The organism is Bradyrhizobium sp. SPXBL-04 (genome assembly GCF_051853035.1).
GTDB lineage: Bacteria > Pseudomonadota > Alphaproteobacteria > Rhizobiales > Xanthobacteraceae > Bradyrhizobium > Bradyrhizobium zhanjiangense.
The window spans coordinates 8,455,842-8,512,036 of sequence record NZ_CP182472.1 but is presented as its reverse complement, the minus strand read 5'-3'; the positions used below and the strand labels follow the sequence as shown (position 1 = coordinate 8,512,036).

The 56,195-nt window shown below is 65.1% G+C and carries 52 protein-coding genes and 1 pseudogene (2 of these 53 cut by a window edge); 27 read left to right on the top strand and 26 right to left on the bottom strand.

The genetic code is table 11. The features are described 5' to 3' along the window. Both phbB and yddG read left to right on the top strand, forming a co-directional pair. Positions 1–311, top strand: partial view of an acetoacetyl-CoA reductase gene (phbB, locus tag ACNJX8_RS40530; RefSeq protein ID WP_091893769.1) — the 3' end only. It extends 415 nt beyond the left edge of the window; the window shows 311 of its 726 coding nt (coding positions 416–726); its start codon lies off the left edge, out of view; its stop codon occupies positions 309–311. Between the two features lie 169 nt (positions 312–480). Continuing rightward, positions 481–1,350, top strand: coding sequence for an aromatic amino acid exporter YddG (gene yddG / locus ACNJX8_RS40525; protein WP_128930265.1), 870 nt, complete (start codon positions 481–483; stop codon positions 1,348–1,350). A 94-nt stretch (positions 1,351–1,444) separates the two neighbouring features. Here yddG and ACNJX8_RS40520 read toward each other — a convergent pair whose 3' ends face one another. Continuing rightward, positions 1,445–1,867 carry a cupin domain-containing protein gene (locus tag ACNJX8_RS40520; protein ID WP_091893764.1) on the bottom strand — a complete coding sequence of 141 codons (423 nt, stop codon included), beginning with the start codon at positions 1,865–1,867 and terminating at the stop codon, positions 1,445–1,447. Positions 1,868–1,890: 23 nt separating this feature from the next. Beyond that, positions 1,891–2,658 (bottom strand): hydroxyacylglutathione hydrolase, encoded by a 768-nt coding sequence (gene gloB, locus ACNJX8_RS40515; RefSeq protein ID WP_128930264.1) that lies wholly within the window; start codon positions 2,656–2,658, stop codon positions 1,891–1,893. A gap of 108 nt (positions 2,659–2,766) precedes the next feature. Between gloB and ACNJX8_RS40510 the strand changes: the two genes are divergently transcribed. After that, on the top strand, positions 2,767–3,513 hold the full coding sequence (locus tag ACNJX8_RS40510; RefSeq protein WP_091893760.1) for a class I SAM-dependent methyltransferase: 747 nt from the start codon (positions 2,767–2,769) through the stop codon (positions 3,511–3,513). Between the two features lie 229 nt (positions 3,514–3,742). On the opposite strand, the gene ACNJX8_RS40505 is transcribed toward ACNJX8_RS40510, so the two are convergent. The 5 genes from ACNJX8_RS40505 to ACNJX8_RS40485 all read right to left on the bottom strand — a co-directional run bounded on the left by ACNJX8_RS40505 (position 3,743) and on the right by ACNJX8_RS40485 (position 10,802). Beyond that, complete coding sequence (locus tag ACNJX8_RS40505; RefSeq protein ID WP_128930263.1) at positions 3,743–4,522, bottom strand: DUF4167 domain-containing protein; 780 nt, start codon at positions 4,520–4,522, stop codon at positions 3,743–3,745. Positions 4,523–4,981: 459 nt separating this feature from the next. Next, complete coding sequence (gene prmC, locus ACNJX8_RS40500) at positions 4,982–5,863, bottom strand: peptide chain release factor N(5)-glutamine methyltransferase (RefSeq protein ID WP_128940359.1); 882 nt, start codon at positions 5,861–5,863, stop codon at positions 4,982–4,984. 3 nt (positions 5,864–5,866) lie between these two features. Further along, positions 5,867–6,952, bottom strand: coding sequence for a peptide chain release factor 1 (gene prfA / locus ACNJX8_RS40495; RefSeq protein ID WP_128940358.1), 1,086 nt, complete (start codon positions 6,950–6,952; stop codon positions 5,867–5,869). Between the two features lie 57 nt (positions 6,953–7,009). Next, positions 7,010–9,277, bottom strand: coding sequence for a phosphoenolpyruvate--protein phosphotransferase (gene ptsP, locus ACNJX8_RS40490; RefSeq protein ID WP_128930260.1), 2,268 nt, complete (start codon positions 9,275–9,277; stop codon positions 7,010–7,012). 268 nt (positions 9,278–9,545) lie between these two features. Next, the gene (locus ACNJX8_RS40485; RefSeq protein ID WP_128930259.1) at positions 9,546–10,802 is read right to left on the bottom strand and encodes an aspartate kinase; all 1,257 of its coding nucleotides are present in this window, start codon (positions 10,800–10,802) and stop codon (positions 9,546–9,548) included. A gap of 153 nt (positions 10,803–10,955) precedes the next feature. Between ACNJX8_RS40485 and ACNJX8_RS40480 the strand changes: the two genes are divergently transcribed. From ACNJX8_RS40480 to ACNJX8_RS40470, 3 genes are all read left to right on the top strand, one after another. After that, positions 10,956–11,423: a PH domain-containing protein gene (locus tag ACNJX8_RS40480; protein ID WP_439359108.1), complete on the top strand. Its 468-nt coding sequence runs from the start codon at positions 10,956–10,958 to the stop codon at positions 11,421–11,423. A 14-nt stretch (positions 11,424–11,437) separates the two neighbouring features. After that, entirely contained in the window at positions 11,438–12,211 is a 774-nt protein-coding gene (gene ubiG, locus ACNJX8_RS40475; RefSeq protein WP_164934773.1) for a bifunctional 2-polyprenyl-6-hydroxyphenol methylase/3-demethylubiquinol 3-O-methyltransferase UbiG, read from the top strand. A 188-nt stretch (positions 12,212–12,399) separates the two neighbouring features. Continuing rightward, complete coding sequence (locus tag ACNJX8_RS40470) at positions 12,400–13,299, top strand: EamA family transporter (RefSeq protein WP_439359107.1); 900 nt, start codon at positions 12,400–12,402, stop codon at positions 13,297–13,299. On the opposite strand, the gene ACNJX8_RS40465 is transcribed toward ACNJX8_RS40470, so the two are convergent. The 4 genes from ACNJX8_RS40465 to ACNJX8_RS40450 are packed head-to-tail and all read right to left on the bottom strand — an operon-like array spanning position 13,296 to position 15,776. Then, positions 13,296–13,784: a DUF1178 family protein gene (locus tag ACNJX8_RS40465; RefSeq protein WP_439359106.1), complete on the bottom strand. Its 489-nt coding sequence runs from the start codon at positions 13,782–13,784 to the stop codon at positions 13,296–13,298. The two genes, ACNJX8_RS40470 and ACNJX8_RS40465, sit on opposite strands and share 4 nt — an antisense overlap. Next, the gene (locus tag ACNJX8_RS40460; protein WP_439359105.1) at positions 13,781–14,659 is read right to left on the bottom strand and encodes a carbon-nitrogen hydrolase family protein; all 879 of its coding nucleotides are present in this window, start codon (positions 14,657–14,659) and stop codon (positions 13,781–13,783) included. The genes ACNJX8_RS40465 and ACNJX8_RS40460 overlap by 4 nt, the downstream gene beginning before the upstream one ends. Further along, positions 14,656–14,931: a glutaredoxin 3 gene (gene grxC, locus ACNJX8_RS40455; protein WP_128940408.1), complete on the bottom strand. Its 276-nt coding sequence runs from the start codon at positions 14,929–14,931 to the stop codon at positions 14,656–14,658. The genes ACNJX8_RS40460 and grxC overlap by 4 nt, the downstream gene beginning before the upstream one ends. Positions 14,932–14,978: 47 nt before the next feature. Next, positions 14,979–15,776: a ComF family protein gene (locus ACNJX8_RS40450; RefSeq protein ID WP_439359104.1), complete on the bottom strand. Its 798-nt coding sequence runs from the start codon at positions 15,774–15,776 to the stop codon at positions 14,979–14,981. A gap of 151 nt (positions 15,777–15,927) precedes the next feature. Here ACNJX8_RS40450 and ACNJX8_RS40445 point away from each other — a divergent pair, with 151 nt between their 5' ends. Beyond that, a complete protein-coding gene (locus tag ACNJX8_RS40445; protein ID WP_439362039.1) occupies positions 15,928–16,776 on the top strand; it encodes a methyltransferase domain-containing protein in 849 nt (282 codons plus the stop codon). Between the two features lie 38 nt (positions 16,777–16,814). Here ACNJX8_RS40445 and mutT read toward each other — a convergent pair whose 3' ends face one another. The 3 genes from mutT to ACNJX8_RS40430 form a co-directional block, all read right to left on the bottom strand. Continuing rightward, on the bottom strand, positions 16,815–17,225 hold the full coding sequence (gene mutT, locus ACNJX8_RS40440) for an 8-oxo-dGTP diphosphatase MutT (RefSeq protein WP_091898958.1): 411 nt from the start codon (positions 17,223–17,225) through the stop codon (positions 16,815–16,817). Positions 17,226–17,231: 6 nt separating this feature from the next. Further along, positions 17,232–18,473, bottom strand: coding sequence for a bifunctional glutamate N-acetyltransferase/amino-acid acetyltransferase ArgJ (argJ, locus tag ACNJX8_RS40435; RefSeq protein WP_439359103.1), 1,242 nt, complete (start codon positions 18,471–18,473; stop codon positions 17,232–17,234). A gap of 101 nt (positions 18,474–18,574) precedes the next feature. Then, positions 18,575–19,498: a peptidylprolyl isomerase gene (locus ACNJX8_RS40430; protein ID WP_439359102.1), complete on the bottom strand. Its 924-nt coding sequence runs from the start codon at positions 19,496–19,498 to the stop codon at positions 18,575–18,577. A gap of 353 nt (positions 19,499–19,851) precedes the next feature. Here ACNJX8_RS40430 and secA point away from each other — a divergent pair, with 353 nt between their 5' ends. Next, positions 19,852–22,692: a preprotein translocase subunit SecA gene (gene secA / locus ACNJX8_RS40425; RefSeq protein WP_439359101.1), complete on the top strand. Its 2,841-nt coding sequence runs from the start codon at positions 19,852–19,854 to the stop codon at positions 22,690–22,692. A gap of 521 nt (positions 22,693–23,213) precedes the next feature. Here secA and ACNJX8_RS40420 read toward each other — a convergent pair. After that, positions 23,214–23,657, bottom strand: a complete 444-nt coding sequence (locus tag ACNJX8_RS40420; RefSeq protein WP_128930249.1) for a MarR family winged helix-turn-helix transcriptional regulator — start codon at positions 23,655–23,657, stop codon at positions 23,214–23,216. 179 nt (positions 23,658–23,836) lie between these two features. On the opposite strand from ACNJX8_RS40420, the gene ACNJX8_RS40415 reads away from it, so the two are divergent. From ACNJX8_RS40415 to ACNJX8_RS40385, 7 genes are all read left to right on the top strand, one after another. After that, positions 23,837–25,024, top strand: coding sequence for a substrate-binding domain-containing protein (locus ACNJX8_RS40415; protein ID WP_439359100.1), 1,188 nt, complete (start codon positions 23,837–23,839; stop codon positions 25,022–25,024). Between the two features lie 167 nt (positions 25,025–25,191). Then, on the top strand, positions 25,192–26,706 hold the full coding sequence (locus ACNJX8_RS40410) for an amidase (RefSeq protein WP_439359099.1): 1,515 nt from the start codon (positions 25,192–25,194) through the stop codon (positions 26,704–26,706). 138 nt (positions 26,707–26,844) lie between these two features. Further along, on the top strand, positions 26,845–27,702 hold the full coding sequence (locus ACNJX8_RS40405) for a branched-chain amino acid ABC transporter permease (protein ID WP_128940348.1): 858 nt from the start codon (positions 26,845–26,847) through the stop codon (positions 27,700–27,702). Positions 27,703–27,706: 4 nt separating this feature from the next. Continuing rightward, positions 27,707–28,924: a substrate-binding protein gene (locus ACNJX8_RS40400; protein ID WP_128946652.1), complete on the top strand. Its 1,218-nt coding sequence runs from the start codon at positions 27,707–27,709 to the stop codon at positions 28,922–28,924. A gap of 6 nt (positions 28,925–28,930) precedes the next feature. Beyond that, complete coding sequence (locus tag ACNJX8_RS40395) at positions 28,931–30,025, top strand: branched-chain amino acid ABC transporter permease (protein WP_439359098.1); 1,095 nt, start codon at positions 28,931–28,933, stop codon at positions 30,023–30,025. Next, positions 30,015–30,746, top strand: coding sequence for an ABC transporter ATP-binding protein (locus tag ACNJX8_RS40390; protein ID WP_439359097.1), 732 nt, complete (start codon positions 30,015–30,017; stop codon positions 30,744–30,746). Before ACNJX8_RS40395 ends, ACNJX8_RS40390 begins: the two co-directional genes overlap by 11 nt. Further along, positions 30,739–31,434, top strand: a complete 696-nt coding sequence (locus tag ACNJX8_RS40385) for a branched-chain amino acid ABC transporter ATP-binding protein (RefSeq protein ID WP_439359096.1) — start codon at positions 30,739–30,741, stop codon at positions 31,432–31,434. The genes ACNJX8_RS40390 and ACNJX8_RS40385 overlap by 8 nt, the downstream gene beginning before the upstream one ends. A 231-nt stretch (positions 31,435–31,665) precedes the next feature. Here the strand turns inward: ACNJX8_RS40385 and ACNJX8_RS40380 are convergent, their stop codons facing one another. The 4 genes from ACNJX8_RS40380 to ACNJX8_RS40365 all read right to left on the bottom strand — a co-directional run bounded on the left by ACNJX8_RS40380 (position 31,666) and on the right by ACNJX8_RS40365 (position 36,236). After that, positions 31,666–33,216: a L,D-transpeptidase family protein gene (locus tag ACNJX8_RS40380; protein ID WP_439359095.1), complete on the bottom strand. Its 1,551-nt coding sequence runs from the start codon at positions 33,214–33,216 to the stop codon at positions 31,666–31,668. Positions 33,217–33,853: 637 nt separating this feature from the next. Continuing rightward, positions 33,854–34,816: an acetyl-CoA carboxylase carboxyltransferase subunit alpha gene (locus ACNJX8_RS40375; RefSeq protein ID WP_439359094.1), complete on the bottom strand. Its 963-nt coding sequence runs from the start codon at positions 34,814–34,816 to the stop codon at positions 33,854–33,856. A 302-nt stretch (positions 34,817–35,118) separates the two neighbouring features. Continuing rightward, positions 35,119–36,072: a site-specific tyrosine recombinase XerD gene (gene xerD / locus ACNJX8_RS40370; protein ID WP_439359093.1), complete on the bottom strand. Its 954-nt coding sequence runs from the start codon at positions 36,070–36,072 to the stop codon at positions 35,119–35,121. 17 nt (positions 36,073–36,089) lie between these two features. Then, complete coding sequence (locus ACNJX8_RS40365) at positions 36,090–36,236, bottom strand: histidine kinase (protein ID WP_074116966.1); 147 nt, start codon at positions 36,234–36,236, stop codon at positions 36,090–36,092. A gap of 146 nt (positions 36,237–36,382) precedes the next feature. Here ACNJX8_RS40365 and ACNJX8_RS40360 point away from each other — a divergent pair, with 146 nt between their 5' ends. From ACNJX8_RS40360 to ACNJX8_RS40350, 3 genes are all read left to right on the top strand, one after another. Further along, positions 36,383–36,994, top strand: a complete 612-nt coding sequence (locus tag ACNJX8_RS40360; protein WP_439359092.1) for a shikimate kinase — start codon at positions 36,383–36,385, stop codon at positions 36,992–36,994. After that, a complete protein-coding gene (gene aroB, locus ACNJX8_RS40355; RefSeq protein WP_439359091.1) occupies positions 36,991–38,139 on the top strand; it encodes a 3-dehydroquinate synthase in 1,149 nt (382 codons plus the stop codon). Before ACNJX8_RS40360 ends, aroB begins: the two co-directional genes overlap by 4 nt. A 92-nt stretch (positions 38,140–38,231) precedes the next feature. Further along, positions 38,232–39,536 (top strand): HlyC/CorC family transporter, encoded by a 1,305-nt coding sequence (locus ACNJX8_RS40350; protein ID WP_091893423.1) that lies wholly within the window; start codon positions 38,232–38,234, stop codon positions 39,534–39,536. Positions 39,537–39,589: 53 nt separating this feature from the next. On the opposite strand, the gene ACNJX8_RS40345 is transcribed toward ACNJX8_RS40350, so the two are convergent. Further along, positions 39,590–39,859: a BolA family protein gene (locus ACNJX8_RS40345; protein WP_439359090.1), complete on the bottom strand. Its 270-nt coding sequence runs from the start codon at positions 39,857–39,859 to the stop codon at positions 39,590–39,592. 129 nt (positions 39,860–39,988) lie between these two features. Between ACNJX8_RS40345 and ACNJX8_RS40340 the strand changes: the two genes are divergently transcribed. Then, positions 39,989–40,621 carry a J domain-containing protein gene (locus ACNJX8_RS40340; RefSeq protein ID WP_130215822.1) on the top strand — a complete coding sequence of 211 codons (633 nt, stop codon included), beginning with the start codon at positions 39,989–39,991 and terminating at the stop codon, positions 40,619–40,621. Positions 40,622–40,623: 2 nt separating this feature from the next. On the opposite strand, the gene ACNJX8_RS40335 is transcribed toward ACNJX8_RS40340, so the two are convergent. Together ACNJX8_RS40335 and ACNJX8_RS40330 are read right to left on the bottom strand one after the other, a co-directional pair. Continuing rightward, positions 40,624–41,658: a sensor histidine kinase gene (locus ACNJX8_RS40335; RefSeq protein WP_439410306.1), complete on the bottom strand. Its 1,035-nt coding sequence runs from the start codon at positions 41,656–41,658 to the stop codon at positions 40,624–40,626. A gap of 256 nt (positions 41,659–41,914) precedes the next feature. Beyond that, on the bottom strand, positions 41,915–43,009 hold the full coding sequence (locus ACNJX8_RS40330) for a citrate synthase/methylcitrate synthase (RefSeq protein WP_439359089.1): 1,095 nt from the start codon (positions 43,007–43,009) through the stop codon (positions 41,915–41,917). 77 nt (positions 43,010–43,086) lie between these two features. On the opposite strand from ACNJX8_RS40330, the gene ACNJX8_RS40325 reads away from it, so the two are divergent. Further along, the gene (locus ACNJX8_RS40325) at positions 43,087–44,304 is read left to right on the top strand and encodes a citrate synthase family protein (RefSeq protein WP_439359088.1); all 1,218 of its coding nucleotides are present in this window, start codon (positions 43,087–43,089) and stop codon (positions 44,302–44,304) included. Between the two features lie 168 nt (positions 44,305–44,472). Here ACNJX8_RS40325 and ACNJX8_RS40320 read toward each other — a convergent pair whose 3' ends face one another. Then, complete coding sequence (locus tag ACNJX8_RS40320) at positions 44,473–45,132, bottom strand: DedA family protein (protein WP_439359087.1); 660 nt, start codon at positions 45,130–45,132, stop codon at positions 44,473–44,475. 296 nt (positions 45,133–45,428) lie between these two features. Here ACNJX8_RS40320 and cobS point away from each other — a divergent pair, with 296 nt between their 5' ends. From cobS to ACNJX8_RS40290, 6 genes are all read left to right on the top strand, one after another. Continuing rightward, entirely contained in the window at positions 45,429–46,427 is a 999-nt protein-coding gene (gene cobS / locus ACNJX8_RS40315; protein ID WP_091893436.1) for a cobaltochelatase subunit CobS, read from the top strand. A 3-nt stretch (positions 46,428–46,430) separates the two neighbouring features. Then, positions 46,431–46,841: a GNAT family N-acetyltransferase gene (locus ACNJX8_RS40310; protein ID WP_128930232.1), complete on the top strand. Its 411-nt coding sequence runs from the start codon at positions 46,431–46,433 to the stop codon at positions 46,839–46,841. Then, a complete protein-coding gene (gene cobT / locus ACNJX8_RS40305; protein ID WP_128940332.1) occupies positions 46,838–48,745 on the top strand; it encodes a cobaltochelatase subunit CobT in 1,908 nt (635 codons plus the stop codon). The genes ACNJX8_RS40310 and cobT overlap by 4 nt, the downstream gene beginning before the upstream one ends. Continuing rightward, positions 48,742–49,833, top strand: coding sequence for an esterase-like activity of phytase family protein (locus ACNJX8_RS40300; protein ID WP_439359086.1), 1,092 nt, complete (start codon positions 48,742–48,744; stop codon positions 49,831–49,833). Before cobT ends, ACNJX8_RS40300 begins: the two co-directional genes overlap by 4 nt. A 228-nt stretch (positions 49,834–50,061) precedes the next feature. Next, complete coding sequence (locus ACNJX8_RS40295; protein ID WP_439359085.1) at positions 50,062–51,174, top strand: NADH:flavin oxidoreductase/NADH oxidase; 1,113 nt, start codon at positions 50,062–50,064, stop codon at positions 51,172–51,174. Positions 51,175–51,408: 234 nt separating this feature from the next. Beyond that, complete coding sequence (locus tag ACNJX8_RS40290) at positions 51,409–51,816, top strand: hypothetical protein (protein ID WP_128930226.1); 408 nt, start codon at positions 51,409–51,411, stop codon at positions 51,814–51,816. Positions 51,817–51,998: 182 nt separating this feature from the next. Here ACNJX8_RS40290 and ACNJX8_RS40285 read toward each other — a convergent pair whose 3' ends face one another. Together ACNJX8_RS40285 and ACNJX8_RS40280 are read right to left on the bottom strand one after the other, a co-directional pair. Further along, positions 51,999–52,250: a PilZ domain-containing protein gene (locus ACNJX8_RS40285; RefSeq protein WP_091893446.1), complete on the bottom strand. Its 252-nt coding sequence runs from the start codon at positions 52,248–52,250 to the stop codon at positions 51,999–52,001. 265 nt (positions 52,251–52,515) lie between these two features. Next, positions 52,516–53,846, bottom strand: a pseudogene (locus ACNJX8_RS40280) (T6SS phospholipase effector Tle1-like catalytic domain-containing protein). Between the two features lie 163 nt (positions 53,847–54,009). Here ACNJX8_RS40280 and ACNJX8_RS40275 point away from each other — a divergent pair. Continuing rightward, positions 54,010–54,690, top strand: a complete 681-nt coding sequence (locus ACNJX8_RS40275) for a hypothetical protein (protein ID WP_439359083.1) — start codon at positions 54,010–54,012, stop codon at positions 54,688–54,690. Positions 54,691–54,983: 293 nt separating this feature from the next. Here the strand turns inward: ACNJX8_RS40275 and ftsZ are convergent, their stop codons facing one another. Then, on the bottom strand, positions 54,984–56,195 hold the 3' portion of the coding sequence (gene ftsZ, locus ACNJX8_RS40270; protein ID WP_439359082.1) for a cell division protein FtsZ. 48 nt of this gene lie beyond the right edge of the window; 1,212 of the gene's 1,260 nt are visible here — the last part of the coding sequence; the start codon falls outside the window, past its right edge — the gene reads right to left on this strand; the stop codon is at positions 54,984–54,986.

The window sequence follows — 56,195 nt, the reverse complement described above, 5'->3', positions numbered from 1 at the left end:
AGGGCCAGTTCGGCCAGGTGAATTATTCCGCGGCGAAAGCCGGCGAAATCGGCTTCACCAAGGCCTTGGCGCTGGAGAACGCCAAAGGCGGCGTCACCGTGAACGCGATCTGCCCGGGCTACATCAATACTGAGATGGTGCAGGCTGTGCCGAAGGACGTGCTGGAAAAGGCGATCCTGCCGCTGATCCCGATCGGCCGTCTCGGCGAGCCCGAGGAGATCGCACGCGCCGTCGTGTTCCTCGCCGCCGACGAGGCCGGCGCCATCACCGGCTCGACGCTGACCGTCAACGGCGGCCAATACATGGTGTGATGCGTCGGCATCACGCGGACTGATATTGGCAACATCGCCATGCCCGGGCTTGTCCCGGGCATTTGTCCATGCACTGTCATTCCTGGGCGCCGCGACAGCGGCGAACCCGGAATCTCGAGATTCCGGGTCCGGCGCTACGCGCCATCCCGGAATGACGAGGCCTTCCACAATGACTCCCCGCACCGCGACGCTGATCGGACTGACCGCGATCCTGATGTGGTCGCTGCTCTCAGTGATGACGGTGGCGACCGGAAAGATTCCGGCATTCCAGCTCGCCGCGATGACCTTCGCGATCGGCGGTCTCGTCGGCCTGCTCACCTGGATCGGCCGCCGCGAGGCGGCGAACAGCCTGCGCCAGCCGCTCGTCGTCTGGGTCGTCGGCGTTGGCGGCCTGTTCGGCTATCACGCGCTCTATTTCCTCGCGCTGCGCTTCGCGCCGCCGGCTGAAGCCGGCCTCTTGAACTATCTCTGGCCGCTGCTGATCGTGCTGTTCTCGTCCTTCCTGCCGGGCGAGCGGCTGTTCCTGCATCACATCATCGGCGCCGTGCTCGGTCTCGTCGGCACCGTGCTGCTGTTTGCCGGCAATAGCAGCGGCTTTGCGCCGGGGGCGGTGCCGGGACTGGTCGCGGCTTTCATCGCCGCTTTCGTCTGGGCGAGTTATTCGGTGCTGTCGCGACGATTGAAGACGGTGCCGACCGATGCGGTCGCCGGATTCTGCCTCGCGACCGCGGCGCTCGCCGCGCTGATGCATGCAGCGCTCGAGACCACCGTCTGGCCGGAGACCACGCTGCAATGGCTTTCCGTGGTCGCGCTCGGCATCGGTCCCGTCGGTGCTGCCTTCTACAGCTGGGACATCGGCATGAAGCGCGGTGACATCCGCGTGCTCGGCGCCGCCTCCTACGCGACGCCGCTGCTCTCCACCGGCTTCCTCATCGCCGCGGGCTTTGCAAAGGCCAGCGCCAACATCGCCATCGCCGCCATCCTGATCGCCGGCGGCGGCCTGATCGCGGCGAAGGACATGGTGCTACGGAAGCGATGATTGTCATTCCGGGGCGCGCGAAGCGCGAACTATGATGCGCAACTGCGCATCTTAGTTCGCCGCTTGCGCGGCGCCCCGGAATGACTGTGTGGAGCTACGGCTCCCAGCCCTGTGGCGCGAGTTCGAATGTCGCGAACTCGAACGCGGGCGCGACGGTGCAGCCGACCAGGGTCCACTCGCCGGTCGTCTCCGCCATCTGCCAGGCATTCGCCGGCACGATCGCCTGCGGCCGCTGGCCGCTGACGAGGTCCGTGCCGAGCTGCACCTCGTGCTGGGAGCAGCCGTCATGCGCGATGCGTAGCGTCAGCGGGCTGCCGGCGTAATAGTGCCAAGTCTCGACCGCATCGATGCGATGCCAATGCGAGCGCTCGCCGCGCGCGAGCAGGAAGTAGATCGAGGTCGAGCGCGAGCGTCCTTGCGCGTCGGTCGCTTGGTCGCGAAACGTCTCGCGGTAGTGCCCGCCTTCGGGATGCGGTCGGAGTTCGAGGCGAGCGATGATCTCGGCTGCGGTCGGCATCGGTCCCCGTCAGGACTTGTTCTTCAAGATTTGTTCTTGCGCTCGCGCAGCTCGCCGAACACCGCAGCGGCATCCGCGCCCTTCATGTGCAGCCTGGCCGCAACGGAGGGCTCGTCGGCGCGCAGGAAGACGTTTGCACGCTTCTCGTCGCCGAGCAGCACGGGAATGGTCGGTTTGTTCTCGGCCCGGAGCCTCGCGACCTCCGCCGCGCGGGCCTGGAGCGCCGCATTGTCAGGGTCGACGGTGAGCGCGAACTTGACGTTGGATGCCGTGTATTCGTGGCCGCAATAGAGCTTGAAGTCGTCGGGCAGGGCCCGCAGCTTCAACAGCGAATCCCACATCATCGGATAGTTGCCTTCGAACACGCGGCCGCAGCCGATCGAGAACAGCGTGTCGGCGGCGAACACGGTCTTCTCATTGTCGAACACGTAGGAGACGTGGTCGAGCGTGTGGCCAGGCGTCTCCACGACGCGCGCCAGCAGGTTGCCGATCTTGACCACGTCGGCATTGGCGACGCGCAAATCGACGTTGGCAATCTTCGTGGTCTTGTCATGCGGCGCGACGACGCGGCAATTGAATTTCTGCTTGAGTTCGGCGACCCCGCCGACATGATCGCCATGATGATGGGTGATCAGGATGTCGGTGAGTTGCCAGCCCTCGCGCTCCAGCGCCTTGAGGATGGGACCTGCCTCGGGCGCGTCGATCGACGCCGTCGCCTTGGTTTCCACATCGTGGATCAAATAACCGAAATTGTCGTTTAAACAGGTGAAAGTACGAATTTCGGCGGCCATGACATCTCCATCGCGCTCAGCCCCGCCAGACAAATATGGCGTTAACGTTGCGCAGGCAATGCAATATTCCGCGCGCGGCAGCGGCCTTACGCGTGTTACATTGCCGTCATGACCATCGACGTCGTCGACCTCCGCGAGTTCTATTCCCGCCGCCTCGGGATCGTGGCGCGGCAAATGATCAATCGCGGCATCAGGCAGCGCTGGCCGGGCGCCGAGGGTCAGCGCGTGCTCGGCATCGGCTACCCCACGCCCTATCTCGGACTGTTCCGCGAGGATGCCGAGCGCTGCATCGCGTTCATGCCGGCGGCCCAGGGCGTCCTGAAATGGCCGACGGGGCGGCCGGCGCTGGCCTCGCTGGTCGACGAGTTCTCGCTGCCGCTTCCTGACGCCGCGGTCGACCGCATTCTCCTGGTCCATGCGCTGGAGATGTCGGACGATCCGGCTGCGCTGCTGCGCGAAGTATGGCGCGTGCTGGCGCCGTCCGGCCGCGTCATCGCGGTGATCCCGAATCGGCGTGGGGTGTGGACGCGCACCGACAGCACGCCGTTCGGCCATGGCCGGCCCTATTCGCGCTCGCAGATCACCGAGCTGCTGCGCCAGACCTGGTTCACGCCGACGGCCTGGGGCGAGGCGTTGTTCATGCCGCCTTATGCCGGCGGCTGGGTGTTGAAATCGGCGCAGATGTGGGAGCGGGCCGGCGCGGCGCTGTCACTGCCTTTTGCCGGCGTGCACATCGTCGAAGCCACCAAGCAGGTCTACCGCGCCATCCCCGCCAAGCGCGAGCGGGCACGGCTGATTCCCTCATTGGCGAAGCCCGTGCTGGTGCCGTCCTCGACGACGGTGACACGGAGCTGAGCCATCGGCGTTGCCGCGAAGACGGTGCGCTCCCTCTCCCGCTTGCGGGAGAGGGGTGGGGAGAGGGTGCCTCCGCAGAGAGATTCGCCAAGAGGAGAGAGCCTTCACCCGGCGCTTCGCGCCGACCTCTCCCGCAAGCGGGAGAGGTGCAATTCAGCCAACGCGCATCGCCAAAAACAAATCGTCCCGGCGTGGCCGGGACGATGCAGTTCACGAAATCGGAAGAAGCTTACTCGCCGGTCGCGAGATCGTCGCTGGACGCGACCGGGGCGGCTTCGCGCTCGGGACGCGGGCCATGCGGCCGGCGACGCCGCCGCGGATAGCGCTCGCCACCGCCGCCGCCACCCTCGAAACCGCCCTGGCCGCCATTCGCGCCGACATTCACTTGCGGCTGCGCGCCGGTGATGAAGGAGGGCAGGCGATCGACGCTGCCGGCATCGGAGATGACGGGCTGCGGCTGATTCTGCGGCTGCGGCTGATATTGCGGCTGCGGACGATGCTCGCGTTCGCGGTGCTCGCGCGGCTGCTGCTGATCGCGCTGATAGGGCTGCTGGTTGTCGCGCGGCTGATGATCGCGCTGATGGTGATCACGCTGGCCATCGCGGTCGCGCATGAAAGGCTGCTGCGGCGGCTGCGGGACGAAGCCCGGCTCCTGGCCAAAGGCCGAGAAATTCTCGCCATCGTCCTCGCTGTCATCGCTGCTGGCGATGGGCTCGTCACCGCGCGGCTGCTGCTGGTTCTGGCGGAACTGCTCCTGGGCGGCCGCGATCAGGCGGAAATAATGCTCGGCATGCTGGTAGTAGTTCTCGGCCGCAACGGGGTCGCCGGAGGAGCGCGCATCGCGCGCGAGCTGAAGATATTTTTCAGCGATGTGCGAAGCCGTGCCGCGGATCTTGATGTCGGGCCCGTTGGACTCGAAGACCCGGGTCATCGGGTTCTGGCCGCGCCGGTTGTTGTTGTTATTGTTGTTGCGGTTGCGCATCCGCTGCTTGTTCTGACCGTTTCTCATGTCCTGCCTTTAATTCCAGCCCTAAAGGTTGCACGCATTACTGATTGCTCGGAGTGACCTGGTGACAGCGGTTCACGATTCTCGCACGCACCGCGTGCAAGAGCAGCCTGAACCCTGCCGATGTTCGTCGACCGTCGCGTTCAACAAAGACGCGTTCCCCACCCGCCAGCATTCATTGCCAGCGAACCCATTCATATCGCCTGCCGAAACAGGCCCAGCTTTCTTGCGTAAGTCTTCAAGCGCAATAGGCTTTCGTTCACGTTGCGGTCGGAGAGCAGCGCAGCTCCACTGGCCATCGCGCTCAACAGGACCTGCGGCTTGGAACCTATAATCAGTAAAGCTCTCGCCCGAGAGCCCGGCTTTCGCCCGTAGGTCTACGGGGCCGGCACCGATGTGTTGACCGAAACGTAGTCGTTCCCACGGGATATTCCAAGAGGTTTTTACAGGCCAATCCGGCTTTTATGGGGGCATTTTTCGGGCCGAAACGGCCCGCGGAATGCCCGCCAGATCGGCCTTGGGTGGCCTGTCCGGCACTAACGCGGCAGCCGCCATCAAGGTTTCAATATTTCGGGCCTGGCCCTGTCCGGCCTCGACGATCAGCGCGCCCCCGGGGGCGAGGCGTTCGCTCGCCTGCGGGATCAGGGCGCGATAGGCGTCGTATCCGTCATTGCCACCGTCGAGTGCCAGATGCGGATCGTGCTCGCGCACCTCGATGCTCAATTTCGGGATTTCGGCCGAGGGAATATAGGGCGGGTTCGACACGATGAGATCGAACGGGCCCGAGAGCGCCGCCGCATAGGAGCAGGCGACGAAGGCGGCGCGGTCGGCGAGGCCGAGAGCCCTGGCATTGTCCCTGGCCGTGACGAGCGCGGTCAGGCTGAGGTCGGTGCCGACGCCGAAAGCATCAGGAATTTCGTGCAGCAGCGCAAGCAGGATCGCGCCGGATCCGGTGCCGATGTCGGCGATGCGGGGTGGATGAGATGCCTTCTGCTCGCGAAGGATTTCGAGTGCGAGCTCGACCACGGTCTCGGTATCGGGACGCGGGACCAGGGTCGCTTCGGACAGGCGAAATGGCAGCCCCCAGAATTCGCGTGTGCCGAGAATGCGCGCCACCGGCTCGCCGGCGATGCGACGCTGTAAATGCTGTGCGAGCCGCGACGCCTCGGCTTCCGTGAGGGGGCGGGCGGCCTGCGCGATCAGGCCAGTGAGGTCGAGGCCGAGCGCCGCGCCGAGCAGGATGCGGGCATCGAGCTCAGCTTCGTCGAGCTGGGCCGATCTCAATTGCGTGGCCAGCGTGCGCCGCGCGCTCTCGATCGATTGTCCGGTGAAGGGATTGCTCACGCGTTAGGCCGCCGCGCCCTGCGCGGCGAGCTGCGCGGCCTGGTGCTCTGTGGTCAGCGCGTCGATCAGCTCGCCGAGTGCTTCCCCCGCGATCACCTGCGGCAGCTTGTAGAGCGTCAGATTGATGCGATGGTCGGTCACGCGCCCCTGCGGGAAGTTATAGGTGCGGATGCGCTCGCTGCGGTCGCCGGAACCGACCTTCTCCTTGCGCTCGGCCGAGCGCGCGGCGTCGACGCGCTGGCGCTCGGCGTCATAGATGCGCGAGCGCAGAATGTTCATGGCGGAGGCGCGGTTCTTGTGCTGCGAGCGGCTGTCCTGCATCATCACCACGATCCCGGTCGGGATGTGGGTGATGCGGATCGCCGATTCGGTCTTGTTGACGTGCTGGCCGCCGGCGCCCTGCGCGCGCATGGTCTCGATGCGCAGATCCTCGTTCTTGATGTCGACGTCGACATCCTCGACCTCCGGCAGCACCGCGACCGTCGCCGCGGAGGTGTGAATGCGCCCTTGCGTCTCCGTATCGGGCACGCGCTGCACCCGGTGCACGCCGGATTCGAACTTCAGCTTGGAGAACGCGCCGCGGCCCTGCACCTCGGCGATGATCTCCTTGTAACCGCCGACGGTGCCTTCGCTGGCCGAGATCACCTCGACCTTCCAGCCCTGAAGGCTGGCGAAGCGCTCGTACATCCGGAACAGATCGCCGGCAAACAGCGAAGCCTCGTCGCCGCCGGTGCCGGCGCGGATTTCCAGCATCACGTTGCGGTCGTCCATGGCGTCCTTGGGCAGCAGCGCGACGCGGATCTTCTGGACCAGCTCCTCGATCCTGGCCGTCAGCTCGTCGCGCTCGGCTTCCGCCATGCCGCGCATCTCGGCATCGGTCGCGGGATCGGCGATCAGGGCTTCGGTATCGGCGAGCTCCTTGACCGCGGAACGATAGGTCTTCACCGCCTCGATCAGCGGCGTGATCTCGGCGAGCTCGCGCGTGATCTGCACATAACGGTCGGAGGCGAGCTGGCCCAGCGATTCGGCCTCGAGCGAGGCGTGATGCGCGAGCAGAACGTCCAGTTTGGCTTCGGGGAGTGACGACATCGGTACAGTCTCAAATGGGCGGACGGAGGCGAGGGGAGCGGAAGCGGCGCAGGCCCGCTACAACGCCAGGCCTTCGGCCTCGGCAAATTCCGTCAGCTTCTGCCGGATCGCGACGCTGCCCGCGGGCGCGTCCAGCAACGGGCCGAGCATGGCTTCGGCCTTTTTGGCGTCGAGGTCGAGCACCATCGCCTTGACCGGGCCGAGGGCGGTGGCCGAGAGCGACAGCGAACGATAGCCCAGTGCGATCAGCGCCAGCGCGCCGATCGGCTTGGAGGCCATTTCGCCGCAGAGCGAGAGCGACTTTTTCGCCGCATGGGACTTGCGTGCGATGTCGCGCAGCGCGCGCAGGATCGGCGCCGACATCGTGTCGAAGCGCTCGGAGACTTTTGCGTTGCCGCGGTCGACCGCGAACAGGAACTGGAACAGATCGTTGGAGCCGACCGAGATGAAGTCGACCTTCTTCAGCAGCTCGTCGAGCTGATAGAGCAGGGCCGGCACCTCGACCATGGTGCCGATGTCGATTCTTTCAGGCAGCGTGTGGCCGTGCTGGCGCAAATATGTGAGCTCGCGCTCGACCAGCGCCTTGGCCGCATCGAATTCGGCGACCTCCGAGATCATCGGGAACATGATGCGCAACGCGCGGCCGCCGCCGGCACGCAACAGCGCGCGGATTTGGCCGCGCAACAGGCCGGGACGATCGAGCCCGAGCCGGATCGCGCGCCAGCCGAGCGCGGGATTCTCCTCGATCACCGCTTCCATGTAGGGCAGCGCCTTGTCGCCGCCGATGTCGAGGGTGCGGAAGGTGACGGGCTTGCTGCCGGCCGCATCCAGCACGGTGCGATAGAGCGCGAGCTGGTCGCTGGTGCGCGGCAGGCTCTGGCCGACCATGAATTGCAATTCGGTGCGGAACAGGCCGATGCCGGCACTGCCGGTGTCGTCGATATGCGGCAGGTCGATGGCCAACCCAGCGTTGATCATCAGTTCGACCTTCTGGCCGTCCTTGGTAACGCAAGGCCGATCGCGCAGCGCCAGATACTGCGCCTGGCGGCGGGCGCGGAAGCGCACGCGCTCGGCGAAGGCGGCCTCGATCTCCTGCGAGGGGCGCACATAGATCGAGCCCGACGTGCCGTCGACGATGATGGCGTCGCCGGGATCGGCGATGCCAGGCGCGTTCGGGACCTCGCCGACCGCAGGTATTCCGAGCGCGCGCGCCACGATCGAGACGTGGGAATTGGCGGTGCCTTCCTCCAGCACGATGCCGCGCAGGCGCTTGCGGTCGTAGTCGAGCAGCGCCGCCGGGCCCATCGCACGGGCGATGACGATGGCGTTGTCGGGCAATTGCTCGCGTGAAGGCGCGTGGTCCTGGCCGACCAGCTGTCGCATCAGGCGGTAGCCGAGATCTTCCAGGTCGTGCAGGCGGTCGCGCAGATACGGATCGGTCGAGCGCAGCATGCGCGCGCGGGTGTCGGACTGCACGCGCTCGACGGCGGCTTCCGCGGTGAGGCCGGTGGCGACCGCTTCGTGCAGCTTGTGCGACCAGCCCTGGTCGTTGGCGAACATGCGGTAGGCTTCCAGCACGTCGCGGTGCTCGCCGCCGTCGGCGACGTCGCCGCGCTCCAGCATGCGGTCGAGATCGGCGCGCAGCTTGGCGAGCGCGGTGTCGAGCCGCTTGATTTCCTTCGGCAGATCCTCGGCGATGTAGTCCTTGATGACCACGCGCGGCTCGTGCAGCACGACATGGCCGAGCGCGATGCCCTCCGACAGGATGGCGCCGACCTTCTGCGCGGAATGACGCGCGGCAGGCTCCTGGCCGGGCTGGGCGAGCGCGGACAGTTCGCCGGAGGCAATCAGCTCCGCCAGCACCATGGCGGTGGTCTGGAGAGCCTCGAGCTCCTCCTCGACATAGTTGCGCTTGGCGCGGTTCTGCACCACCAGCACGCCGAGCGTGTTGCCGGCCCGCAGGATCGGCACGCCGAGGAAGGAGTGGTAGATTTCTTCGCCGGTCTCGGGGCGGAACGAGAAGGCCGGGTGGTTCTGCGCATCGCTTAAGTTGAGCGGCGTCGCCTCGCTGGCGACGAGGCCGACCAGGCCCTCATGGGCGCTAAGCACGGTGTGGTGCACCGCCTCGCGGTTGAGACCCTCGGTGGCGTAGAGCTCCAGCGTGTTGTCGATACGCAGCACATAGACTGAGCACACCTCGGCCACCATGTTGGCGGCAATCAGCACCACGATCTTGTCCAGCCGCTCCTGGGCTGAGACCTGCTCCGCCATGGTTTCGCGGAGCCGTCTCAACAAGACGCGGGGACCTCCCGACGCGCTCCGCATGTACCGTCAATCTCCTCCGTCTGCCGGGCCCCGAAGGGCCGTCGGCGGCTCGCCCGGAAATCCAGAAAAGCAACCAGCTTGCTCGTCCGGCGCCGGCCCTGGTGGTTGCCAGAGCCGAATCGGCATCGCCTCAACTGGGGCACAGTATCTGGCAGCCCACCCTGTCCGCCTATAGCGAATTGGGGCTTGTTTTGCCAAGCAAAACGCCTGCCAAGCGCGAATGTGTGGACACCTTCGCGTTTGCTGCGACCGCTAAGAGAAAATTCGTCTAAGTCTGATCGAGGCCGTAGAGCGTGTGCAGGGTGCGCACCGCAAGCTCGGTATAGGCGGTGTCGATCAAAACCGAGAATTTGATCTCGGAGGTTGTAATGGCCCGGATGTTGATATTCCGTCCGGCGAGGGCCGAGAACGCCTGGGCGGCGACGCCGGCATGGCTGCGCATGCCACTGCCGATCACCGAAATCTTGGCGACGTCGGTGGCGGTATCAAGCCGGGCATAGCCGATCTTGGCCTTGGCGGCGGTAATCGTGTCCTTGGCGCGGGTGTAGTCGGCGGCCGGCACCGTGAAAGTGAGGTCGGTGGTCTTGCCGTCCTCCGAGACGTTCTGCACGATCATGTCGACGTTGATGTTGGCATCCGCCAGCGGGCCGAAGATCGAGGCCGCCACGCCCGGCTTGTCCTCGACCTGGCGCACCGAAATCTGGGCCTCGTCCTTGGAGAAGGCGATACCGGTGACGACGTGGCTTTCCATGATCTCCTCCTCGCTGCAGATCAGCGTGCCGGGCGGCTGGTTGGCATGCGGGTCGATATCCTCGGGCTTGTCGAAGCTCGAGCGGACGAAGATCGGCATGTTGTGGACCATGCCGAGTTCCACCGAGCGGACCTGGAGCACTTTGGCGCCCTGGGAGGCCAGTTCCAGCATGTCTTCGAACGCGATCTTATCAAGCCTCTTGGCCTTCGGCACGATTCGCGGATCGGTGGTGTAGACCCCGTCGACATCGGTGTAGATATCGCAGCGGTCCGCCTTGACGGCGGCGGCGATCGCCACGGCCGAGGTGTCGGAGCCGCCACGGCCGAGCGTGGTGATGCGATCCGTATCTGGGTTGATACCCTGGAAGCCGGCGATGACCGCGACCTCCTTGCGTTCCCTAAAGCGCTTGATGATCTCGCTGCCGTCGATGTCCTCGATCCGGGCCGAGGCATGAGCGTCGCTGGTCTTGATCGGGATCTGCCAGCCCTGCCAGGAGCGGGCCTGGATGCCCATGCCCTGCAGCACGATGGCAAGCAGGCCGGACGTCACCTGTTCGCCGGAGGCGACGACGGCGTCGTACTCGCGCGCATCATGCATGGGCGAGGCCTCGGTGCACCAGGCCACCAACTCGTTGGTCTTGCCGGACATCGCCGAGACGACCACGGCCACTTCATGGCCGGCGTCGACCTCACGCTTCACATGGCGCGCGACGTTGCGGATACGTTCGATGTTGGCGACGGACGTGCCGCCGAATTTCATCACGAGGCGGCTCATGACGACGCGTGCATTCCCTCATAAGGATCAGTATGGTGACCGCACCGGACGGGTGCCTCGCGGATACCGACCGCGCGTATACAGAGCGGCGGGGCCGGGGGCAAGCGGGTTCCTGCGGGGGCAGGGTGCGGAGGTAGTGGGTTAACCGAGGTCATGGCGCGTTATATCGACGAGATCCTGCAACCGGGCGAGCGGGTGCTGTATTCGACCAATGCGCACTGGATCTTTTATTTTCCGGCCATCGTGGCCTGGATCGTGGCGCTGGCCCTGCTGATCCTGTCGCGGCAGGTCACGGCCGACGGGCTCGTTTTGCTTTGCCTTACAGCCGCGGGTCTCGTGGCTCTGGCGGCCCTGTACTGGACCATCAAGGGCTGGTTCCATCGCTTCACCACCGAAACCGACGTCACCAACCTCCGGGTCGTGCACAAGACCGGGTTCATCAAGCGCCGCACCTTCGAGATGGCGCTGGACAAGGTCGAGAGCGTCGACGTCGACCAGACCATTCTTGGACGGATTCTCAATTATGGTGACGTGACGATTCGCGGCGTTGGCGAGGGAATCGAGACGATCAAGACCATCGCCTCGCCGCTCGCCTTCCGTAGTTCGATCACCACGCGGTAGGACCGCGCGTAACCATGAGCATGCAGCAAAATACTTCCGCAACCGCCACCGCCCAGCCGGGTTCGACCGTCGACGCCGCGGAGATCGCGAAATTCTCAAAACTCTCGGCGGAGTGGTGGGACCCCAGGGGCAAGATGGCGCCGCTGCACCGGATCAATCCGCTGCGGCTTGGCTACATCCGTGACGCCGCCTGCCGCAAGTTCGAACGCAATGTGCGCAGCCTCAGCTGCCTCGGCGGCCTGCGCGTGCTCGACATCGGCTGCGGCGCCGGCCTGCTCTGCGAGCCGCTGTCGCGCTTGGGGGCGCAGGTCATCGGCATCGATCCTTCGGCGAGCAACATCGCCGCCGCGAAACTGCATGCCGACAAGAGCCATCTCGCGATCGACTACCGCTGCACCATCGTGGAAGAGATCGATCCGCGCGAGCGCTTCGACATCGTGCTGGCGATGGAAGTGATTGAGCACGTCACCGACGTCGGCGTCTTCCTGAAGCGCTGTGCGGCGATGCTGAAGCCGAACGGTCTGATGGTGGTCTCGACACTGAATCGGAATTGGAAGAGCTTCGCACTCGCCATCGTCGGCGCCGAATACGTCCTGCGCTGGCTGCCGCGCGGCACCCACGAGTGGAACAAGTTCGTCACTCCCGATGAGCTCACAAAATACCTGCTCGACAACCGCCTCGTCATCACCGAGCAGACCGGCGTCGTCTACAGCCCATTCGCCGACAAATGGACCCTCTCCTCCGACATGGACGTGAACTACATGGTCGTGGCGGAAGGGATGGTGTGAGGGGTTGAGTAGGGGGCGCTGCGACACAAAAGCGGTGTCGTCCCGGCCCCTGTGCGCAATTGCGCACTAGGCCGGGACGACGGCGGAGCGTGTGGCGAAAGCATCGCTCCCATGACTTGCGCGTGATTGACCTGCTTCGCCGCTAGCGGCACGTTGCCGCAATCTTCCCTGCTCCCCATCCCACCCCCATGTTCACCATCGCCAGCCTCTGGATTCCCTTCACCATCATTGCCGCGCTCGGGCAAGTCGCGCGCAATGCGATGCAGCGGTCGCTGACGAAGCCGCTGGGGACGTGGGGCGCGACCAACATCCGCTTCCTGTTCGGCTTCCCGTTCTCGCTGCTGTTTCTCGCGGTGGTGCTGGTCGCCACCGGCGATCATGTCGGCATGCCGCCGATCGTGTTCTGGCCGTGGCTCTTGCTCGGCGCACTCAGCCAGATCGTCGCCACCGGGCTGATGCTGCTCGCCATGAACGACCGCTCCTTCGTGGTGACGACGGCCTACCTCAAGACCGAAGCGATCCAGACCGCGATCTTCGGCTTCGTCTTTCTCGGCGATCACCTGACCTGGCTGAAGGTGCTGGCGATCGTGATCGCGACCGTCGGCGTCGTCATCACGGCGCTCCGGCCCGGCGGCGAGAAAAGCTTTGCGGAATTGAAGCCGACCATCACGGGGCTCGTCGCCGCGGCGGCCTTCGCGCTCTCCGCGGTCGGCTTTCGCGGCGCCATCATCACGGTGCCGGGCGTGTCGTTCGTGACGGCTTCGTCGTTCACGCTGGTGCTCGGCCTGTTCGTGCAGACGCTGGTGCTGACGATCTATCTGCTCTGGCGCGCGCCAAACGTGTTGCGGGGTATCCTTGGAATGTGGCAGCCGTCGATGCTCGCGGGCTTCACGGGCGCCTTCGCCTCGCAGTTCTGGTTCCTGGCGTTCGCGCTCACGGCGGCCGCCAATGTCCGCACCCTCGCTTTGATCGAGGTGCTGTTCGCGCAAGCCGTGGCTTATTTCTCGTTCAAGCAGCCGATCGCGCCGCGCGAGCTTGCAGGCATAGCGTTGATCGTGGTTGGCGTGGCTGTGCTGGTAGGGGTTTAGTTCCGGTCTTCCGGCAGCACCGGCAACGGTGACACCTCGATGCCTTCGTCGATCAGCGACTTGGCTTCGTCAGGCGAGGCCTCGCCATAGATCGGACGGTGCTCCTTGTCGCCGTAGTGCATGGCACGGGCTTCGTTGGCAAAGCGCTCGCCGACATTGTCGGCGTTCTTGACGATGTGATCGCGCAGCTCCTTCAGCTTCGTGCGCAGCTCTTTCTCCTGCGCCATCAGCAGCGAGGTTGGTCCTGACGGCGCAGCCTCGGGCGCAGGCGTGGCGCTCGCCGTGGCCTCCGCTGGCGGCGTAGCGCGGCCGCGCCCCTGCTTGCCGACGATGCGCGGGGCCATGATCGCCTTGTCGACCTTGGCCGAGCCGCAGATCGGGCAGGTCACGAGCTTGCGCTTCACCTGTGAATCGTACGCGGACGAACTCTGAAACCAGCTTTCGAAAGCGTGGTTCCGGTCGCAGTGCAGTGCGTAGCGGATCATGCCGATCCCCGTACGAGATGCAGATGGTCCGGCCCGGCCTTGGCGTCGGCGACGCCGAAGCGGCGGCCGTGCTGGAGCGAGGGAATCGCCCGGCGCGCCGTCTCGACCTTGGCTGGGTCGACCTTGGCCATGATGATGCCGGGCTCGACGCCGCCCTCGGCGAGGATCTCGCCCCAGGGGTCGATGATCAGGGAGTGGCCGTAGGTCTCGCGCTTGTTCTCGTGCAGGCCAGCCTGCGCCGCGGCGAAGATGAAGCAGCCGGTCTCGATCGCGCGCGAACGCAGCAGCACGTGCCAATGCGCTTCCCCGGTCTTGCGGGTGAAGGCCGAGGGTACGGTGATGAAGGACGCGCCACTCTCGGCCAGCGCGCGGTAGAGCGCAGGGAAACGGACGTCATAGCAAATCGTCAGACCGACGCGGCCCCAGGGCAGGTCGGAGATCACGGCGGTCTCGCCCGGCTGGTAATTGGCGGATTCGCGATAGCTCTCGCCGTCCGGTAGCTCGATGTCGAACATGTGGATCTTGTCGTAGCTCGCGAGCACGTTGCCCTCGGGCCCGATCAGGAAGGAGCGGTTGACCGCCTTCTCAGGCGAGAATCGGAGCGCGAGCGAGCCGACATGGATGTGGATTCCGAGTTCCGCTGCGAGGGCCCGATATGCCTTCAGAGAGGTGTCGTCCTCTTCGCTCTGAAGATGCTCGAACAACGCCTTGCGGTTCAGCTGCATCATGTTGCTGACTTCGGGCGTCTGCACGTAGTCGGCGCCGTCCGCCGCCGCCTGCCGGATCAGCTTGGTAGCGTGCTCAAGACTCGGGCCGGGCATTAGGCCGGTGCGCATCTGCACCATGGCGGCGTTGAAGGTCCGATCCTCGCTCATGAGACGGCCTTGATACTGTTGAGCATGCCGTCGAGCTTGCCTTCGCGGTCGAGCGCGTAGAGCTCGTCGCAGCCTCCGACATGGGTTCCACCGATCCAGATCTGCGGAAACGTCGAGCCTTCGCCGGCGCGGCCGTACATGTCCTGGCGCCAGGACGGGTTCTTGGCAATGTCGAACTCGGTGAAGGTCGCCTTCTTGCGGCTCAACAGCGACTTGGCGGCGGAACAATAGCCGCAGCCCGGCCTCGTGTAGATCTCGATGGCAGCAGTCATCTCGTCTGGCGCTCTCATGTCATGAATTCGTTGAATTATATGGGACTTTACCGGGTCTCCACAACCCGGGCAAAGACCAGCACGTCGACCTGGGCGGCCTTGGCGCGCAGCAGGGCCCGCGCGCAGGCGTCCAGCGTGGCGCCCGATGTCAAGACATCGTCGACCAGGACGATGCGGCGGCCCTGAATCTCGGCCTGACGGTCGGGGGATACCTGGAACGCGCCCTGTACATTGGTGGCGCGCTGGGCCCGCGACAGGCCGATCTGTTGCTCGGTGGCACGCACCCGCCGCAACACCTCGCCCCGGACCTCGACGCCGCTCTGCCGCGCGATGATCCGCGCCAGCGCCCCGGACTGGTTGTAGCGGCGCCGCCAGGCTCGCCGCCAATGCAGGGGAACGGGGATCAGCATGTCTGCGCCAGAGAGCAGCTCGCCGCCGGCGCGCGCCATCCAGCGGCCCATGGCGGGCGCCAAGTCGGTGCGGTCCTGGTATTTCAGCGCATGCACCAGCGTGCGCGCGACGTCATCATAACGCACCGCGGCTCGCGCGCGCTGGTAGGCCGGCGGGCTCGCGATCGCCTCCATCGACAGCATGTCGGGACCGGGGTCATACACAAATGGAATGCCGAGCCGCGGGCAATAAGGTCGTTCAATGAACGACAGCCGCGCCCAGCAGGAAGCGCAAACGCCCTCGCCGTCAACCGGCTCATGGCAGGACACACACTGCGTCGGCAGTGCGATATCGAGGGCAAGCCGTGCCGCGCGCGACAGCACTTGGCGGCCAGCCGTCCACGCAGCACGCAGAGGGGCGGCGAAGGATCGGGCGGGGGCGGCTTCGGCTTCCATGCTGGGAAGCCTAGCGTTCCGTGCTTATCCGCTCAAGCCACGCTCTCGTGCCCCGGACGCAGCGCGGCGCCTTTTCGGCGGTGCGCTGCAGCGCGTCCGGGACACGAGAGAGGACATTGCAATAGCCGTCGTGATCGGCGTAACCAGCGGCATGGCTCAAGCTCCGCAATCCCCTCCCGCTTTGTTCGATCGCGCTTTGTTGCACGCGCGGCAGGGTCGCGCGCGGGCGCAAGGTCCGGTCGCCTTCCTGCTCGATCGTGTCGCCGAGGACATGTCCGACCGGCTGGCCGCGGTGATGCGGGAATTCCAGGCACCGGCCGATCTTTGGACGCCCGGCGAAGGGCTCGCAGGACTGCGCACGAGGCTACCTGCCATCGAGCACATCGCGCTCGATGCCGCGGGTTCGGAGAAGCTTCCCTTTGCACCCGAAAGCCTCGACCTGATCGTCTCCGCGCTGGCGCTGCAATTCGTCAACGACTTGCCGGGTGTGCTCGCGCAGGTGCGCCGCGCCTTGAAGCCGGACGGGTTGCTGCTCGCGGCCATGATCGGCGGCGACAGCCTGACCGAGCTGCGTCAGGCGTTTGCGGCCGCCGAAGCCGAATGTGAAGGCGGCGTGTCGCCGCGGGTCGCGCCGTTCGCGGACTTGCGCGATATCGGCGCGCTGTTGCAGCGGGCGGGCTTTGCGCTGCCGGTCACCGACGTCGACCGTGTCGTGGTGCGCTATGCCAATGCGTTTGCGCTGATGCAGGATCTCCGCCGCATGGGTGCTGCCAATGTGCTGATCGAACGGCGGCGCGTGCCGAGCCGTCGCGCGACGCTGCTGCGGATGGCCGAGATCTATGCCGAACGCTTCGCCGATGCCGACGGCCGCATCCGTGCGACGTTCGATATCATCTGGCTCTCCGGCTGGGCCCCGCATGCGAGCCAGCAGCAGCCGCTCAAGCCCGGCTCAGCCAAGGCGAGTCTGGCCGAGGCGGTGAAGAAGGCGGGGAAAGAGTGACGTGTGTCCCGGACGCAGCGCAGCGTCCGGGACACTGCTCACATCAACAAATCAATCAAATGCGGGATCAGCGGGATGTCCGCGGGCGGCATCGGGTAGTCGCGCAGTTTGTTGGCGCGGACCCAGGCGAGGTTTTGGCCTTCGCGCGCCGTGACCTGCCCCTCCCAGCGCCGGCAGATGTAGAGCGGCATCAACAGGTGGAAGGTCTCGTAGCCGTAGCTCGCAAAGGTCAGCGGGGCCAGGCACGGCTCGGCGACCGTGATGCCGAGCTCCTCATGGAGCTCGCGGATCAGGCTCTGCTCGGGCCGCTCGCCCAGCTCGAGCTTGCCGCCCGGGAATTCCCAGAGGCCGGCCAGCGCCTTGCCCTCGGGGCGTTGCGCGATCAGGACGCGCTTGTCGGCGTCGACCAGCGCGCAGGCCACCACCAATGTGAGCTTGAGATCGGCCATGCTGCCTTACGACCTGTAATCCCCGTTGATCGCGACATATTCCTTGGTTAGGTCGCAGGTCATGACGCGGTCGCGGCCCTTGCCGAGGCCGAGCGAGACCTTGATCGCGATCTCCGGCGCCTTCATCGCCTCCGACACCTGGGCTTCGTCATAGGACGGATCGCGCGCGCCGCTCTTGGCGACGCGGATACCGTTGAAGGAGATCGAGAGCTTGTCGCGATCGGCTGGCTCGCCGGCCTTGCCGACCGCCATCACGACGCGGCCCCAATTCGCGTCCTCGCCGGCGATCGCGGTCTTGACCAGCGGCGAGTTGGCGATCGACATCGCGATCTTGCGCGCCGAAGCCTTGGTCTTGGCGCCCTCGACGGTGATCTCGACCAGCTTGCGCGCGCCTTCGCCGTCGCGGGCCACCTGCTCGGACAAATTGGCGAGCACCTGGTTGAATGCCTTGACGAAGGCCTTCAGGCGCGGGTCGCTGGCGCGGCTGATCTTTGGCGCACCATGCGCGGCGGCGGCGCCCGTTGCGAAGGCGAGCAGCGTGTCAGAGGTCGAGGTGTCGCCGTCGATCGTCACCGCGTTGAAGGTGTCCTCGACGCCGCTCTTGAGCAGGGCTTGCAGCGCGGCGGGCGCGATCGGCGCGTCGGTGAAGATGAAGGACAGCATGGTCGCCATATCGGGCGCGATCATGCCGGCGCCCTTGGCCATGCCGTTGATGGTGACCTTGGCCTTGCCAAGCTTGACGGTCGCGGTCGCGACCTTCGGGAAGGTATCGGTGGTCATGATTGCCTTGGCCGCGGCGAGATAATCGCCGGGCTCGGCGGTCTCGGCGAGGCGGCCCAGCACGCCATCGAACTTGGTCGCGTCCAGCGGCTCGCCGATCACGCCGGTCGAGGCGAGGAAGATCTCGCTCTCGCTGCACCCGACGGCCCTGGCGGCGATCTTCGCGGTCAGTGCCGTCGATGCGCGGCCGGTCTTGCCGGTGAAGGCATTGGCGTTGCCGGAATTGACGACGAGGGCGCGGGCCTTGCCGCCCTTCAATTTGGCGCGGCACCATTCGACCGGCGCGGAGGGGCATTTCGACTTGGTGAAGACGCCGGCCACGGCCGTGCCCTTGTCCATCACCGCCAGCAGCACGTCGGTGCGGTTCTTGTAGCGGATGCCGGCCTCGGCGGTCGCAAGACGGACGCCCGCGATCACGGGCATGTCGGGAACGTGTTTCGGGGCGAGGGGAGAGACGGAGAAGGACATCGCGGGGCGCCTTGGTGGGTCTGGATATGCAGATGGCCGGGCATGTGCCCGGCCATTGCGACGTTAGATACTATTGGCGTCCGCGAAGTGACAGCGAATTCTTACTTCTTCGCAGGCGGCGCCATCTTGCTGTCGGACGGCTTGGCCGCATCGGCCGGCTTGGCGTCCTTTGCCGCATCCGCCGGCTGGTCCAGCCGCTCGACCTTGGCCTCGGCACGGAGCTTGGCGACGTACTCGGCCTGGGCCTTGCGGGTGACGTAGTTCTCGATCTGGGCCTTGACCTGCTCGAAGTCCGGCGCCTTGCGGTTGCGCTTTTCCTCGACCTTGATGACGTGCCAGCCGAACTGCGACTTCACGGGGTCGGAGATCTTGCCCGGCTCGAGCGCGAAGGCGATGGCTGAGAATTCCGGCACCATCTGCTCCTTGGTGAAGAAGCCGAGGTCGCCGCCGTCGGCGGAGCCCGGATCCTTGGATTTCTTCTTGGCGAGATCGGCGAAATCGGCGCCCTTGTCGAGCTCGGCCTTCACCGCCTTGGCCTCGTCCTCGGTCTCGACCAGGATGTGGCGGGCGCGCACCTCCTGCTCGCCGGTGATCTGCTTGGAGGCCTCCTCATAGACCTTCTTCATGGCGTCGGGGGTGGTGGCGGCCTTGCCCTCGCCCGCGAGCAGGCTGTCCATCAGAAGCCGGTTGCGGGCGAATGCCAGGCGCTTCCTGAACTCCTCGCTGTCGGCGACCTTCTTGTCCTCGGCAGCCTTGCTGACGATCTTCATGTCGATCAGGAACGACAGGACATTCTCGTCCTTGGTCGCCGGATCCATCTGGGCGAGGCTCGGTCCGAGTTCTTCCTCGGCCATGGCGACGTCGCTCTTCTTGATTTCCGCGCCATTGACCTTCGCCAGCACCGGATCGTCGGCGGCGCGGAGCGGCCCGGCGAACGCCAGGGACAGCGCCAGAGCGAGGCAGCCGGCCAGAGCGGACGCATGGCGGAAACGCTGGCCGGTGGTTACCGGGAACGAGGTGGTCATGGAAAATCCTTATGTTGAAGCAGGGGGCTGCTCGAGCGGGGCGGACACTCGCCCAATCAGGGGGGCTTGGCAACGCGAAAAGTCTGTCAAAATGATGAATTAGCCGCAATGCGGCCGCCGTTGACAAGGCTAGGGGCCGGCCATATCTCTGGCCGGTCGCGTCCATGGCGATGGCGTTTATTTTGCTGCGTTTTTGGCCGTTGAACCCAGACTTGCTCAATTCCCACCCATATGGCGGACGACCCCCGCAGTCCGGGCTGAAGGCGCCATCGGCGTCACGGTGAGTTGAATAGGCAGGCGGGTGACAACTTCTTGGCTGCAACGCGGTTAAATCGCGAACACAGGAACTAGGCATGATCGGCGCGCTCGCCCGCAAGTTTTTCGGCTCCGCCAACGACCGGCGGGTGAAGGGATATCAGTCCCGCGTCAACGCGATCAACGCGCTGGAGCCTGAAGTCTCGAAACTCTCCGACGAGGCGCTCAAGGCCCGCACCGCCGAGTTCAGGAAGCAGATCTCCGAAGGCAAGACCCTCGACGACCTCCTGGTGCCCGCCTTCGCCACGGTGCGCGAGGCGGCCAAACGCACGCTCGGCCAACGCCATTTCGACGTCCAGCTGATCGGCGGCATGGTGCTGCACGAGGGCGACATCGCCGAGATGAAGACCGGCGAAGGCAAGACGCTGGTGGCAACGCTCGCGGTCTACCTCAACGCGCTCGCCGGCAAGGGCGTCCACGTCGTCACCGTCAACGACTACCTCGCCCGCCGCGACTCCGGCTGGATGGGCCAGATCTATGGCTTCCTCGGCATGACCACCGGCGTGATCGTGCACGGCCTCGACGATGCCGAGCGCAAGGCGGCCTATGCCTGCGACATCACCTACGGCACCAACAACGAATACGGCTTCGACTATTTGCGCGACAACATGAAGTATCGGCTCGAGGACATGGTCCAGCGGCCGCACTTCTTCGCCATCGTCGACGAAGTCGACTCCATCCTGATCGACGAAGCGCGCACGCCGCTGATCATCTCCGGTCCGCTCGACGACCGCTCCGACTTCTACAACACCATCGACAGCTTCCTGCCCAAGCTCGACAAGACCGATTACGAGGTCGACGAGAAGCAGCGCACGGTGACGCTGACCGAAGCCGGCATGGAGAAGATCGAGACCCTGCTGCGCGATGCCGGCCAGCTCAAGGGCGAGTCGCTCTACGACGTCGAGAACGTCTCCGTCGTGCACCACATCAACCAGGCGCTGCGCGCCCACACCCTGTTCACGCGCGACAAGGACTACATCGTCCGCGACAACGAGGTCGTCATCATCGACGAGTTCACCGGCCGCATGATGCCGGGCCGCCGCTATTCGGAAGGCCTGCACCAGGCGCTGGAAGCCAAGGAGCACGTCCAGGTCCAGCCCGAGAACCAGACGCTGGCCTCGATCACCTTCCAGAACTACTTCCGCATGTACGAGAAGCTTGCGGGCATGACCGGCACGGCCGCGACCGAAGCGGACGAATTGTTCGACATCTACAAGCTCGAGGTCGTGGAGATCCCGACCAACCTGCCGATCGCGCGCCTCGACGAGGACGACGAGGTCTACCGCACCCAGCAGGAAAAATACGGCGCGATCCTCGCCGAGATCGAGCGTGCCAATTCGCGGCTCCAGCCGGTGCTGGTTGGCACGGCGTCGATCGAAAAGTCGGAAGTGCTCGCCGAATTCCTCAAGAAGAACGGCTACAAGCAGATCGACTTCGGCAAGGACAACGCGCTCGACAAGCTCTATGCCGCGGCCCGCGCCGGCAAGCCGGCAAAGCTGTTCGCGGTGCTGAACGCGCGCTTCCACGAGCAGGAGGCCTATATCGTCGCCGAAGCCGGTGTGCCCGGCGCAATCACGATCGCGACCAACATGGCCGGCCGCGGCACCGACATCAAGCTCGGCGGCTCGCTCGAGATGCGCATCCAGCAGGAGACCGCCAGCATTGAGGACGAGGCCGAGAAGGCCAAGAAGATCGAGCAGATCAAGGCCGATATCGCGCATTTCCGCGACATCGTGCTGAAGGCCGAGGAGACCGTCGAGATCGAGCCGGCGAAGGGGAGCAAGCCCGCCAAGGCCGTGAACAAGCCCGGCGGCCTCTACATCATCGGCTCCGAGCGGCATGAATCCCGCCGCATCGACAATCAGCTGCGCGGCCGTTCCGGCCGTCAGGGCGACCCCGGCCGGTCAAAGTTCTTCCTGTCGCTCGAAGACGACCTGATGCGCATCTTCGGCTCGGACCGTCTCGACAGCATGCTCCAGCGTCTCGGCCTGCAAGAGGGCGAGGCCATCATCCATCCCTGGATCAACAAGGCGCTCGAGAAGGCGCAGCAGAAGGTCGAGGCGCGCAACTTCGACATCCGCAAGAACCTCCTCAAGTTCGACAACGTCCAGAACGACCAGCGCAAGGTGATCTTCGATCAGCGCGTCGAGTTGATGAGGGACGAGAGCGTCGCCGAGACCATCGCCGACATGCGCCACGCCTTCATCGACGATCTCGTCGCCAAGCACGTGCCCGAGCACGCCTATGCCGAGCAGTGGGACGTCGCCGGGCTGAAGGATGAATTGAAGCGTGTGCTCGATCTCGACCTGCCGGTCGACGAATGGGCCAAGGAAGAGGGCATCGCCGACGAGGAGCTGCTGACCCGCATCGAGACCAAAGCCGACGAGCACATGGCGGCCAAGGTCGCGCAATGGGGTCCCGACGTGATGCGTTACGTCGAGAAGACCATTCTCTTGCAGACGCTCGATCATCTCTGGCGCGAGCATCTGATCATGCTGGACCATCTGCGTCAGGTCATCGGCCTGCGCGGCTACGGCCAGCGCGATCCGTTGCAGGAGTACAAGACCGAGGCCTTCAACCTCTTCCAGGAGATGAGCGCGCATCTGCGCGAGGCCGTAACGGCGCAGCTGATGCGGGTCGAGATCGTCCCGCCGGAGCAGGAGGCTCCCATCCTGCCGGCGATGGAGGCGCACAAGTTCGACCCGAACACCGGCGAAGACGAGATGGCCCTTGCCAGCGTCACGCTCGGCGCCCAGGCCACCGACGCCGCCAGTCGCGATCCCAAGAACCCGGCAAGCTGGGGCAAGGTCGGCCGCAACGAGGACTGCCCGTGCGGCTCGGGCAAGAAGTACAAGCACTGCCACGGCAAGTATGCGTAGGGCTTGAATGTATTTGTGAGGCGCGCCCGCGCCTCACTCTCCACAGTCGTCGCCCGGCTTGACCGGGCGACCGAGTCCGCCGCAGCCCCTCGGCTCAATCACAGCTTTCTCTGGAATACTGGATCGCCCGCGTCCGCGGGCGCTGACGCTACGTTGTGACGCGCGGCTTCTCCACATCGTCGTCCCGGCGAACGCCGGGACCCATACCGCGTGATTGATCGATGATGCGCAGTCGGCGTACCGAGCGAAGAATCGAAACCAACACCGTCCGCCAAACTAAATCCTGTGGTTATAGGTCCCGGCCCTCGCCGGGACGACAGCTTTTGTTTGGCCGGTCGTGTCGCAACTCACTCCATCGTCGTCCTGGCGAAAGCCAGGACCCATTACCCCAGGGAGAAGTCGTTACGCGAAGCTCGTCACCACGGTCTTCGCCAAACTGCGCCCTGTGGTAATGGGTCCTGGATCTGCGCTTCGCTTGTCCAGGACGACGTGAGTTGAGAGATCGCGTCTGATACGACAGCTCAATTCGAGCTGTCGATCAAGCTCTCCAAGAGCCGCTTCAATTCGCTGGTCGACTTGTCGCCGTAGCTCTCCAGGATGTGCTCCTCCTGGTCCACCGCGAGCGAATTGAGCTTCTTGCTCAGCACCTTGCCACGGTCGGAGATGAACATCAGCACCTTGCGGCGGTCGTTGGGGTCCTGCACGCGGTAGACCAACGTGTCGGAGACCATGCGGTCGATCATCTTGGTCAGCGTCGGATGGTTGAGCAGCACGGCATCGGCAAGCTCGCCCATCGAATGGCCGTTGCCATCCGACAGCACTTTCAAGATGCGCCATTGCTCGACCGGCACGCCCTCCTTGCTCAACCGCAGTTCGAGCTGCCGGTTGATTTCGCGGTTGGCTTGCGCGAGCAGGTAGGCGAGGTGTTCGGTGATCGGGGAGTTTTCTTTCGACGGTTTTGCCACGGCTAAGACTTCGTCTTGACCCAAATGAGTGAATGTCTTGCAATCAATGCTGCATCTATATGCACTTCAATTGTTGAATATTCAATATTTTCAAAATAGGATCATTGCCCAACAAAAGGGCGGAAGCCGCGGCCGCCTGCTCAATGTGCTTTCAGGTCTGGTCCCAGACAGGAGTTGGCGTGCGCGCGACGGTAAACTTCCCGGCTCACGGCGGCCCGGCGTTGCCGCCGTCCTTGCTGTTCAGGAATCTGTCGTCGTCATCGGCGGCTGATGGTGTCTTGTCGCCCAGGGATCACGCCTTTTTCCGGCGGCGCGGCGCGAACAAGCTGCGGGTCGGCGGCTTCATCTGCTGCACCGGCTCGCCCGGGGTCTGGGGCCCCTGTGCGACCAACAGTGCCAAGCTCGCCGTCGCCGAGATCAACAAGCGGGGCGGCATTCTCGGGCGCGAAATCGAGCTTTCCATTTACGACGCCGGCGGGCCGCTCGACGAGGTGCTGAACCGCGCCGAGCAGGCGATCGCATTCGACGAGGTCGATCTCATCGTCGGGCTGCACACCAGTGCGATCCGTGTCGGCTTGCGCGACGTCACCACGCGTCATCGCATCCCCTACATCTACACGCCGGTCTACGAGGGTGGCGAGCGCACGCCGGGCGTGATGGCGATCGGCGAGACGCCGCGCTGGCAGAGCCGGCCCTCGATCCACTGGCTCGCTGACGTCAAGAAGGCGTCGCGCTGGTACCTGATCGGCAGCGACTATGTCTGGCCCTGGCAGTCGCATCGCGCCGTGAAGAATTACATCAAGGAGACCGGCGGGCAGGTCGTCGGCGAGGAGTTCGTCCCCCTCGGCGAGGATAATCACGAGCCGCATCTGGCGCGCATCCGCGCCACGAGGCCCGATGTCGTGCTGATCTCGCTGATCGGCACCGACAGCATCACCTTTAACCGTGCCTTCGGCGAATGCGGGCTCGCCGCGACGACGCTGCGGCTCGCGGGCGCGATGGACGAGACGGTGCTGCTCGGCATCGGCGCCGACAACAGCGAGAACATGTTCTGCGCCTCCGGCTATTTCCCCGGCATCGGCTCGCGGGCCAACGACGACTTCCAGAGCCGCTATCGCACGATGTTCGGACCGAACGCTCCGCCGATCGGCTCGCTCGGCCAGTCCACTTACGAAGGCCTGCGTTTCCTCGAAGCCGTCGCGAACAAGGCAGGTTCGCTGTCCATGGCTCCCATGCTCGCGGCGGGGCGCAACGTCGTTTATGGCGGCGCGCGTGGCCCGGTCACCGTTCGCAACGGTCACGCCCGCATGCAGATGTATCTCGCCGAGGCTGACGGTCTCGACTTCAAGCTGATCAAGCCGGTCTGAGCGAGATTGTCCATCGGCCGACGCGGATCTTCGAAATAATACTTGAAAAGGAAAATATTTCCGTCTGTAATATCGAGGTGAAGCCGGTTGGCCCCGCGCTGTGCAGGCGCGGTGCCCATGCGGCTTCCATCTACGCCAGGGATCAAGAAGCCTTTGAGGAGAGCGCCGTGACAGTTGTCCTTCCCACGCCAGCCCAACTTCGCAGCGTCGCCGAGCAGTGCGGCCTTTCGCTGACCGACGACGACGTCGCCTCGTTCCGCGGCCTGATGCAGGGCTCGATCGAGGCCTACAATCTCGTGGCCACGATGCCGGACGAGGTGCCGGAGGTGAAATATCCCCGCACGCCGGGCTATCGGCCCTCAGCCGAAGAGAACCCCCGCAATGCCTGGTATCGCAAATCGATCGTGAAGGGCGCTGCCAGCGGCAAGCTCAAGGGCAAGACCGTTGCGCTGAAAGACAACATCATGCTGGCCGGCGTGCCCATGACCAACGGCTCGTCGACGCTGGAAGGCTATGTGCCCGATTTCGACGCCACCATCGTCACGCGCATGCTCGATGCCGGTGCCGAGATCGTCGGTAAAACCCATTGCGAGCATTTCTGCCTGTCCGGCGGCAGCCACACCGGCTCCTACGGGCCGGTGCACAATCCGCACAAGATGGGTTACTCGGCCGGCGGCTCGTCGTCAGGCTCGGCCGTCGTGGTCGCGCTCGGCGAGGTCGACATGGCGATCGGCGGCGATCAGGGCGGCTCGATCCGCATGCCGTCATCGTTCTGCGGCATCTACGGAATGAAGCCGACCTGGGGCCTCGTGCCCTATACCGGGATCATGCCGATCGAGATCTACGTCGACCATACCGGTCCGATGACCGCAACGGTCGCCGACAACGCGCTGCTGCTCGAAGTGCTCGCCGGCGACGACGGCTACGATCCGCGCATCAAGGCGCCGAAGGTCGAGGAATACACCAAGGCGCTCGGCCAGGGCGTCAAGGGCATGAAGATCGGCATCGTCAAGGAAGGCTTTGAGCAGCCGGGTGCGGAGGCCGCTGTAAATGAGAGCGTGCGCGAGGCGGCGAAACGCTTCAGGGATCTCGGAGCCAGCATCGAGACGGTGTCGATCCCGATGCACCTCTTGGGCGGCGCGATCTGGACCCCGATCGGCACCGAAGGCCTGACCCAGACCATGATGTTCGGCGACGGCTACGGCCTCAGCCGCGGCGATCTCTATTCGACCTCGCTGATGGACTTTCATCGCGGCTGGCGCCGGCAGGCCGATTCGCTGTCCGAGACCACGAAATTGTTCATGATGCTCGGCACCTACATCAACAACAATTTCGGCCCACGCTTCTACGGCAAGGCGCTCAACATCTCGCGACGGCTGACCGCGGCCTACGACAAGGCGTTCGGGGATTACGATCTGCTGCTGATGCCGACCACGCCGATGAAGGCGACGCCACTGCCGGCCCCCAATGCCAGCCGCGAGGATTACGTTGCCCGCGCGCTCGAGATGATCTCCAACACCGCGCCGTTCGACATCACCCATCATCCCGCGATGTCGCTGCCCTGCGGCATGGTCGATGGCCTGCCCGTCGGCCTGATGCTGGTCGGCCGCATGTTCGAGGAAGCCACGATCTATCGCGCCGCTCATGCCTTCGAGCAGATCGGCGACTGGAAGAAGATATGAGCGAGGCTTCGATGCAGGCGAACGGAGCGCCAGAGCGTTTTCGAGCGAAGTGGATACCGGTTCGCGTCAAGAAAACGCGTCAAAACAAGAATCCAGAGCCCCGTTCCGATTCCATCGGAGCGGGAAAGGCTCCGGCGCATGGCTAACGCGTTCGTCGCGGCGTTCGAGATCCTGAGCTTTGGCGCGATCATCGTCCTGATCGTGCTGGGGCTCGGGATCATCGCCAGCATGATGGGTATCTTCAACTTCGCGCAGGGCGAGTTCGTCCTGCTGGGGGCCTACATCACCTATCTCGCCTACGCCAAGGGATTGCCGATCTGGGCCGGCATGGCTGCGGCGCCCTTCGTGGTCGGCGCGCTCGGCTTCGTGCTGGAGGCGCTGATCATCCGCCGCTTCTACGCCGCGCCCATCGTCGCCATGCTCGGCACCTATGCGCTCGGCCTCATCATCCGCGAATCCGTGCGCGGCCTGATCGGCGGCTTCTATCTCACTGTGCCCGAACCGATCGGCGGCTCGATCGACATCGGCGCCATGCACATCTCGGCCTGGCGCTTCACCATCATCGTCATCACGCTCTTGGTGATGGGCGGCTGCTATCTGCTGCTGTCGCGCACGAGTTTTGGCCTGCGCGTGAGGGCGACGCTGGAGAATCCGTCGTTGGCGCGCGCGTCGGGCATCTCCACGCCACTGATCTACGGCGCCACGTTTGCGTTTGGCGCAGCGCTGGCCGGTCTTGCCGGTGCGCTGATCGTGCCGGTGTTCAGCCTGTTTGCCGATCTTGGCCTGCGCTTCCTGATCCAGGGTTTTGTCGCGGTCATGGTCGGCGGCGTCGGCTCCTTCATCGGCCCGGTCGCCGGCGCGGGCGTCATCGGCACGCTCAGCGCCGCGCTGCCCTGGGTGATGGCGCCCGTCGTCGCCGACGTGCTCGTCTTCGTGCTCGCCATTGTCTTCATCAAATTCCGCCCGCAGGGCCTCATCGCTGGAAAAGGGGTTTAGTCACATGTTCGATCGCACTCAGCTCTCACGGCGCCGCTTCCTCTCCAACTTTGCCTTTGCGTCCGGTGCGGTCGCAACCGGCGTCGGCAGCTGGGTGATCCCGGCGCCCTGGGCCAATGCGGCCGAAGCCCCGATCAAGGTCGGCATCGCCACCGACCTCACCGGCCCGATCGCCTATGCCGGCAATGCCGATGCCAACGTCGCCAAGATGGTGATCAAAGAGATCAACGCCGCCGGCGGCCTGCTCGGCCGCCCGCTCGAGCTCTATATCGAGGATACCGCCTCGAACGAATCGGTCGCGGTCGGCAACGTGCGAAAACTGATCCAGCGCGACAAGGTCGACATGGTGCTGGGCGGCATCACCTCCTCGATGCGCAACGCGATCAAGGATCCGATCGTGGCGCGCGGCAAGACGCTCTACATCTATCCGCAGCTTTACGAAGGCAAGGAGTGCACGCCCTACCTGTTCTGCACCGGCCCGACGCCGGCGCAGCAATGCGACGAGTTCATCCCCTGGCTGATCAAGAACGGCGGCAAGAAATTCGCGCTGCCGAGCGCCAACTATGTCTGGCCGCACACGCTCAACATCTATGCCCGCAAGGTGATCGAGGCGAATGGCGGCGAGGTCGTGTTCGAGGAATATTACCCGCTCGACCAGATCGACTTCTCCGCGACCGTCAACCGCATCATCTCCAACAAGGTCGATGTCGTCTTCAACACCGTCATTCCGCCGGGCGTCGGACCGTTCTTCAAGCAGCTCTATGAAGCCGGCTTTCTCAAGAACGGCGGAAGGCTCGCCTGCGTCTACTATGACGAGAACACGCTCAACATCAACCAGGCCGCCGAGATCGAGGGCCTCGCCAGCTGCCTCGACTATTTCAAGGTGCTGACCAAGGAGAACCCGTTCGACGCAAAGATCCAGGCGGCCTACGAGAAGGATTTCCCGGGCAACTTCCTGTTCGCCGCCGGCAGCGCCGCCACCGGCACCTATCGCGGCCTCAAGCTGTGGGAAGCCGCGGTCAAGGAGGCCGGCAAGATCGACCGCGAGTCGGTAGCCGCCGCGCTCGACCACGCCAAGATCGCCGAAGGTCCCGGCGGACCTGCCGAGATGATGCCAGGCAAGCGGCACTGCAAGATGAAGATGTACACCGCGGTCGCCAAGGGCGGAAACTACGAGATCGTCGCCCGCAGCAGCGGGCTCGTCGATCCCAAGGAATGCTGAGGCGGAATGCTGAAGCCGATGAGTGTGGTAAGAGAGGCCATCGCCGGCGACGAAGCGGACGACGCGATGGCTGAACGCGTGGCAGCGGGATGGGCCAGGGAACAAGTCAAGGCAGGACCAAAAGTCCTGCCGATCGTCGAAGGGGGCGTGCTCGTCGCCGCACTGCTCGCGCCGCTGGTGCTGCAGGACTATCTCACGGTATTCGCAACGCGCGTGATCATTCTCGCGCTGTTCGCACTGTCGTTCGACCTCGTCTGGGGCTACGCCGGGATCATGAGCTTCGGCCAGGCCCTGTTCTTCGGCTCGGCCGGCTACGGCGTCGCGCTGCTCGCGCGCGACCTCGACATCACCAACATCTTTCTGGTGCTGCCGGCGGGCACGTTGATCGGTCTCACCTTCGCGCTGCTGCTCGGCGGCTTCCTGCTGCTGGGGCGGCACCCTTCCAGCGTGATCTTCGTGTCGCTCGGCACGTTGACCGGCTCCTACGCTGCCGATCGCCTGGCGCGCGGCTGGTATTATCTCGGCGGCCAGAACGGCATCCCCTCGATCGCGCCGATGTCGCTCGGTGGTTACGAGTTTTCGGAAGGGCCGGCGTTCTATTATCTCGTGCTCGGCATCCTCGTCGTCGTCTACCTGCTCTGCCGCTTCCTGGTCCGCTCGCAGTTCGGCCTCTCGCTCGCGGGCCTGCGCGAGAACGAGCAGCGCATCGCTTTCTTCGGCTACAAGGCCCAGCATCTCAAAGCCATCATCTTCACCATCGGCGGCGCCATCGCAGGGCTTGCCGGCAGTCTCTACGCGTTCCACGAAGGATTCGTCTGGCCCAATATGGTCGGCGTCGTGGTCTCGACACAGGTGGTGCTCTACGTGCTATTCGGCGGCTCCGGCACGCTGATCGGCGCCATCATCGGCACCGTCATCGTCGAGGGCGTCAGCTTCTGGCTGTCGGACAATTACCGCGACGTCTGGCCGATCATTTTGGGCTTGTTGCTGTTGCTGGTGATCCTATTCCGGCCGCTCGGCCTGATCAGTTTTGTTCTCGGCGAACGTGAACGCGTCGGCAGCTTCGGTGCCAGGCAAAAGGAGACGCGCGATGCTCCTTGAAGCCGCCGGCATCAAGAAAGTCTTCGGCAAGCTCACCGCGCTCGATGGCGCGGCGCTCACCGTCGGCGAGAACGAGTTCCACGGGCTGATCGGTCCGAACGGCTCCGGCAAGAGCACGCTGATGAAATGCATCGCCGGGGCCGAGGTGCCGACGCAGGGCAAGGTGAGCTTCGTCAACACCGACATCACTGCCTTCACCCCGACCGAGCGCGCCCGCGCCGGCATGAGCCTGAAGTTCCAGATCACGTCCGTGTTGCCGTCGCTGACGCTGTACGACAACATCCTGCTCGCGCTGCAGGCACAGTGCTCGCTGTTCGATCTCGTGCTCTCGCGCACGCGCAGGCGGCTGCACGACCAGGTCATGACCATGCTGAGGCAATTTCGCCTCGCCGACCGCGCCTTCGACGCGGCCGCCGCGCTGTCGCACGGCCAGCAGCAATGGCTGGAAATCGCGATGGCGCTGGCGGGCAAGCCGAAGCTGCTGCTGCTCGACGAGCCGACCGGCGGCATGAGCCTGGAGGAGCGCCGCGTCACCGGCGAACTGCTCCAGCCGATCAAGCAGCATTGCTCGCTCGTCATCGTCGAACACGACCTCGATTTCATCCGCGACATCTGCGATCGCCTCACCGTGCTCGACCAGGGCAGGGTGCTGGCGTCGGGCACGGTGTCCGAAATCCAGGCCAACACATCCGTCCAGGAGATTTATCTGCGCCGTGCCTGAATTTTTGGACATCAAGCATCTCGACGCCGGTTATGGCCGCAGCCAGGTGCTGTTCGACGTCAGCCTCGGCATTCCCTGGTGCGGCGGCGTCGCCGTGCTCGGCCGCAACGGTGCTGGCAAGACCACGCTGATGAAGACCATCGTCGGCGAGCTGCCGGCCTGGAAGGGCGAGGTCGCCTTCGACGGCCGCGACATCAGCCGCCGCGCCACCCAGGAGCGCGTGCGCGCCGGCATCGGCTACGTGCCGCAGGAGCATTCGGTGTTCGCGCGCCTGTCGGTGCGCGACAATCTCGCGGTCGGCTCGCTCGCGAGGAAGGATAGCTCTGCGGTCGACCGGGTCCTGACCATCTTCCCAAAACTCGGCCAGCGCCTCGACCAGCCCGCCGGCACGCTCTCCGGCGGCGAGCGCAAGATGCTCGCCATCGGCCGCGCCATGCTGGGCGATCCAAAACTGCTGCTGCTCGACGAGCCGACCGAAGGCGTCTGGATCGGCGTGATCGAGGAGATCACCGAGCGCCTGATCGAACTCGCGAAGACCATCGCCGTGATCATCGTCGAGCAGCACCTCGACTTGGCGCTGCGCGTCGCCGACTACGCCTACGTGCTCGACCGCGGCAGGGTCGCGCTGCAAGGCGAGGCTGGTGAGGTGAGGGGCAATCCGGAGCTGATGCGGTATCTGGCGCCGTAGACGACGGCACGCAATGGCTTCCAAATCCTTCTTAACCTGCACCCTGCCAGTTCCGTCATCCTGAGGCGCGAGCCGCGCGGTGCAAGCGCACCGCACCGCGAGCCTCGAAGGATGCGCGGCCGAGCTGGTAGTCGGGCCGTCGCCCTTCGAGGGCCGCTGAAGAAGCGGCCACCTCAGGGTGACGGCGAGACGCTGTCGATCGAAGGAGACTGGACCGAAAGTCGCGGTGGGTTACTTCACCGCCCCAAACCGGCTGTCGAACGAGTTCGACTGCACCACCGGTGCGGCGCCGGCCAGCTGCCCACTGTCACCGGCGGCATCCGATACCGAGGGCTTCAGCGCCGGGCGCGTTGCGGCGAGGCGGGTGTCGGGCTTGGCCGGCTCGGCGGGCTTGGCGGCTACGGCCGGCTTCGGCGCGTCCTTGGCCGCATCCTTGGATTTGTCATGCCCCGGCACGAAGCGGGTCACTGCGGCCTTCAGCCTCGACGCTGCCGTGGGCGTGGTGGCCGGCGCGACGGACGCCGTGGCCTGCGGCGGAGGCGTGGTCGCCGTGGTGTCGGCCGTGCCGAGGCCCATCTTGCGGCCGAGGTTGGAGAAGAAGCCGCCGCCTTGAGATTTGTCTTGCGATTTCTCGGCCGGCGCAGCCGTGGCGACGCGCGTGTTGGTCGCGGGCGCGCTGCTAGCTGTGACCGGCTCTTCCTGTGGCGTGCTTGCTGCCGCATCGAGGTTCGGCTTGGGCGGATTGACGTGGCCGGGGATCGTGCCCGGCGCCTTCGCCATCGCCAGCATCTGCAGCGTGGTGCCTTCAGCGCCCTCCGACAGGCCGGTCGAGCCTTCCGGAATCTTGGCGGCGAAGATCTTGTTCATGCCACCGTCGATGCCGGTGTTCATGCGCGCCACCGGCGTGCCCTTGGCAACGAGCTTGGCGTATTCGGCTTCGTCCTTGACCTGCTTCTCGCGCACGGCGTTGGCGATGTCCTCGGGGATCACGTAGGCCGGGCACTTCGCCGAGGCGTCGAACACCGGGTCGCGCTTGGCGTCCGCCGGCTTCGCGGCATCGAACACGTATTTCTTCTCGCAGAAATCGACCTTCGGCTCCTGCCGCGTCACCTCGAAATGATCATAGCCTTCCTTGATCATCTTCCAGAAGGCCATGTTCGGATTGTTCCGGTGCTTGGCCATGTTCACCGGCGTCATCTTGAACGGATAGGCCTGGAGCTGGAACGCCTTCTGGCCGCCGAAGAAGGATTCGCGCCCCAGCGAATAGATCTCGGCGATCTGCTCGTCCGTCATTGCGTAACAGCCGCGCGACGAACAATCGCCATGCACCATCAGCTGCGAGCCGGTGCGGCCGAGCGCCTTGTCGAACGCGTTCGGATATCCGGTGTTGAACGACAGGTAATAAGCCGACTGCGGATTCATCTGGCTCGGATTGATCGAGTAGAATCCTTCCGGCGCCTGGCGATCGCCTTCGCGGACCTTGGGGCCGAGATCGCCCGACCAGCGGCAGATCGGATAGGTCTTGAGCAGCGCGAACTGGCCTGAGCGGGTCTGCTTCCAAACCTCGAGCTCGGCCTCCTGCTTGAACAGGCGGACCAGGATCGGCGATTGCAGGTCCATGTTCTTCTCGACCATCGCGGCGAGAAGCTTTGGCGGCACCGGCTGGTTGGCCTTGGCATTGGTCGCGAGCGAAACCTGGTCGGTGTCGCAGCCGGCCAGCACGACGCTGGCGGCAAGCGCAGCCGAAGCCAAAAGCGCGCGAGCAAGCGAACGAGAAATCAAGATGGACCCCACACCGTGCCGGGCAGCGAGCGCGAACCCCAATTCTTCTGGAGCACGGCCTGACCGGAAATCCGGACCCGTCGTGACGGGCTTTTTCAGACCACGCCCCAGCGCTTATGCCCTGAAGCCATTGATTAAAATTCTAACCTCTGGGTCATGTGGTCGCAACCCGAGCGGAGATCACGAGCCCGTTGGCCCAGTGGCATGGTCAACGAAGACTGAATGGACGCGACTTTGGACGTAACTTGGGACGTAACTTGGGCCTTTCGGCCGGATTGGAACAGAGATCGCTGATTTGGGCAAAAAAAGGGTTAATGCGGGGTTACCGGGAAGGTGGGGTTGCCCCAGCGTCAAACTCGGTGTCGTCCTGGCGAAAGCCAGGACCCATAACCACAGGGAGTGGTTTGGCGAAGACTCGTGGTTCGGTACTCCCAGCGTCCCCAATCGCGAGATTCCGCGGTATGGGTCCTGGCTTTCGCCAGGACGACGAGCTGAGAGCCATATTTGTCGTCGAACCCGGCCGAATCAGCCCAGACGGTCGCGCGGCTGGGAATGGTGGGCACGCTTCCGCCTTCGCTCTTCGAGCTACGGCGGACAAGTCGCTTTGCTCACCCAGCGAGACCGAGATCGGGACGAATCAGCCCAGTTTCCGGCCGATATCGAGGAATTTCTGCCGCCGCTGCTTGCGGATGGCGTCGCCGTCGAGGCCCCGGAGCTCGTCGAAGGCCTTGGCGATGGCGTCGCCAGTGGTGGCGATCATGGCGGCGGGGTCGCGGTGGGCGCCGCCGACCGGCTCTTTCAAAATGCTGTCGATCACGCCGAAGCGGAGCATGTCTTGGGCGGTGATCTTCATGTTGTTGGCGGCTTCCTGCGCCTTGGTGCCGTCGCGCCAGAGGATAGAGGAGGCGGCCTCCGGCGAGATCACGCTGTAGATCGCGTGCTCCAGCATCAACACTCTGTTGGCGGTGGTGATGGCGATGGCACCGCCCGACATGCCCTCGCCGGTGATGATGGCGACGTTCGGCACCGTCAGCGCCAGGCAGGCATCCGTCGAGCGCGCGATTGCCTCGGCCTGTCCCCGCTCCTCGGCGCCGATGCCGGGATAGGCGCCGGCGGAATCGGCAAGCGACAGCACCGGCAGGCCGAACCGCTCGGCCATCTCCATCAGCCGCACGCATTTGCGATAGCCTTCGGGCCGCGCCATGCCGAAATTGTGCCGGATGCGGCTTTCGGTGGAATCGCCCTTTTCCTGGCCCATCACGCAGATCGGCTCGCCGCGGAAGCGGCCGAAGCCGGCGACCAGCGCCTCGTCCTCGCCGAATTTGCGGTCGCCGGCCAGCGGCGTGAATTCGGTGATCAGGCCCTTGATGAAGTCGTTGAAATGCGGCCGCTGCGGGTGCCGCGCCACCAGCATCTTCTGCCACGGCGTCAGGTTCAGATAGAGGTCGGCCAGCGCCTGCGCCGCCTTGTCCTCGATCCGCCCGATCTCCTCGGCGATGTCGGTGCCGGCGGCCGCCAACATCCTGAGCTCGTCGACCTTGGAGTCGAGCTCGGCGACGGGCTTTTCGAAGTCGAGATAGCTGCGCATCTGGTCTGGCATCAACTCAATATAAGGGGACGGGGCGAGAGAGCGAAACGAGGTTAGGGTTGTGGAAAGAAGTGTAGCTTCTTCAATGGTTTGGCTTGTGTGCTCGTGAGACGCCAGCCAAATCAATCGTGAGGCCACGGCTCTTTCCGCGGAGATGTGGCCGAAGTCAAGGCGGATCGTCACCTCTCCCGCTTGCGGGAGAGGTCGCGCCGAAGGCGCGGGTGAGGGCTTTCTCTTCTTGGGGATTGTCCCTTTGCGGAGACACCCTCTCCCCAATCCCGCAAGCGGGAGAGGGAGTGCACCTCCCGCAAAAATTACTTCTCCGCCAGCGGGTGGAGGTCGCGCACCAGACTCTTCAGCCGCTCCTCGACCACATGGGTGTAGATCTGGGTCGTGGAGATGTCGGTGTGGCCGAGCAGGGTCTGCACGATGCGCAAATCGGCACCGTTATGCAGCAGGTGGCTGGCAAAGGCGTGGCGCAGCACGTGCGGGGAGACCAGCCGGGCCTGAAGCCCGGAGGCGACCGCGAGTTCCTTCAGATCGCGGGCAAAATGCTGGCGCGTCAGATGTCCGCTCTCGCCGAAGGAGGGAAACAGCCATTTCGAGGCGGCCACGCTGTTCTTCTTGTCAGCCTTTGCAGCTTCCGTCGCCGCGAGATAATCGGCCATCGCCTGCCGCGCGGCGTCGTTGAGCGGCACTAGGCGTTCCTTGTTGCCCTTGCCGCGCACCACGATCATGCGCGCATCGCGCTTGGCGGCCGAGCGCGGCAGTGCCACCAGCTCGGAGACGCGCAGGCCGGTGGCGTAGAGCACTTCGAGCAGGCAATAGAGCCGCAGAGCGCGCAGCCGTTTCGACGGCGAGGCATCCGCCTCGCTCAATTCCTTGGCGCGGCGGAGCATGCGGTCGACATCGGCAATCGACAGCACTTTTGGCAGGCCGCGGCCGCGCTTGGGTCCCGACAGGATCGCTGCGGGATCCTCGCTACGGATGCGCTCGTTGAGGAGAAAGCGGAACAGATGCCGCATCGCCGACAGCCGCCGCGCCACGCTGGTGGATTTGAAGCCGCGCGCATCGAGATCGGCGAGATAGTCGCGCAGGACTTGCGTCTCCGCATCCGCAAAACTGTGGCCGACACGGCCCAAAAATTCCGAGAAATCGGTGAGGTCGCGGCGGTAGGCATCGAGCGTGTTGGCCCCGGCGCCCTGTTCCGCCGCGAGCATGTCGAGGAACAGGCCGGTGAGCTTGCTATCGGAGGGCTTGGTGCGCATGCCCTGGAGTCTAGCTGCTATTTCTTGAGAAACTTGTCAGGCGGGATCGTCACCGTCATTTCCCGCGGCTTCGGACTGACGAAGTTCGCCAGCGCGAAGACCACGCCATAGACGATGCCGGCGATCACGGCGACGACCGTCAGGAAGCGGAACAGGCTGGGCATCGTGCTGGGGTCCGGAGGCCAAATTAACCAATGAAATCATCCAACATGTTCGCCGTTTCGTGGCAAGAGTCCTCTGGCGAGGCCCCCTGCGGGGTCGTATAGGTGGCGAAAGCATGCCGCCTTTGGCGGCAGATCGAGCGAGATCCATGACCGACGCCGCGTTGCCGCTATCCGGTTCGCCTGAGGCCGACATCCTGTCGGCGCTCGGGGCGCGCTCGATCGTGCTCGTCGGCATGATGGGGGTAGGCAAATCCACCATCGGCCGCCGCATGGCGGCGCGGCTCAAGCTGCCTTTCGTCGACGCCGACACCGAGATCGAGGCGGCGGCCGGCATGACCATACCGGAAATTTTCGAGCGCCATGGCGAGCCGCATTTCCGCGACGGCGAGGCCCGCGTGATCGCGCGGCTGCTGGACGGTGGGCCGATCGTACTCGCGACCGGCGGCGGCGCCTTCATGCGCGAGGAGACGCGCGCGCGCATCGCCGCGAAAGCGGTCTCGATCTGGCTCAAGGCCGACCACGACGTCATCATGCGTCGGGTGCGGCGCCGTGCCGATCGCCCGCTGCTCCAGACCGCCGATCCCGAAGGAACCGTGACGCGCCTGCTCACCGAGCGCGAGCCGGTCTATCGCCATGCCGACCTCACCATCGCCTCGCGCGACGTGCCGCACGACAAGATCGTCGAGGAATGCATCGAGACGCTGCACGCCCATCTCTGCGGCGTGCCGCCTGCTGACGTTGCGAGTGCCGTACGATGACTGCGCCCTTGAAACATTCCGATCCTGTCAATGTCGATGTCGCGCTGGGCGAGCGCGCCTATGACATCGTCATCGGCCGCGGCGTGCTGGCCTCGCTCGGCGAGCGCGTCGCGCGCTTGCGCCCCGGCGTGCGCACCGCTGTAGTGACCGACCGCACCGTTGCGAAATATTGGCTCGAACCCACCGAAGCTTCGCTTGCTGCCGCCGGAATCCCGACCGAGCGCATCGTGGTCGAGGAAGGCGAGATCTCCAAGACCTATGCCGGCCTGGAAAAGGTCAGCGAGGCCCTGATCGCCGCAAAAATCGAGCGCAACGATCTCGTCATCGCGCTCGGCGGCGGCGTGGTCGGCGATCTCGCCGGCTTTGCCGCGGCGATCCTGCGCCGCGGCGTCGATTTCGTGCAGGTGCCGACCTCGCTGCTGGCGCAGGTCGATTCATCCGTCGGCGGCAAGACCGGCATCAACTCGCCGCAGGGCAAGAACCTGCTCGGCGCCTTCCACCAGCCGGTGCTGGTCATCGCCGACACCGCCGTGCTCGATACGCTGTCGCCGCGGCAATTCCGCGCCGGCTATGCCGAGGTCGCCAAATATGGCGTGCTCGGCGACGAAGCTTTCTTCAGCTGGCTGGAGAAGAACCATGCCGACATCTTCAGGGGTGGCTCGGCGCGCGAGCATGCCATCGCGACGTCGTGCCGCGCCAAGGCCGGCGTCGTCTCGCGCGATGAGCGCGAAACCGGCGAGCGCGCGCTGCTCAATCTCGGCCATACCTTTGGTCACGCGCTGGAAGCGGCGACCGGCTTCTCCGACCGCCTGTTCCACGGCGAGGGCGTCGCCATCGGCATGACGCTGGCGGCGCAGTTCTCGGCCAGGCTCGGCATGATCGGCGAGCAGGACGCGACGCGCGTCGAGCGGCATCTGGTCGAGGCTGGCCTGCCGACGCGATTGCAGGACATCGCGGGTTTTGCCCAGGAAGGCCTTGCCGATGCCGACGCTCTGATGGCGCTGATGGCGCAGGACAAGAAGGTCAAGCGCGGCAAGCTCACCTTCATCCTGCTGGAGGCCGTCGGGCGCGCGGTGATCGCCAAGGATGTCGAGCCCGCCCCGGTGCGCGATTTCCTGCAAGAGAAGCTTGCGCAGAAGGCGTGATGCGCGGCTGAACGGCGCTAAAGCGTTTTCGCGCGAAGTGGATACCGGTTCGCGTCAAGACAACGCGTCCAAACAAGAAGCTAGAGTGGTGCATGGACTGGCTCGGATTCACCATCGTTGTCCTCTGCCTCCTGGTCTCGGCGTTCTTCGCCGCGAGCGAGACCGCGCTGACCGGCGCCTCGCGCTCCAGCATGCTCAGGCTCTCCAAGCAGGGCAATCACGACGCCGACGTCGTCTCGCAGCTGCTCGACATGCGCGAGCGCCTGATCGGCGCGCTGCTGCTCGGCAACAACATCGCCAATATCGGCTCCTCCGCGATCGCCACCGCGATATTCACGGCCTGGTTCGGTGATGTCGGCGTGCTCTATGCGACCGGGGTGATGACGGCGCTGGTCGTGATCTTCGCGGAGGTTCTGCCGAAGACCATCGCCATCAACGCGCCGGACCGCGTGGCGCTTGCGGTCGCACGCCCGATGCGGCTGACCATGTACGTGCTGGGGCCGCTGCTGCGCATCGTGGAAGTCATTGTGCGCCTGTTGCTGCGCCTGTTTGGCCTCGCCGGCGAGCATCAGGCGATCCTGTCGCCGACCGAGCGCCTGCGCGGCGCGGTCGACCTGTTGCACCACGAAGGCAAGTTCGAGAAGCATGACCGCGACATGCTTGGCGGCCTGCTCGATCTGCGCGAGCTCCAGGTCTCCGACGTCATGATCCATCGCACCGAGATGATGATGATCAATGCCGATTTGCCGCCGGAAGAGCTGGTGCGCGAGGTGCTGGCGACCGAATACACCCGCATCCCGCTCTGGCGCGAGAAGCCCGAGAACATCATCGGCGTGCTCCACGCCAAGGATCTCCTGCGCGCAATCCGTGCCTCCGACGGCGACACCTCGCGGATCGATGTCTCCACCATCGCGCTGCCGCCCTGGTTCGTGCCGGAGATGCGCCCGGTCTCCGAGCAGCTCAAGGCGTTCCGCCGTCGCAAGACCCATTTCGCGCTCGTCGTCGACGAGTACGGCGAGGTTGAAGGGCTCGTGACGCTGGAAGACATTTTGGAGGAGATCGTCGGCGATATCTCCGACGAGCACGACGTCGTGGTCGCCGGCGTGCGCGCCCAGCCGGACGGCTCGGTCGTGGTCGACGGCTCGGTGCCGATCCGCGATCTCAACCGCGCCATGGACTGGCACCTGCCCGACGAGGAGGCGACCACGGTGGCCGGCCTCGTCATTCACGAGGCCCGCTCGATCCCCGACCGCGGCCAGAGCTTCACCTTCCACGGCTTCCGTTTCCGCGTCCTCCGCCGCGAACGCAACCGCATCACCGCGCTCCGCATCTCGCCGGTGCCGCGCGAGGCCGAGCTGGAGGAGGCAAAGCCGAGGAGGGCCGGGACGTCGTTTTGATGTCGCTTACCCTCCCCTGGAGGGGGCCCTCATCAGGGGAGGGTAAGAGGAGATCACCCTTCCCCCGGCGCCTTCGCGTGGATCGCGAGCGCGTGGACGCCGCTGGCGAGTTCCGCAGCCAGCGCCGAATTTATCATGCGGTGGCGATCGACCCGGCTCTTCCCTTTGAAGGCCTCAGACACGATATAAACACGGAAGTGCGTCTCGCCGCTCGGCCGATGGCCGGCGTGACCCTCATGCAAATGTGACTCGTCGACGACCTGCAGGCTTTCCGGCTTGAAAGCTTCTTGCAACCTGTTGCTGATAGTGTCTCTGATAGCCATGTGTGTGCCATTAAGGTGCGCGGTCGCACCCCGTCAATACCCGGGAGTCCCAGGTAATTGCGACCGGGTTTCTAGCTAATTGCAATGTCAAGACTTGAAGGTTTTTGCATTGCGTAGTCAAAGTCAGCCATGCCGATCGATTCATCAAAGTTCTTCGACTCCATCCGCGTCAAGCCGCGCGGCAAGCAGCCGGAAGCGAAGCCGCGCGAGACCGTGGTCGCCTGCGAATGGACCGGCTGCCAGAACAAGGGCAGCCACCGCGCGCCGAAGGGGCGCGAGAATTCGCGCGAGTACTGGCACTTCTGCCTGGAGCACGTCCGCGAGTACAACCAGAACTACAATTTCTTCTCGGGCATGAATGCCGATGCGGTCGCGCGCTACCAGAAGGATGCGCTGACCGGCCACCGCCCGACCTGGAAGATGGGGGCCAACGGCGGCAAGAAAGCTTCGGAAGCCGAGATCGATGGCGCGTTCGATCCGTTCAGCATGTTCAGTGAGATCAACGGCCGCGCCAACTGGCGCCGCGGTCCCGAGGCTCAGCCCAAGGCCGAGACGCGCAAGGTGATGAACGCCGAGCGCAAGGCGCTCCAGGTCATGGGCCTCGGCCCCGACGCCACGCTCGCCGACGTCAAGACCAAGTACAAGGCCCTGGTGAAGCAGCACCACCCCGATGCCAATGGCGGCGACCGCTCGACCGAAGACCGCCTGATCGAGATCATCAAGGCGTATAATTATCTAAAGACGGTGGTGCGGGAGGCGTAAGGCTACGCCTCCGGGAAGGACAGTTCGCAAACCAGTCCTTCCGGCTTCCACCACCGGGTCACCCGTCCGCGCAAGGTGCGGATGATGCCATCGACTGCGCCGATGCCAAAGCCCTTGCGCGTCGGCGGCTCATCGACCCTGGGACCGCCGCGCTCCGACCAGTGCAGCACGAGAGGTTCTGCACCATTGGTCTCCCAGCGGATCTCCAGCCGGCCCGAAGGCGTCGATAGCGACCCGTATTTGGCGGCGTTGGTCGCAAGCTCGTGCACGGCGACCGCGATCGATTGGGCGAGCGTCGCCGGCAGGCGGATGTCGTCTCCAGTGATACTGATACGTTCGCCGTCTCCGCCTGCGTACGGCCGGAGTTCGTCTTCGACGATGGTCTTCAGACTCGCACCGGTCCAGCGCGACGCCGAGAACAGCCTCTGCACGTTGGCAAGCGCACTAAGTCGGCCTTGAAACGCGGCCTGGAACTCTGCAGCGGTCTCGGCCTTCGTCAGCCGCAGCATCGCCTGCGTCACCGCGAGCAGATTGTTCGAACGATGATCGACCTCGTAGGCGAGGAGCATCATCCGCTGCTCGGCCTGCTTGCGAGCCGTGATGTCGACCAGCATGTTCACTGCGCCGACCAGTCGGCCGCGTTCGTCGCGCAGCGGCGTTGGATAGGGCATGAAGCAAATCCGCGAGCCGTCCGGCCGTTCGGCCACGGCCTCGACGTCGCGCACCGGCCGGTTCTGCTTGAGCGCGATTGCCATGGGGCACTCATCGTGGGGGAGCGGCGTGCCGTCGGGCAGATAGAGCTTCCATGTCACGCACCACATCGCGCCGACCTCTGGCGTCCGTCCGGCAAAATCGATGCAGGCTTGATTGAAGAAGGTGATGCGGCCTTCTGCGTCGGTCGTATAGATCGCGGCGGGCAGCGCCTGGAGCAAGTCCCGGAATCGCCTCTCGGAATCCGCGCCAGCGCTCCTGCTCGCTGCTTGCCTCGCGATCTCGCCGATCCTGGCCTCGTCCGAATGTCCAAGCAAGTCCAGCATCGCGTTCCTCTGCGGGGCCAGCTCAGGCAATTCGCCGGCCGCGCATTCGTTCCGCAGTGCTCGTCGGAGACGTATAGACCCATCTCAACCTGTCGTAGATCAAGACTTTGCCTGCACGAAAGCGGAGTGGGAGCTCCGCTGTCGTCTTTCTCTTAGTCCTCAGCCGCGTAGCCTGGATGGAGCGTCAGCGTAATCCGGGTCTTTCTCACACAAGCGACTTTCCCGGATTTCGCTTCGCTCCATCCAGGCTACTTCATCATTCCTTCGGCATGGCCCCCACATAGGACGAACTCGGCCGGATCAGCCGTCCCGTGCGCTGCTGCTCGCGCGCATGCGCGGTCCATCCTGCCACACGCGCCACCGCGAAGATCGGCGTGAAGGCCTGCCTCGGAATTGCGAGTGCATCGAGCAGGATGGCGGTGAAGAACTCGACATTGGTCTCCAACGGCCGATCCGGATTCTTCTTGCGCAGCGCGCTGCGAATATAGGCTTCGACCTCGCCGGCAAAGGGCAGGTCGGCGCCGTTGGAAGCCAGTGCCTCGATCGCGGTCTTCAGCACGTCGGCGCGCGGGTCGCGCACGCGATAGACGCGGTGACCAAAGCCCATCATCCGCTCGCCGCGTGCCAGCGCCGCATCGACCCAGCTCTGGATGCATTCGCGCGAGCCGATCGCATCGAGCATCTCAAGCACCGGCTCCGGCGCGCCGCCATGCAAGGGGCCGGTGAGCGCGCAATAGCCCGCGGTCACGGCGGCGAACAGATCGGCTTGCGTCGAGGCCACCACGCGCGTCGTGAAGGTCGAGGCATTCATGCCGTGGTCGCAGACGGTGACGAGATAGGCATCGAGCGCGGTGACCTCGCGCGTTGCAGGCGCCCGCCCGTGCAGCATGCGCAGCGTGTCGGCGGCGTGGCTCACGCTGGGATCGGGCGCGACCGGCTCGAGCCCTTTTGCGCGGCGGACCAGCGCGCCGGCGATCACTGGAAACGCGCCGACGATGGTGGCCTCGTGCTCCAGTCCATGTTCGGCGCGAAGTCCCGCGACCGCCGCGCGAAACCCGTCGACGATGCCCATGCCTTGTGTCGCCGGCAACAGATCCGGCAATCGCGCGAAGGCGCGCTCACGCGCGGCACCCAGGCTCGCCCGCACATTGCCTTCGCTTAAGCTGGTCTTGCTGGCGCCGTTCCAGAGCCGGGACGTGACGCCCTCGAAGCTCGATTTGGCGGCGAGGCTGCCGACATGCTCGCCGGCGATGATCAGCTCGCCGCGCTCGCCATCGACCTGGCTCAGCACGGTCTCCGCCGCGGGAACGCCGTCCAGCCCGATCTGGCTTTTGGTGAGGTGGATGTTCATGGCCCAATCTCCTGTTTGACGCATGGGAAAGGTCGGGCCTCTCGACAGATTGATCAATCTTGATTACATAAATCAATATGAAAAATTCCGATGGGCTCTACCTCTCCGCCCGGGAAGCCGCCGCCGAGCTCGCGATCTCGCCAGCCACGCTCTACGCCTATGTTAGCCGCGGCCTGATCCGCTCCGAGCCGACAACGGATTCCCGCAAGAACCGCTACCGCGCCGAGGACGTCCGCGCGCTCAAGGAGCGCCGGGTGCCGTCGCCGGAGCCAAGGGGCCTGCGCAGCTTCGACGCCGACCTGCCGGTGATGGACACGGAGATCTCGACCATCACCGAGGAGGGCGCGATCTACCGCGGGGTCAACTGCGTCGATCTCGCCGAGAGCGACACGCTGGAGCACACGGCGACGCTGCTGTGGGACGTCTCCGGCGTCGATCCGTTCGATCAGGACAATCAGCCCTTTCTCTCCGAGGAGATGCGGACGATCGGGCAGGCCGCGCGGCGGGCGGCGCCGATCGACCGCGCCATCGCCGTGTTCGCACTGGCCGCGAGCGCCGACCCGCGCGCCTTCACCCGCGCGCCCGATGGCCGCGCCATGGTCGGCGCGCGCATCGTCCGCCTGCTGGTCGCGACCATGCTCAATGCGGAGCCATCGGCCGAGCCGCTGCATCAGCAGGTTGCGAAAGCGTGGGCGGCCGACAACAAGCATGCTCCCGATCTGATCCGCCGCGCGCTGGTGCTGCTCGCCGATCATGAACTTAACGCCTCGACCTTCACCGCGCGTTGTGCCGCCTCGACCGGCCTCAATCTCTATGACTCGGTGATCGCCGGCCTCGCCGCGCTGAAAGGTCCCAAGCATGGCGGCGCCGGCGTGTTGGCCTCTCAGCTCGTGAAGACGCTGATCGATCGCGATGTCGAGCCGATGGTGCGCGAGCGCGTCGCGCTCGGCGAGCGTTTTGCCGGCTTCGGCCATGGCGTCTACAAGCGCGGCGATCCCCGCGCGCAATCGCTGCTGAATGCCTTGTCGCGCGCCGGCGCACCGCGAAAGTTCACCCGCGAGGTGCCGGAGCGGATCGCGGAGGCGACCGGGGAGTTCGTCAACATCGACTACGCACTCGCCGTGCTCGTGCGCGCCCTGCGCCTGCCCGTCGGCAGCGAGCTCGCTTTGTTCGCGATGGCCCGCAGCGTCGGCTGGATCGCCCATGCCAGCGAGCAATTGCAGTTCGGCAAGCTGATCAGGCCGCGGGCAAGGTATGTCGGGCCGGCGCCGGGACGGAGGGCGGATGTTGGTTAGGGACGTTGCGAGAGCGGCCCTCTCCGCCGTCGTCCTGGCGAAGGCCAGGACCCGTACCGCGGAATCTACCGATGCGGACGCTAGGAGTACCGAGCGCCCAATCTTCGCCAAACAACGCATTGGGGTAATGGGTCCTGGCTTTCGCCAGGACGACTCGAGGGAAAGTCCTCAACCCCGCGGCTTCGCTTCCGCGACACCGCTGCCGTGCCTTCGGCGGATGAACCAGAGCCCAACGCCCACCACGATCGCCACGGCCACCACGGTCAAAATCCAGATGTGCTTGCCGACATGCCCATGATGATGCAGCCCGGCATATTCATGCAGCGCTGAGACCGCCAGCACGCCCGGCAGCACATGCGCGGGGGCCCAGGCCAGGATCGCCGGGATGTTCACCGCGTAGAATTTCGCCGGCGCCATGCCGAGCGCGCCGGCGGTAACAGGCACGAAGGCGCGGATCGGGGGTACGAAGCGGGCGAAGAACACCGCCCAGGTGCCGAAGCGATGGAAGAAGCTCTCGCTCTGCGCGACCAGCCGCGGATAGTTCATCAGCGGCCAGGTGTTGAGGATCTCCCGTTGCTGCCGGTGCCCGATCCAATAGGCCGATCCGTCCCCGAGCACCGCGCCGAGTGCGGCCGCCAGCAGCACCCAGGGCAGCTTCAGCTCGCCGCCCGGAACCAGCGCGCTCAGCGCCAGGATGATGGTCGAGCCGGGGATCACCGACCCGACGACCGGCACCGCTTCGAGCAGCGCCGCCAGGAACAGGGTCAGATAGGCCAGCCACGCATGGGCCGAGACGAAGGCGATGAGGGGATCGAGAAAGGATGTCACGTCGTCTCTGTAGCGGGCTGGAGTACTGGAATTCAGACCCTACATAGGTAAGCACATGCGGCAACAGTGCCATCCACGCAGGCAGAGGCGTCAACCGCCTGAGATTCGAGCGTGATTCGCAAGGCAGCCCTCCAAAAACTGCGTTCCTTGCCTATCTAGATGAAAAGACAACGGAACTTTGATTGGTGGGCGGGCTTCTGCCGGCTCGTTGTCTCTGATAGGTTGATTTTCAGCACCCAGCCGCAGCCAACGTGCGAATAACCGGTTTCGGGACCGCCCGGGACCTCGGAGGATTGATGACGACCGCCGCCCTGTCCAAAGTTGAGGAAGTTTCCGGTCAGCCCGACATGAAAGTGTCGGTGCGCCAGGTGTTCGGGATCGACAGCGATCTCGAAGTCCCGGCCTATTCCGAAGTCGATCCTCATGTGCCCGAAGTGGATTCCGACTACCGCTTCGACCGCGCCACCACGCTCGCCATTCTCGCGGGGTTTGCCAAGAACCGCCGCGTGATGGTGACTGGCTATCACGGCACCGGCAAATCCACCCATATCGAGCAGGTCGCCGCGCGCCTGAACTGGCCCTGCGTGCGCGTCAACCTCGACAGCCACATCAGCCGTATCGACCTCGTCGGCAAGGACTCGATCGTGGTCAAGGACGGCAAGCAGGTCACCGAATTCCGCGACGGCATTTTGCCCTGGGCGCTGCAGAACAACGTCGCGCTGGTGTTCGACGAATACGACGCCGGCCGCCCCGACGTGATGTTCGTGATCCAGCGCGTGCTTGAGGTCTCCGGCCGCCTGACGCTCTTGGACCAGAACAAGGTGATCAAGCCGCATCCGGCGTTCCGCCTGTTCGCCACGGCGAACACCGTCGGCCTCGGCGATACCTCGGGCCTCTATCACGGCACCCAGCAGATCAACCAAGGCCAGATGGACCGCTGGTCGATCGTCACCACGCTGAACTATCTCAGCCATGACGAGGAAGTGGAGATCGTGCTGGCCAAGGCCAAGCACTATCGCACTCAGGAGGGCCGCGACATCGTCAACAAGATGGTGCGCCTCGCTGACCTCACCCGCAACGCCTTCGCCAACGGCGATCTGTCGACGGTGATGAGCCCGCGCACGGTGATCACCTGGGCGGAGAACTCCGACATCTTCGGCGATATCGGCTTCGCCTTCCGCGTCACCTTCCTCAACAAATGCGACGAGCTCGAGCGTCCGCTGGTCGCCGAGTTCTACCAGCGCTGCTTCAACGCGGAGCTGCCGGAATCGGCGGTGAACGTGGCGCTGAGCTAGACCATGCCAACCATCTCCGTCGAGCGCACCATTGGGACCACCAAGAAGGCTGTGCTCGCCGGGCTCGCTGGCTACAACCACGAGCACATGGGGACGCAGAGACTGAAGGGCCTTGCTGTCTCGCTGAAGGACCGTGGCAAAATCGTCGGTGGGGTCGTCGGTCAGATCTGGACAACGGTTCTGTTCATTCAGTTCTTCTGGATCGAGCAGAAACATCGCGGCCAAGGTCATGGAACGAAGTTGATCGCGGCGATCGAGGACGAGGCAAGACGGCTCGGCGCAATCCGATCCCATGTGGACACGATGAGTTTCCAGGCGCCGGGCTTCTATCGTTCCTGCGGGTACGACGAATTCGGCGCCATTGACGGCTATCCCGGCGGCGTGACGCGCCATTCGTTTACGAAGTCGCTATGAGCACATCATCATCCAACTCCAAATTCCGCAGCAACAAGGAAGCGCCGACCGAGCCGTTCAAGCGCTCGGTCGCCTCCTGCTTGAAGGCGATCGCGAAATCGCCCGAGCTCGACATCTCATTTGCGGCCGAGCGCCCGGGCCTTGCGCCCGGCAAGGCGCGGCTGCCCGAGCCTGCGCGCAAGATGACCAGGCGTGATGCGGCGATCGTGCGCGGCCACGCCGATTCCATCGCGCTCAAGCTCGCCTGTCACGATCCGAAAGTTCACCGCAAGCTGATGCCGGGCAATCCGCAGGCGCGGGGGGTGTTCGAGGCGGTGGAGCAGGCGCGGGTGGAGGCGATCGGCGCGCGCCGCATGGCCGGCGTTGCGAAAAACCTCACCGCGATGCTCGACGATCACTTCCATCGCGGCAAGTTCGACGAGATCACCGACCGCGCCGATGCGCCGTTGGCCGACGCGCTGGCGATGCTGGTGCGCGAGCGCCTGACTGGGATGGCGCCGCCGGCGGCCGCCAAGAAGATGGTCGACCTCTGGCGGCCCATTCTCGAAGACAAGATCGGCAGGCGGCTCGACCGGCTCGACGGCGTCCTCGAGGACCAGACCCGGTTCGGCGATGCCGTGCATGATCTGCTGTCGGCGCTCGAGCTTGGCGACGAGCGCAACGCCGACACCGAGGACAATGACGAGAACGACGAGAACCAGGACGGCGACAACGACCAGTCCGGCGCGGAGGGCTCGCCCGATTCCGACGCAGCACAGGAGATGAGCGCCGACCAGGCCCAGGCGACCTCGGAGGAGATGAGCGAGAGCGCGATGGAAAGCGCGCAGGCCTCGACCTCGGACACCTTCGACGACGGCGAGCTCGGCGACGACGAGACGCCAGGCGAGGCGACGCGTCCGAACCAGCACGGCCGGAACGAGCCGCGCGGGCCGGAATACCACGCCTTCGCGCCGAAATTCGATGAGGTCATCGCCGCCGAAGACCTCTGCGATCATGACGAGCTGGAGCGGCTGCGCGCCTATCTCGACAAGCAGCTCGCGCACCTGCAAGGCATCGTCGCCCGCCTCGCCAACCGGCTGCAGCGCCGGCTGATGGCGCAGCAGAACCGCGCCTGGGAGTTCGATCTCGAAGAGGGCATCCTCGATCCCGCGCGCCTGTCGCGCGTCGTCACCGATCCCTATCACCCGCTGTCCTTCATGCACGAGAAGGAGGCGACGTTCCGCGACACCGTGGTGACGCTGCTGCTCGACAATTCCGGCTCGATGCGCGGACGCCCGATCACGGTCGCCGCGACCTGCGCCGACATTCTGGCGCGCACGCTGGAGCGTTGCGGCGTCAAGGTCGAGATTTTGGGCTTCACAACGCGGGCGTGGAAGGGCGGGCAATCGCGCGAAGCCTGGCTTGCCGCCGGCAAGCCGGCCAATCCCGGCCGTCTCAACGATCTCCGCCACATCATCTACAAGTCCGCCGATGCGCCGTGGCGTCGTGCGCGAAAGAATCTCGGGCTGATGATGCGCGAAGGCCTCCTGAAGGAGAACATCGACGGCGAGGCGCTGGACTGGGCGCACAAGCGCCTGCTCGGCCGGCCCGAGCAGCGCAAGATCCTGATGATGATCTCGGACGGCGCGCCGGTCGACGATTCCACGCTGTCGGTCAATCCCGGCAATTATCTCGAGCGGCACCTGCGCCACATCATCGAGGAGATCGAGACCCGCTCGCCGGTCGAGCTGATCGCGATCGGCATCGGCCATGACGTGACGCGCTATTATCGCCGCGCGGTGACGATCGTGGACGCCGAGGAGCTCGGCGGCGCCATCACCGAGAAGCTCGCCGAGCTCTTCAGCGAGACCAACACCGCGCCGACGCAAGCGCCCGGCCGGCCGCGCCGCAAATTGCATTCGTGAGCAACCATCAATCCCGCCGCAGCTTTCTCGGCCACGCGGCGGCGGGATTTTCCATTCTGACGATGCCGCGATTGGCGCGGGCGCAGGCGCAGTTGCAGCCCGCGACCGAGCCGCCGCCGCGCGCCCTCCAGCTCGAGCACGCCGTCGCTGCGCCCGTCAGCGTCGAGGTCAACGCGCGCAGCATTCCCAATTTCGAGCCGCGCGACCGTTCGCGCACGCGCTTCGGCTCGCTGGATTTTCGCAGCGGCCTGGTGCTGACCTCGCCCTATCGCGGTTTTGGCGGCCTGTCCGGCCTCCGCTTTCTCGACAACAAAGGTGAACGCTTCCTCGCGATCTCCGACCAGGGCGGCTGGTTCACCGGCACCATCCGCTATTCCGGCCGCGAGATGGTTGGGCTCGCGGATGTAGAGGCGGCGCCGCTGCTCGGCGCTGACGGGCGGCCGATCACGGATAAGCGCCTCTGGTACGACAGCGAGTCGCTCGCGCGCGACGGCAACCTCGTCTATGTCGGGCTCGAGCGCGTCAACCAGATCCTGCGCTATGATTTCGCCAAGGGCGGCACCCGCGCCCGCGGCGAGGTGATCGCAGTGCCGCCTGCGGTCCGCAAGTTGCCCAACAACAAGGGGCTCGAAGCGCTCGTCGTCGTGCCCAAGAACCAGAACCAGGTGCTCGCGGGCACGCTGATCGCGTTCTCCGAGCGCGGGCTCGACGCCGACGGCAATCTCGTCGCGTTCCTGATCGGCGGTCCGACGCCGGGCCAGTTCAGCGTGCGGCGCTCCGAGAACTTCGACATCAGCGACGCGGTGCTGCTGGCCTCGGGCGATCTCCTCATCCTCGAGCGCAAATTCTCCTGGTTCACCGGCGTCAACATCCGCATCCGCGCGATCCCCTTGAAGGGAATCGCGCCGGGTGCGCTGGTCGACGGCCTCACGCTGTTTTCCGCCGATCTCGGCCACGAGATCGACAACATGGAAGGCATCGACGCCCACGTCACGGCCGAGGGCGACACCGTGCTGACCCTGATCTCCGACGACAATTTCTCGATGCTGCAGCGGACATTGTTGCTGCAATTCACGCTGGTGGAGTAGGGCGGTCTCTCCCCCGTCATTGCGAGCGCAGCGAAGCAATCCAGTCTGCATCCGCGGAGAGATTCTGGATTGCTTCGCTGCGCTCGCAATGACGCTGGGAGGCAGGCTCGCACCAAGCCAGCACCGCAATGCATGGCCCTACGGGCCGCCATTCCCGCCACGCGCCTAGCAATCCGCCGCCCGCTCACTACACTCCCTGCAGCATCCTCCATCCCCCGGAACTCCCGCATGAGCGCCCTGTTTTCCCCGATCAAGCTGCGCGGACTGACGTTGAAGAACCGCGTCGTGGTGTCGCCGATGTGCCAATATTCGGCCGATGACGGCGTCGCCACGGATTGGCACTTCACCCACATCAACAATCTCAGCCTGTCGGGCGCGGCGATGTTCTGCATCGAGGCGACGCATGTCGAGGCGATCGGCCGCATCACGGCGGGCTGCCTTGGGCTCTACAGCGATGCCTGCGAAGCCGCCTTGAAGCCGATCCTCAATTCGGTGCGCAAGCATTCCTCCACGGCGATCGGGATGCAGCTTGCCCATGCCGGCCGCAAAGCCTCGAGCGCGCGGCCCTGGGAGGGCGGCCAGCTGATTCCGATCGAGCAGGGCGGCTGGCGGGCGGTTGCGCCGTCAGCCGTGCCGCACAAGGAGGGCGAGGCCGCACCGCTCGCGCTCGATGCCGCCGGCCTCAAGCGCATCCGCGAGGCCTTCGTCGATTGCACCAAGCGCGCCGCGCGGCTCGGCATCGATGCCATCGAGGTCCATGGCGCGCACGGCTATCTCCTGCATCAGTTCCTGTCGCCGATCTCGAACAGGCGCACCGACGAATATGGCGGCTCGCTCGAAAACCGCATGCGCTTTCCGCTGGAGGTGTTCGACGCGGTGCGCGCCGCATTCCCCGCCGACAAGCCGGTCGGCATGCGGGTGTCGTCGACCGACTGGGTCGAGGGCGGTTGGGATCTGCCGCAGACCATCGCCTTTGCCAAAGCGCTGAAGGCACGCGGCATCGACTGGATCGATGCCTCCTCGGGCGGCGTCTCGCCGCTGCAGAAGATTCCGCTCGGCCCCGGCTATCAGGTGCAATTTGCAGAAGCCATCAAGCGCGAGACCGGATTGCCCACCATCGCCGTCGGCCTGATCAGCGAAGCCAGGCATGCGGAAGAGATCGTCGCCAGCGGCAAGGCCGACATGGTCGCGCTCGCCCGCGGCATGCTCTACGACCCGCGGTGGGCCTGGCACGCCGCCGCGGACGTCGGCGGCGAGGTCGAAGCCCCGCCGCAATACTGGCGCTCGCAGCCCTCGACGCAAAAGGCGCTGTTCGGCAGGACCACGTTCGGGGCGCGGTGAGTTCTTCACCTCTCCCCGCTTGCGGGAAGAGGTCGGATCGCATCGCAGATGCGATCCGGGTGGGGGGTACAGGTGCGGCGCTACGCTCGTGTGGGGAGAGAGGCCCCTCACCCCAACCCTCTCCCCGTAAGAACGGGGAGAGGGAGTAAACTCACGCATCCGTAAAACTCCTCGCCTTCCACGCACCCCAAAACTGGCCTAACCTGTCTCCTCAACGCCTCACGGAGGCCGGCCATGCGTTTTGGTGTTCGCAAAACTGCCCATGTGTTCGAGCGCGTGGGTCTTGCGATGGCGGGGGCGGCGTGCGGATTGTTCGTCGGCGCCTATGTGGGATCAGCGATCTCCTCGCTCACCACGCAGGGGTTCCTGTTGGTGATGATGGTGCTCGGCTTCATCGGCTTCTATCTCGGCATCGACACGCCGCAAATGCCCTTCGACGATGCGCACAACGCCATCGACGCCGCGGAATTTCTGAGCTCGGCCGGCACGCTCTGCGCCACGCTCACCGCGCTCGCCTCCGTCGCCGTCATCGTGCTGAGGCTCGATCCGCATATCAACTTCGCCTGGCTCGCTCTGCTCGGCTGGTCCGCCGGCGTCGCCATGCAGATCGTCGCCGGCGCGAAGGCCAGGATGCGGAAGTAGGCTTGCTTACCCTCCCCTGGAGGGGGAGGGTCGATCGCGCAAAGCGCGAGCGGGGTGGGGTGATCTCTCCCCACGGGCAGCGTGCGAAGTGGAGAGACCTTCACCCCACCCCGTCTCATGTCTCGCTTCGCTCAACATGAGCCGACCCTCCCCCTCCAGGGGAGGGTCAGCACGCAGCCCCCCTAAAACACCACGCCCACCCGCGTCCCGCGCTTCCAGGCGATGCGGCAGCGCTTCTTGGTGTTGACGTGCAGCAGCTCGAACCGATCGGGGATGCTCACCTGTCCGCCGAGATCGACGCAGGCCCCGCCGGGCGAATAGTCGATCAGCGTGCAGGGAATCACGGGCGCGCGCGGGTCGGTGATGATCTTGGCCTGGCGCGACACCAGCCCCGAAGGCTTCACGCGGGCATATTTGCGCGGATAGTGCGGCACGTCTCCTCCAGCTCCGCTGTCTCGCGGGGATCGGAGGCGATGATGGAGCAGAGTTGATGCGATCCCGCTAAGCCGGGCCGAAGAATTTTAATGAAAAGCTGCCGTGACTGCAGAAAGCAGCGGTAGCGGGGTGGGGCGGCGCGCGCCTGCCTCTTCCACCGTCATTGCGAGGAGCTCTTGCGACGAAGCAATCCAGACTGCTTCCGCAGCGGCAGTCTGGATTGCTTCGCTGCGCTCGCAATGACGAGCGGTGAAAGCCACCCCCTCAAACCCCCTCCATCTCCCCCGCCACCTCCGCATGCTGCGGCCCCTCCGGCATCGGCACTGTCACAAAATCCTTCGGCAGATTCAGCGGCCGATAATCCGGCTCCACCGCCATCCGCTTCAACACGCTCTCATGCACATGCGCGCCTTCGGGGATGACGCGCGGCTCGCTATCGGGAATGTAGAAGCCGAGCACCACCTTCCGCTCCGGCCATTCCTTGTACGTCGCGCTCTTCGGCAAATACTCCAGCAGCCGCCAGCCCGCCGTCATGGAATCGTGCAGCATGCCCGTCTTGCCCGTAAAGGCGGGCGCGACATAGCTGAACGGCGAGTTCTTGCGCTGGATGCCGAAGGCGAGCTGGTTCACCGTGCGCGGGTTGAAGTTCAGCCCCGCTTGGCGGCCTCCTCGATCATCCAGATCAACGGATATTTCGACTCGCCGCTCTCGGCCTCCGGATAGCCGCCGCCGACGTCGCTGTGCACGCCGGCGAACCACACCTGCAGAATGTCCTGCGGCACCTTCTTCTCGTCCGGCACATAGCGATTGCTCCAGAACTCCTGCGGCTCCCTGTATTGCTTCAGGCGGAACATGCAGCGTCGCTCGTCGATCGCGATCGCCTGGCGGAAGATCTTGACGCTCGGATTGCGCAGCGTGAAGGCGAGCTCCTCGAAGCTCGGCCAATACAGCCGGTCGGCGCGCGGCACGATCACGCTCGCCACCGTATCCCAGACGCCGATGAAGTGGATGGTCGGCCAGCGCGTCGAGGTGATGCGCGCGAACTGCGCGGCGAGATCGAATTGGTCCTTCGGCAGCGGCCCCTGCTCGTCGACAGCGACGTCCGCGAGGTCCTCGACGTCGTTGCCGCGCCCGGTGCCGGAATATTGCTTGTAGGCGATGAGGCCCGAGCCTGCGAGGTTCACCTGCTCCGGCGAGATCAGCCCCACCTTGTGGATCAGCCCCGCCAGCACCCGCACGGTATAGGCCCCGCGCGAGAACCCGAACAGGTAGATCTTGTCGCCGGCTGAGTAATGCTGAACCAGGAAGCAATAGGCGCTGAGCACGTTGTCATCGAGCCCGTAGCCGGTGGCGAGCCCCAGCACCAGGTTGATATTGGCCTTCCAGCGATTCCACGTCGTCGGCTCCGTCACCGTGCCGACCCCGGGATCGTAAAACACCATCTGCCGCGGCTGCGTCTTGTCGGTCTTGCGCAGGCAGCGATAGAGCTTCAGGACGTTGGAGATGTTCTCGCTGATCTCGTTGCCGGTGCCGTCACAGCAGATGACGATGTTCTTCGGCTCTGGCTTGGCTGCGGTGGTGTGGGCGGGTTCCATGGGATGCGCCTCGGGGTGATGCTACCGGGGCGAGTATAGCGGAAATGGAGGGCAGCGAGCAGCCGAAGGCGGCGTCGCCGGCATTTTGCCCCATCTCTCACCTGTTGACATTAACAACTTGTTAACCATGCCGTCGCCTAATGTGGACGAGTGGGGGATCACCATGTCGGCCCATGTGACGCGACCGAAATTGATGCCTGTTTCGGCCGATCCAGCCTTTCGTTCGCTTGCCAGGCTGGCGGTTCGCGCCAAGGCCGTCCTGCAGACCAAAACGGCTGTCGTACGGAGCAAAGCCATGTTTGGAAAGGACGACTTAGTGGACAATCTCAGCCGCGATCTCGATCGCGCGCGCGGAAGACGCGATGCACTCGCATCCGAAGCCACGACCCTGACGGCGCAGATCGCCGAAATTGAAGCCCGTCTTTCCGAGGAGAAGAAAAGGCGGGAGCGTGAGCGCGTCTTGTGCGAGATCGAAGCGATCAAAACGCGAGTCAAGCAAGCCGCCGGCGCGTTCGCACCCGTCGTCGATGGTCTCTCCAAGGCGATCGAGTCGGCTGCGGCAGTCGTGCCCGAGGCACGCGAGCTCAATAGTTTCCTGGTGTCGGTGGCGACCGAAATCGACAGCGTGCTCGATCCCCTGTTGCGCGAACTGGATCAGCGCGCGGATGCGGTGCGAACAGGCCACGTCGCGCTGGACCTGCCGAGTTCGGCCAATGAAGCGCCGCCCATCGAGCTGCCGAAAGATAGCAACGAACGCCTGCTTCGTTTTCCAGCATGGCTGTCTCGCGACAAGGAGACGGACAAGAAGGATTCAGCGGAGAGCCCGCGCAGCACGGCCGCGTGAGCGATCGGCGCGCCGCGCAGCTTAAGAAGCTCGTCTGCAGGTTCCGCAAGCGCAGGGCAATCGCATTTGACGCGAGCGCTTGGGGTGCTGAAGTTTCCACATCGTCATGGCCGGGCTTGTCCCGGCCATCCACGCCTTACCCCGCAGCACAAAGAACGTGGATGCCCGGGACAAGCCCGGGCATGACGACCTCTTGTTGATGCTCATATGCGGTTACCCTCTCCCGCAAGCGGTGGAGCCGCGTAGCAGCGGTCCATGTCCGGTTGGAGACGAGCCCCGACTCCCGCGACCACTCAGTTGGCGGCGCGGCGCAGGAAGGCCGGGATATCGAGAACGGCCTCGTCGGGCGCATTGCGCGCGGCGATGCGGCCGTAGGGATCGAGCGGCCGGTCGGCCGCGTGGCGCGCATGTTCCAGGCTCGGCCTTGCCGGTGGGCCCACGGGGTGGTGCGGCTGCGGGCGGAGCGGCGGGCTTTCGACTTGCGCAAGGGGTGCACTGCGCTCGATGCGATCGGCGATGCGGCGGCCGTCGTTGCGCAGCCTGCCGGCGAGCTGCGTGAGGGCGGTTTCCACCGGTTGCGCCTGCGGTGCCGGGTCGAGATTATCGATACCAGTCGCCACCACCGAGACGCGGACGATGCCTTCGAGGCTGTCGTCAAAGGACGCGCCGACGATGATGTTGGCGTCCGGGTCGGCCTCGTCGCGAATGCGGGTCGCGGCTTCGTCGACCTCGTACAGCATGAGATCCTTGCCGCCGGTGATGGAGATGATGAGGCCACTGGCGCGCTTGATCGAGGGATTCTCGATCAAAGGATTGGAGATCGCGGCCACGGCGGCGGCAAGCACGCGCTTCTCGCCGGAAGCCTCGCCCCGTCCCATCATGGCCTTGCCCTTCTCCTTCATGACGGAGAGAACGTCGGCAAAATCGAGGTTGATCAGGCCTTCCTTGACGATGAGATCGCTGATGCAGGCCACGCCGGAATAAAGCACCTGGTCGGCAAGGGCGAAGGCATCGGCGAATGTGGTCTTGTCGCTGGCCACCCGGAACAGGTTCTGGTTCGGGATGATCAAGAGGGTGTCGACCGTCTTCAGCAACTCCTCGATGCCGGCTTCGGCAAAGCGCATGCGGCGCTGGCCCTCGAAGTAGAACGGCTTGGTGACCACGCCGATGGTGAGAATGCCGAGCTCGCGCGCGGCCCTGGCGACGATGGGAGCCGCCCCGGTGCCGGTGCCGCCGCCCATGCCGGCCGTCACGAACACCATGTGTGCGCCGGTCAATTGATCGCGGATCGTATCGATCGCCTCTTCGGCTGCGGCGCGTCCCAATTCCGGCTGCGAGCCGGCGCCGAGGCCCGCGGTCACCTTTGTGCCGAGCTGGATCAGGTGCCTCGCCTTCGACATGGCCAGCGCCTGCGCGTCGGTATTGGCGACCACGAACTCGACGCCTTGCAGGCCGGCCGTGATCATGTTGTTGACCGCATTGCCGCCGGCGCCGCCGACCCCGAA

Coding starts and splice junctions, on each gene's coding strand:
- yddG (WP_128930265.1), top strand. CDS start 481: ATGACTCCCCGCACCGCGACGCTGATCGGACTGACCGCGATCCTGATG.
- ACNJX8_RS40520 (WP_091893764.1), bottom strand. CDS start 1,867: ATGCCGACCGCAGCCGAGATCATCGCTCGCCTCGAACTCCGACCGCAT.
- gloB (WP_128930264.1), bottom strand. CDS start 2,658: ATGGCCGCCGAAATTCGTACTTTCACCTGTTTAAACGACAATTTCGGT.
- ACNJX8_RS40510 (WP_091893760.1), top strand. CDS start 2,767: ATGACCATCGACGTCGTCGACCTCCGCGAGTTCTATTCCCGCCGCCTC.
- ACNJX8_RS40505 (WP_128930263.1), bottom strand. CDS start 4,522: ATGAGAAACGGTCAGAACAAGCAGCGGATGCGCAACCGCAACAACAAT.
- prfA (WP_128940358.1), bottom strand. CDS start 6,952: ATGTCGTCACTCCCCGAAGCCAAACTGGACGTTCTGCTCGCGCATCAC.
- ptsP (WP_128930260.1), bottom strand. CDS start 9,277: ATGCGGAGCGCGTCGGGAGGTCCCCGCGTCTTGTTGAGACGGCTCCGC.
- ACNJX8_RS40485 (WP_128930259.1), bottom strand. CDS start 10,802: ATGAGCCGCCTCGTGATGAAATTCGGCGGCACGTCCGTCGCCAACATC.
- ACNJX8_RS40480 (WP_439359108.1), top strand. CDS start 10,956: ATGGCGCGTTATATCGACGAGATCCTGCAACCGGGCGAGCGGGTGCTG.
- ubiG (WP_164934773.1), top strand. CDS start 11,438: ATGAGCATGCAGCAAAATACTTCCGCAACCGCCACCGCCCAGCCGGGT.
- ACNJX8_RS40470 (WP_439359107.1), top strand. CDS start 12,400: ATGTTCACCATCGCCAGCCTCTGGATTCCCTTCACCATCATTGCCGCG.
- ACNJX8_RS40465 (WP_439359106.1), bottom strand. CDS start 13,784: ATGATCCGCTACGCACTGCACTGCGACCGGAACCACGCTTTCGAAAGC.
- ACNJX8_RS40460 (WP_439359105.1), bottom strand. CDS start 14,659: ATGAGCGAGGATCGGACCTTCAACGCCGCCATGGTGCAGATGCGCACC.
- grxC (WP_128940408.1), bottom strand. CDS start 14,931: ATGACTGCTGCCATCGAGATCTACACGAGGCCGGGCTGCGGCTATTGT.
- ACNJX8_RS40450 (WP_439359104.1), bottom strand. CDS start 15,776: ATGGAAGCCGAAGCCGCCCCCGCCCGATCCTTCGCCGCCCCTCTGCGT.
- ACNJX8_RS40445 (WP_439362039.1), top strand. CDS start 15,928: ATGGCTCAAGCTCCGCAATCCCCTCCCGCTTTGTTCGATCGCGCTTTG.
- mutT (WP_091898958.1), bottom strand. CDS start 17,225: ATGGCCGATCTCAAGCTCACATTGGTGGTGGCCTGCGCGCTGGTCGAC.
- argJ (WP_439359103.1), bottom strand. CDS start 18,473: ATGTCCTTCTCCGTCTCTCCCCTCGCCCCGAAACACGTTCCCGACATG.
- ACNJX8_RS40430 (WP_439359102.1), bottom strand. CDS start 19,498: ATGACCACCTCGTTCCCGGTAACCACCGGCCAGCGTTTCCGCCATGCG.
- secA (WP_439359101.1), top strand. CDS start 19,852: ATGATCGGCGCGCTCGCCCGCAAGTTTTTCGGCTCCGCCAACGACCGG.
- ACNJX8_RS40405 (WP_128940348.1), top strand. CDS start 26,845: ATGGCTAACGCGTTCGTCGCGGCGTTCGAGATCCTGAGCTTTGGCGCG.
- ACNJX8_RS40400 (WP_128946652.1), top strand. CDS start 27,707: ATGTTCGATCGCACTCAGCTCTCACGGCGCCGCTTCCTCTCCAACTTT.
- ACNJX8_RS40395 (WP_439359098.1), top strand. CDS start 28,931: ATGCTGAAGCCGATGAGTGTGGTAAGAGAGGCCATCGCCGGCGACGAA.
- ACNJX8_RS40390 (WP_439359097.1), top strand. CDS start 30,015: ATGCTCCTTGAAGCCGCCGGCATCAAGAAAGTCTTCGGCAAGCTCACC.
- ACNJX8_RS40375 (WP_439359094.1), bottom strand. CDS start 34,816: ATGCCAGACCAGATGCGCAGCTATCTCGACTTCGAAAAGCCCGTCGCC.
- xerD (WP_439359093.1), bottom strand. CDS start 36,072: ATGCGCACCAAGCCCTCCGATAGCAAGCTCACCGGCCTGTTCCTCGAC.
- ACNJX8_RS40365 (WP_074116966.1), bottom strand. CDS start 36,236: ATGCCCAGCCTGTTCCGCTTCCTGACGGTCGTCGCCGTGATCGCCGGC.
- ACNJX8_RS40360 (WP_439359092.1), top strand. CDS start 36,383: ATGACCGACGCCGCGTTGCCGCTATCCGGTTCGCCTGAGGCCGACATC.
- aroB (WP_439359091.1), top strand. CDS start 36,991: ATGACTGCGCCCTTGAAACATTCCGATCCTGTCAATGTCGATGTCGCG.
- ACNJX8_RS40350 (WP_091893423.1), top strand. CDS start 38,232: ATGGACTGGCTCGGATTCACCATCGTTGTCCTCTGCCTCCTGGTCTCG.
- ACNJX8_RS40345 (WP_439359090.1), bottom strand. CDS start 39,859: ATGGCTATCAGAGACACTATCAGCAACAGGTTGCAAGAAGCTTTCAAG.
- ACNJX8_RS40340 (WP_130215822.1), top strand. CDS start 39,989: ATGCCGATCGATTCATCAAAGTTCTTCGACTCCATCCGCGTCAAGCCG.
- ACNJX8_RS40335 (WP_439410306.1), bottom strand. CDS start 41,658: ATGCTGGACTTGCTTGGACATTCGGACGAGGCCAGGATCGGCGAGATC.
- ACNJX8_RS40330 (WP_439359089.1), bottom strand. CDS start 43,009: ATGAACATCCACCTCACCAAAAGCCAGATCGGGCTGGACGGCGTTCCC.
- ACNJX8_RS40325 (WP_439359088.1), top strand. CDS start 43,087: ATGAAAAATTCCGATGGGCTCTACCTCTCCGCCCGGGAAGCCGCCGCC.
- cobS (WP_091893436.1), top strand. CDS start 45,429: ATGACGACCGCCGCCCTGTCCAAAGTTGAGGAAGTTTCCGGTCAGCCC.
- ACNJX8_RS40310 (WP_128930232.1), top strand. CDS start 46,431: ATGCCAACCATCTCCGTCGAGCGCACCATTGGGACCACCAAGAAGGCT.
- cobT (WP_128940332.1), top strand. CDS start 46,838: ATGAGCACATCATCATCCAACTCCAAATTCCGCAGCAACAAGGAAGCG.
- ACNJX8_RS40295 (WP_439359085.1), top strand. CDS start 50,062: ATGAGCGCCCTGTTTTCCCCGATCAAGCTGCGCGGACTGACGTTGAAG.
- ACNJX8_RS40290 (WP_128930226.1), top strand. CDS start 51,409: ATGCGTTTTGGTGTTCGCAAAACTGCCCATGTGTTCGAGCGCGTGGGT.
- ACNJX8_RS40275 (WP_439359083.1), top strand. CDS start 54,010: ATGTCGGCCCATGTGACGCGACCGAAATTGATGCCTGTTTCGGCCGAT.